At 71.4% G+C, this 56265-nt stretch carries 54 protein-coding genes and 2 pseudogenes (2 of these 56 running past the window's edge); 17 read left to right on the plus strand and 39 right to left on the minus strand.

What is annotated here, in order from left to right:
- From ACWY4P_RS14680 to solA, 7 genes are all read right to left on the minus strand, one after another.
- On the minus strand, window positions 1–228 hold the 5' end (the start) of the coding sequence (locus tag ACWY4P_RS14680) for an aminotransferase class III-fold pyridoxal phosphate-dependent enzyme (protein WP_456210995.1). The gene continues 1173 nt to the left of window position 1, outside the view; 228 of the gene's 1401 nt are visible here — the first part of the coding sequence; the start codon lies at window positions 226–228; its stop codon lies beyond the left edge, outside the window.
- Window positions 225–1091, minus strand: a complete 867-nt coding sequence (locus ACWY4P_RS14685) for an ABC transporter permease (protein ID WP_456210996.1) — start codon at window positions 1089–1091, stop codon at window positions 225–227. The genes ACWY4P_RS14680 and ACWY4P_RS14685 overlap by 4 nt, the downstream gene beginning before the upstream one ends.
- Complete coding sequence (locus ACWY4P_RS14690) at window positions 1088–2017, minus strand: ABC transporter permease (protein ID WP_456210997.1); 930 nt, start codon at window positions 2015–2017, stop codon at window positions 1088–1090. Before ACWY4P_RS14690 ends, ACWY4P_RS14685 begins: the two co-directional genes overlap by 4 nt.
- A gap of 3 nt (window positions 2018–2020) precedes the next feature.
- Window positions 2021–3169, minus strand: a complete 1149-nt coding sequence (locus tag ACWY4P_RS14695; protein ID WP_456210998.1) for an ABC transporter ATP-binding protein — start codon at window positions 3167–3169, stop codon at window positions 2021–2023.
- The gene (locus ACWY4P_RS14700) at window positions 3162–4265 is read right to left on the minus strand and encodes an ABC transporter substrate-binding protein (protein WP_456210999.1); all 1104 of its coding nucleotides are present in this window, start codon (window positions 4263–4265) and stop codon (window positions 3162–3164) included. The genes ACWY4P_RS14695 and ACWY4P_RS14700 overlap by 8 nt, the downstream gene beginning before the upstream one ends.
- A gap of 111 nt (window positions 4266–4376) precedes the next feature.
- Window positions 4377–5405 (minus strand): succinylglutamate desuccinylase/aspartoacylase family protein, encoded by a 1029-nt coding sequence (locus tag ACWY4P_RS14705; protein ID WP_456211000.1) that lies wholly within the window; start codon window positions 5403–5405, stop codon window positions 4377–4379.
- Window positions 5406–5410: 5 nt separating this feature from the next.
- The gene (gene solA, locus ACWY4P_RS14710) at window positions 5411–6544 is read right to left on the minus strand and encodes an N-methyl-L-tryptophan oxidase (RefSeq protein ID WP_456211001.1); all 1134 of its coding nucleotides are present in this window, start codon (window positions 6542–6544) and stop codon (window positions 5411–5413) included.
- A 291-nt stretch (window positions 6545–6835) separates the two neighbouring features.
- Here solA and ACWY4P_RS14715 point away from each other — a divergent pair, with 291 nt between their 5' ends.
- Window positions 6836–7582: an IclR family transcriptional regulator gene (locus tag ACWY4P_RS14715; RefSeq protein WP_456212924.1), complete on the plus strand. Its 747-nt coding sequence runs from the start codon at window positions 6836–6838 to the stop codon at window positions 7580–7582.
- Window positions 7583–7711: 129 nt separating this feature from the next.
- Here the strand turns inward: ACWY4P_RS14715 and ACWY4P_RS14720 are convergent, their stop codons facing one another.
- From ACWY4P_RS14720 to ACWY4P_RS14730, 3 genes are read right to left on the minus strand one after another with little or no spacing between them, the layout of a single operon-like run.
- The gene (locus tag ACWY4P_RS14720; protein ID WP_456212925.1) at window positions 7712–9151 is read right to left on the minus strand and encodes an NAD-dependent succinate-semialdehyde dehydrogenase; all 1440 of its coding nucleotides are present in this window, start codon (window positions 9149–9151) and stop codon (window positions 7712–7714) included.
- A gap of 5 nt (window positions 9152–9156) precedes the next feature.
- On the minus strand, window positions 9157–12198 hold the full coding sequence (locus ACWY4P_RS14725; RefSeq protein WP_456211002.1) for an FAD-binding and (Fe-S)-binding domain-containing protein: 3042 nt from the start codon (window positions 12196–12198) through the stop codon (window positions 9157–9159).
- A complete protein-coding gene (locus ACWY4P_RS14730) occupies window positions 12150–13418 on the minus strand; it encodes an aspartate aminotransferase family protein (protein ID WP_456211003.1) in 1269 nt (422 codons plus the stop codon). The genes ACWY4P_RS14725 and ACWY4P_RS14730 overlap by 49 nt, the downstream gene beginning before the upstream one ends.
- 202 nt (window positions 13419–13620) lie before the next feature.
- Between ACWY4P_RS14730 and ACWY4P_RS14735 the strand changes: the two genes are divergently transcribed.
- Entirely contained in the window at window positions 13621–15312 is a 1692-nt protein-coding gene (locus ACWY4P_RS14735; RefSeq protein WP_456211004.1) for a PucR family transcriptional regulator, read from the plus strand.
- A gap of 14 nt (window positions 15313–15326) precedes the next feature.
- Here ACWY4P_RS14735 and lpdA read toward each other — a convergent pair whose 3' ends face one another.
- Together lpdA and ACWY4P_RS14745 are read right to left on the minus strand one after the other, a co-directional pair.
- Window positions 15327–16733 (minus strand): dihydrolipoyl dehydrogenase, encoded by a 1407-nt coding sequence (gene lpdA / locus ACWY4P_RS14740; protein WP_456211005.1) that lies wholly within the window; start codon window positions 16731–16733, stop codon window positions 15327–15329.
- 113 nt (window positions 16734–16846) lie between these two features.
- A complete protein-coding gene (locus ACWY4P_RS14745) occupies window positions 16847–18376 on the minus strand; it encodes a class I adenylate-forming enzyme family protein (protein ID WP_456211006.1) in 1530 nt (509 codons plus the stop codon).
- A 304-nt stretch (window positions 18377–18680) separates the two neighbouring features.
- Between ACWY4P_RS14745 and ACWY4P_RS14750 the strand changes: the two genes are divergently transcribed.
- Window positions 18681–18962 (plus strand): type II toxin-antitoxin system Phd/YefM family antitoxin, encoded by a 282-nt coding sequence (locus tag ACWY4P_RS14750; protein WP_456211007.1) that lies wholly within the window; start codon window positions 18681–18683, stop codon window positions 18960–18962.
- A 5-nt stretch (window positions 18963–18967) separates the two neighbouring features.
- Window positions 18968–19249: a type II toxin-antitoxin system RelE family toxin gene (locus ACWY4P_RS14755; RefSeq protein ID WP_456211008.1), complete on the plus strand. Its 282-nt coding sequence runs from the start codon at window positions 18968–18970 to the stop codon at window positions 19247–19249.
- Between the two features lie 83 nt (window positions 19250–19332).
- On the opposite strand, the gene ACWY4P_RS14760 is transcribed toward ACWY4P_RS14755, so the two are convergent.
- From ACWY4P_RS14760 to ACWY4P_RS14770, 3 genes are all read right to left on the minus strand, one after another.
- A complete protein-coding gene (locus ACWY4P_RS14760) occupies window positions 19333–20271 on the minus strand; it encodes a MerR family transcriptional regulator (protein WP_456211009.1) in 939 nt (312 codons plus the stop codon).
- Between the two features lie 72 nt (window positions 20272–20343).
- Complete coding sequence (locus tag ACWY4P_RS14765) at window positions 20344–20472, minus strand: hypothetical protein (RefSeq protein WP_456211010.1); 129 nt, start codon at window positions 20470–20472, stop codon at window positions 20344–20346.
- Window positions 20473–20546: 74 nt separating this feature from the next.
- The gene (locus ACWY4P_RS14770; protein ID WP_456212926.1) at window positions 20547–21269 is read right to left on the minus strand and encodes an IclR family transcriptional regulator; all 723 of its coding nucleotides are present in this window, start codon (window positions 21267–21269) and stop codon (window positions 20547–20549) included.
- Between the two features lie 126 nt (window positions 21270–21395).
- On the opposite strand from ACWY4P_RS14770, the gene ACWY4P_RS14775 reads away from it, so the two are divergent.
- From ACWY4P_RS14775 to dmpG, 3 genes are read left to right on the plus strand one after another with little or no spacing between them, the layout of a single operon-like run.
- Entirely contained in the window at window positions 21396–22256 is an 861-nt protein-coding gene (locus ACWY4P_RS14775) for a 2-keto-4-pentenoate hydratase (RefSeq protein ID WP_456211011.1), read from the plus strand.
- Complete coding sequence (locus ACWY4P_RS14780; RefSeq protein WP_456211012.1) at window positions 22253–23188, plus strand: acetaldehyde dehydrogenase (acetylating); 936 nt, start codon at window positions 22253–22255, stop codon at window positions 23186–23188. Before ACWY4P_RS14775 ends, ACWY4P_RS14780 begins: the two co-directional genes overlap by 4 nt.
- On the plus strand, window positions 23185–24204 hold the full coding sequence (gene dmpG, locus ACWY4P_RS14785; RefSeq protein WP_456211013.1) for a 4-hydroxy-2-oxovalerate aldolase: 1020 nt from the start codon (window positions 23185–23187) through the stop codon (window positions 24202–24204). The genes ACWY4P_RS14780 and dmpG overlap by 4 nt, the downstream gene beginning before the upstream one ends.
- Before the next feature lie 40 nt (window positions 24205–24244).
- Here the strand turns inward: dmpG and ACWY4P_RS14790 are convergent.
- A pseudogene (locus tag ACWY4P_RS14790) lies at window positions 24245–24495 on the minus strand (hypothetical protein).
- Window positions 24496–24659: 164 nt separating this feature from the next.
- On the opposite strand from ACWY4P_RS14790, the gene modA reads away from it, so the two are divergent.
- Genes modA through ACWY4P_RS14805 form a run of 3 tightly spaced genes read left to right on the plus strand, consistent with a single transcriptional unit; the run spans window position 24660 to window position 27405 of the window.
- Window positions 24660–25481, plus strand: coding sequence for a molybdate ABC transporter substrate-binding protein (gene modA, locus ACWY4P_RS14795; RefSeq protein WP_456211014.1), 822 nt, complete (start codon window positions 24660–24662; stop codon window positions 25479–25481).
- Window positions 25478–26323 carry a molybdate ABC transporter permease subunit gene (gene modB, locus ACWY4P_RS14800; protein WP_456211015.1) on the plus strand — a complete coding sequence of 282 codons (846 nt, stop codon included), beginning with the start codon at window positions 25478–25480 and terminating at the stop codon, window positions 26321–26323. The genes modA and modB overlap by 4 nt, the downstream gene beginning before the upstream one ends.
- Window positions 26320–27405, plus strand: coding sequence for an ABC transporter ATP-binding protein (locus ACWY4P_RS14805; RefSeq protein ID WP_456211016.1), 1086 nt, complete (start codon window positions 26320–26322; stop codon window positions 27403–27405). Before modB ends, ACWY4P_RS14805 begins: the two co-directional genes overlap by 4 nt.
- A gap of 10 nt (window positions 27406–27415) precedes the next feature.
- Here ACWY4P_RS14805 and ACWY4P_RS14810 read toward each other — a convergent pair.
- Window positions 27416–27628: pseudogene (locus ACWY4P_RS14810) on the minus strand (diflavin oxidoreductase); the annotation flags it as partial.
- Window positions 27629–27778: 150 nt separating this feature from the next.
- Between ACWY4P_RS14810 and ACWY4P_RS14815 the strand changes: the two are divergent.
- Together ACWY4P_RS14815 and ACWY4P_RS14820 are read left to right on the plus strand one after the other, a co-directional pair.
- Window positions 27779–28105 (plus strand): antitoxin VbhA family protein, encoded by a 327-nt coding sequence (locus ACWY4P_RS14815; RefSeq protein ID WP_456211017.1) that lies wholly within the window; start codon window positions 27779–27781, stop codon window positions 28103–28105.
- A complete protein-coding gene (locus ACWY4P_RS14820) occupies window positions 28102–28677 on the plus strand; it encodes a Fic/DOC family protein (protein WP_456211018.1) in 576 nt (191 codons plus the stop codon). The genes ACWY4P_RS14815 and ACWY4P_RS14820 overlap by 4 nt, the downstream gene beginning before the upstream one ends.
- Before the next feature lie 41 nt (window positions 28678–28718).
- On the opposite strand, the gene ACWY4P_RS14825 is transcribed toward ACWY4P_RS14820, so the two are convergent.
- Entirely contained in the window at window positions 28719–29270 is a 552-nt protein-coding gene (locus ACWY4P_RS14825; RefSeq protein ID WP_456211019.1) for an ATP-binding protein, read from the minus strand.
- A gap of 148 nt (window positions 29271–29418) precedes the next feature.
- On the opposite strand from ACWY4P_RS14825, the gene ACWY4P_RS14830 reads away from it, so the two are divergent.
- Both ACWY4P_RS14830 and ACWY4P_RS14835 read left to right on the plus strand, forming a co-directional pair.
- Window positions 29419–30342 (plus strand): helix-turn-helix domain-containing protein, encoded by a 924-nt coding sequence (locus ACWY4P_RS14830; RefSeq protein WP_456211020.1) that lies wholly within the window; start codon window positions 29419–29421, stop codon window positions 30340–30342.
- A complete protein-coding gene (locus ACWY4P_RS14835) occupies window positions 30339–30554 on the plus strand; it encodes a DUF397 domain-containing protein (protein WP_456211021.1) in 216 nt (71 codons plus the stop codon). The genes ACWY4P_RS14830 and ACWY4P_RS14835 overlap by 4 nt, the downstream gene beginning before the upstream one ends.
- A gap of 160 nt (window positions 30555–30714) precedes the next feature.
- On the opposite strand, the gene ACWY4P_RS14840 is transcribed toward ACWY4P_RS14835, so the two are convergent.
- The 8 genes from ACWY4P_RS14840 to ACWY4P_RS14875 form a co-directional block, all read right to left on the minus strand.
- Window positions 30715–32217: an AAA family ATPase gene (locus tag ACWY4P_RS14840; RefSeq protein WP_456211022.1), complete on the minus strand. Its 1503-nt coding sequence runs from the start codon at window positions 32215–32217 to the stop codon at window positions 30715–30717.
- A gap of 150 nt (window positions 32218–32367) precedes the next feature.
- Complete coding sequence (locus ACWY4P_RS14845) at window positions 32368–33723, minus strand: class I SAM-dependent RNA methyltransferase (RefSeq protein ID WP_456211023.1); 1356 nt, start codon at window positions 33721–33723, stop codon at window positions 32368–32370.
- An 85-nt stretch (window positions 33724–33808) separates the two neighbouring features.
- Window positions 33809–35947 (minus strand): APC family permease, encoded by a 2139-nt coding sequence (locus tag ACWY4P_RS14850; RefSeq protein WP_456211024.1) that lies wholly within the window; start codon window positions 35945–35947, stop codon window positions 33809–33811.
- An 80-nt stretch (window positions 35948–36027) separates the two neighbouring features.
- Complete coding sequence (locus tag ACWY4P_RS14855) at window positions 36028–37494, minus strand: cytochrome P450 (protein ID WP_456211025.1); 1467 nt, start codon at window positions 37492–37494, stop codon at window positions 36028–36030.
- On the minus strand, window positions 37491–38102 hold the full coding sequence (locus ACWY4P_RS14860; RefSeq protein ID WP_456211026.1) for a GTP-binding protein: 612 nt from the start codon (window positions 38100–38102) through the stop codon (window positions 37491–37493). Before ACWY4P_RS14860 ends, ACWY4P_RS14855 begins: the two co-directional genes overlap by 4 nt.
- Window positions 38080–38436, minus strand: coding sequence for a DUF742 domain-containing protein (locus ACWY4P_RS14865; RefSeq protein WP_456211027.1), 357 nt, complete (start codon window positions 38434–38436; stop codon window positions 38080–38082). The genes ACWY4P_RS14860 and ACWY4P_RS14865 overlap by 23 nt, the downstream gene beginning before the upstream one ends.
- The gene (locus tag ACWY4P_RS14870; RefSeq protein ID WP_456211028.1) at window positions 38433–38861 is read right to left on the minus strand and encodes a roadblock/LC7 domain-containing protein; all 429 of its coding nucleotides are present in this window, start codon (window positions 38859–38861) and stop codon (window positions 38433–38435) included. The genes ACWY4P_RS14865 and ACWY4P_RS14870 overlap by 4 nt, the downstream gene beginning before the upstream one ends.
- Window positions 38858–40366 carry an ATP-binding protein gene (locus tag ACWY4P_RS14875; RefSeq protein WP_456211029.1) on the minus strand — a complete coding sequence of 503 codons (1509 nt, stop codon included), beginning with the start codon at window positions 40364–40366 and terminating at the stop codon, window positions 38858–38860. Before ACWY4P_RS14875 ends, ACWY4P_RS14870 begins: the two co-directional genes overlap by 4 nt.
- 624 nt (window positions 40367–40990) lie before the next feature.
- Here ACWY4P_RS14875 and ACWY4P_RS14880 point away from each other — a divergent pair.
- Window positions 40991–41656, plus strand: a complete 666-nt coding sequence (locus tag ACWY4P_RS14880; protein ID WP_456211030.1) for a potassium channel family protein — start codon at window positions 40991–40993, stop codon at window positions 41654–41656.
- On the plus strand, window positions 41653–42327 hold the full coding sequence (locus ACWY4P_RS14885; RefSeq protein ID WP_311723742.1) for a potassium channel family protein: 675 nt from the start codon (window positions 41653–41655) through the stop codon (window positions 42325–42327). Before ACWY4P_RS14880 ends, ACWY4P_RS14885 begins: the two co-directional genes overlap by 4 nt.
- Before the next feature lie 119 nt (window positions 42328–42446).
- Here the strand turns inward: ACWY4P_RS14885 and ACWY4P_RS14890 are convergent, their stop codons facing one another.
- The 12 genes from ACWY4P_RS14890 to ACWY4P_RS14945 form a co-directional block, all read right to left on the minus strand.
- Window positions 42447–43286, minus strand: a complete 840-nt coding sequence (locus tag ACWY4P_RS14890) for a DUF3159 domain-containing protein (RefSeq protein ID WP_456211031.1) — start codon at window positions 43284–43286, stop codon at window positions 42447–42449.
- Between the two features lie 3 nt (window positions 43287–43289).
- Window positions 43290–43700, minus strand: a complete 411-nt coding sequence (locus ACWY4P_RS14895; protein WP_456211032.1) for an OB-fold nucleic acid binding domain-containing protein — start codon at window positions 43698–43700, stop codon at window positions 43290–43292.
- A 78-nt stretch (window positions 43701–43778) separates the two neighbouring features.
- Window positions 43779–44462 carry a response regulator gene (locus tag ACWY4P_RS14900; protein WP_456211033.1) on the minus strand — a complete coding sequence of 228 codons (684 nt, stop codon included), beginning with the start codon at window positions 44460–44462 and terminating at the stop codon, window positions 43779–43781.
- Between the two features lie 74 nt (window positions 44463–44536).
- Complete coding sequence (locus ACWY4P_RS14905) at window positions 44537–47110, minus strand: DUF4118 domain-containing protein (protein WP_456211034.1); 2574 nt, start codon at window positions 47108–47110, stop codon at window positions 44537–44539.
- A 17-nt stretch (window positions 47111–47127) separates the two neighbouring features.
- A complete protein-coding gene (kdpC, locus tag ACWY4P_RS14910; protein ID WP_456211035.1) occupies window positions 47128–47775 on the minus strand; it encodes a potassium-transporting ATPase subunit KdpC in 648 nt (215 codons plus the stop codon).
- A gap of 4 nt (window positions 47776–47779) precedes the next feature.
- Window positions 47780–49909: a potassium-transporting ATPase subunit KdpB gene (kdpB, locus tag ACWY4P_RS14915; RefSeq protein WP_456211036.1), complete on the minus strand. Its 2130-nt coding sequence runs from the start codon at window positions 49907–49909 to the stop codon at window positions 47780–47782.
- Window positions 49906–51591: a potassium-transporting ATPase subunit KdpA gene (gene kdpA / locus ACWY4P_RS14920; protein WP_456211037.1), complete on the minus strand. Its 1686-nt coding sequence runs from the start codon at window positions 51589–51591 to the stop codon at window positions 49906–49908. The genes kdpB and kdpA overlap by 4 nt, the downstream gene beginning before the upstream one ends.
- Window positions 51592–51622: 31 nt before the next feature.
- Entirely contained in the window at window positions 51623–51712 is a 90-nt protein-coding gene (kdpF, locus tag ACWY4P_RS14925; RefSeq protein ID WP_009326374.1) for a K(+)-transporting ATPase subunit F, read from the minus strand.
- A 320-nt stretch (window positions 51713–52032) separates the two neighbouring features.
- Window positions 52033–52917, minus strand: a complete 885-nt coding sequence (locus ACWY4P_RS14930; RefSeq protein ID WP_456211038.1) for a hypothetical protein — start codon at window positions 52915–52917, stop codon at window positions 52033–52035.
- A 309-nt stretch (window positions 52918–53226) separates the two neighbouring features.
- Window positions 53227–54012 carry a DUF3710 domain-containing protein gene (locus ACWY4P_RS14935; RefSeq protein WP_456211039.1) on the minus strand — a complete coding sequence of 262 codons (786 nt, stop codon included), beginning with the start codon at window positions 54010–54012 and terminating at the stop codon, window positions 53227–53229.
- A gap of 1 nt (window position 54013) precedes the next feature.
- Window positions 54014–54529 carry a dUTP diphosphatase gene (dut, locus tag ACWY4P_RS14940; RefSeq protein WP_456211040.1) on the minus strand — a complete coding sequence of 172 codons (516 nt, stop codon included), beginning with the start codon at window positions 54527–54529 and terminating at the stop codon, window positions 54014–54016.
- A 67-nt stretch (window positions 54530–54596) separates the two neighbouring features.
- Window positions 54597–55175, minus strand: a complete 579-nt coding sequence (locus ACWY4P_RS14945; RefSeq protein WP_456211041.1) for a PaaI family thioesterase — start codon at window positions 55173–55175, stop codon at window positions 54597–54599.
- A 59-nt stretch (window positions 55176–55234) separates the two neighbouring features.
- Between ACWY4P_RS14945 and ACWY4P_RS14950 the strand changes: the two genes are divergently transcribed.
- Window positions 55235–55681 (plus strand): DUF3093 domain-containing protein, encoded by a 447-nt coding sequence (locus tag ACWY4P_RS14950; RefSeq protein WP_456211042.1) that lies wholly within the window; start codon window positions 55235–55237, stop codon window positions 55679–55681.
- A gap of 31 nt (window positions 55682–55712) precedes the next feature.
- Here ACWY4P_RS14950 and ACWY4P_RS14955 read toward each other — a convergent pair whose 3' ends face one another.
- Window positions 55713–56265 carry the 3' portion of a hypothetical protein gene (locus ACWY4P_RS14955; protein WP_456212927.1) on the minus strand. It continues 104 nt past the right edge of the window, so 553 of the gene's 657 nt are visible here — the last part of the coding sequence; its start codon lies off the right edge, out of view — the gene reads right to left on this strand; its stop codon occupies window positions 55713–55715.

The raw sequence follows: 56265 nt of genomic DNA on the forward strand, positions 1-56265 counted from the left end.
GAACTCGCCGGCGTAGGAGTAGCCGAGCTGGCAGCAGTACAGGCCGGAGAGGCCGTCGATGTAGCGTCTGCCGTCCGCGTCGTCGACGTACGGGCCGTCGCCGCGCCGTACGACGAAGACGTTCTCGCCCTGTGCGCCGAGCGAGCCGTTGGGGGTCATGTTCAGCAGGAGATGTCTGGCCGCCGAGGCCGACAACTCGCTTGCGGGGGTGCGGGTGCTGGTGGTCATGAGGTCTCGCTTCCGGCGGGGAGGCCCACGGCGGTATCCGTCGGCAGCAGGCCGTCCTGCTTGCCGGAGCCGCCGAGTCGGCGCACCACGCCGACCAGTGCCAGGGCCACGACGGCCACCGCGATGAGCAGCGCGCTGACGGCGGTCACCGAGGGGTCGACGTCGTACTGGAGGACGTTGAACACCTGGACCGGGAGGGTCACGGTGTCCACGGAGGACAGGAACTGGGAGATGAAGAACTCGTCGAAGCTGGTGATGAAGGAGAAGATCGCGGCGGCGACGATCCCGGGCGCGGCCAGCGGGAAGGTGATGCGCCGCGCGATGGTGAGGCGGCCCGCGCCCATGCTGGCCGCCGCGTCCTCCAGCCGCTCGTCGATGCCCTTGAGGGTGGCCATGAGGATCATCACGGCGATCGGTGAGGCCAGCACGGTGTGGCCGAGGGCGATGGCGATGGGGCTGCCGAGCATCGAGGCGGGTTCGAAGAGCAGGAACAGGCCGAGGGCGATGACGACCTGGGGGATCACCAGCGGGGCCAGGACCAGTCCGTAGACGGCCGAGCGCAGCGGCAGTTCGCTGCGGACCAGGGCGGTGGCCGCGGTCAGGCCGAGGATGAGGGAGAAGACGGTGGTCAGCGCGGCGACGAGGGCGCTCAGCGACAGGGCGGCCGGCCACTTGCTGCCGTCGGCGAACAGCTGCTTGTACCAGCCGAGGGTCCAGGACTCGGGCGGGAAGGAGCCGAAGGCGTCCTTGCCGAAGGAGGTGACGACGATGACGATGATCGGCAGGGCCAGGAACAGCAGGATGAGGGTGGAGAGGACGGCCAGGCTGATCCGCCCGGCGAGGGTGGAGCGGAGCCCGATCATGCCGTACCCCGGTTTCTGACGGCCTCGCCGGCCGACTTCAGCAGTCGCATGAGCAGCAGCCCCGCGAAGGTGAACAGCAGCAGGATGATGCCGAGCGCCGAGGCGCCGTTCCACTGGTTCTGCTTCATGACCTGCTCGTCGATGAGCGAGGCGACCATGGTCTGCTTGGGGCCGCCCATGAGGGCGGGGGTGAGGTAGTAGCCGAGGCAGAGGATGAAGCACAGCACTCCGGCGTTGACCAGGCCGGGGGCGACCAGCGGAAGGTAGACCCGGCGGAAGATCGTCAGCCGTCCGGCGCCCATGCTGGCCGCGGCGGCGAGCAGCCGGCGGTCGATGCCGCGCATCACGGCGTACAGCAGCAGGACGGTGTACGGGAGCATCACGGAGGTGGTGCCGATGACGACCCCGAGCTCGTTGTAGAGCATCTGGAAGGGGGCGCCGGGGATGTGCAGGTCGGTCAGGGCGTTGTTCACCACGCCGTGTTCACCGAGCAGGATGATCCAGCCGTAGGTGCGCACCAGCGCGCTGATGAAGTGCGGGACGACGACGACCAGCATCACCAGACCGGCCCACAGGGGGCGCAGCCGGGATATCGCGGCGGCCAGCATGAAGCCGATGACCAGGGCGAGCAGTGAGGTCTCGGCGGAGATCCGCAGGGTGGTGAGCAGGATCTCCAGGTTGGCGCCACGGAAGGCGTCGGCGTACCAGTGCAGCGTCCAGCCGCCCTCCTCGCCCTTGAGGCTGAGCAGCAGGGTGCTGAAGACCGGGTAGATGAAGAGGACCAGCAGGTAGATGACGACGGGCGCGGCGTTGAGCAGCCCGAATCGGGTGCGGCGGTCGGACAGGGTCTTGCGGAGCCGGTGCGGGCGGCCCTTGTGGGCGGCGGAGCCCGGTGCCGGGGTGGACGCGGGGGCGAGCACGGCCATGGCTCACCCGCCCTGTTCGGTGTCGGGGAAGATGCTGATGTCCGCGGCCTCCGCGGTCAGTCCGACGCGCTCGCCGAGGACCGGGGCGCGTCCGGCCGGGAGTTCCAGCCGCAGCAGTTCGCCGTCCGCGCCGCCGATCGGGCGGACGGTGACGCGTACCAGGGTGCCCACGTAGGTGACCGTCTCCACGGTCCCGGTACAGAACCCGGCGTCGGCCGCGCAGAGTGCGAGCCGGCCGGGCTGGATCGCGGCCCGCACCCGCACGGCGTCCGGCACCGTCTGCGGGCGGGCCCTGAGCAGTCCGCCGGTGTCGAGCCGTACGAGGGTGTGGTCCGCGGACCGCTCGTCGAGGCGGCCCGCGAGGAAGTTGGCGGCGCCGAGGAAGTCGGCGACGAACGGGGTGCACGGACGCTCGAAGAGTTCTCTCGGGGTGTCGAACTGGTCGATCCGCCCGTCCCGCATCACCGCGATCCGGTCGGAGAGGACCAGGGCCTCTTCCTGGTCGTGGGTCACATAGATGACGGTGAGGCCGAGTTCGCGCTGGATGCGCTTGATCTCGGTCTGGAGCTGGTCGCGCAGCTTCTTGTCGAGGGCGCCGAGCGGCTCGTCCATGAGGATCACCGGCGGCCGGTAGACCAGGGCCCGGCACAGCGCGACGCGCTGCTGCTGACCGCCGGACAGCTCGCGCGGGCGGCGCCGGGCCATGGCGGACAGCCCGGCCATCTCCAGGGTCTCGCCGACCCGGCGGCGCAGCTCCGCCTTGGGTACGCCGCGCAGTTGCAGCGGAAAGGCCACGTTGTCCCACACCGTCATGTGCGGGAAGAGCAGATACTGCTGGAAGACGAAGCCCAGGCCGCGCTTCTGCGGGGCCAGCCGGGTCACGTCGCGGCCGCCGACGACGATGCCGCCGGAGTCGGGCTCGCAGAACCCGGCGATCATCATCAGGGTGGTGGTCTTCCCGGAGCCGGAGGACCCGAGGAAGGTGACGAACTCGCCCGCGGCGATCTCCATGGAGACCTCGTCGACGGCGGTCACCCCGCCGTACGTCTTGCGCAGTCCGGTCACGGACAGCGGCTTCCCGGTGTCCGTTCCCGTCGGGGGGACGGCCGCTTGGGCCGTTCGCCGCTTTGACATCACGTCGAGGTCAGGCATGCGTCCACTCCTGCCAGCGCTTGGAGACGGCGTCCTGGTTCTTGATCCACCACTCGACGTCCAGGTCGAAGCCGGACTCCAGGTGCTGGGGGGAGCTGGCCAGGTTGGCGGCGGTGGCCGAGGAGAGCTTCTTGTAGGCGGCGGGCACGGTCGGGCCCATGGGGTAGAGCTCGGCGAAGTGGGCCTGCACCTCGGGCCGCAGCGCGAAGTCGATGAGCTGGTAGGCGGCGTCGAGGTTGGCGGCGCCCTTGGGGATGCCGAGGGCGTTGCTCTGCCGGCGGGCGCCGTTCCACTGGTAGGCGAGGGGGGAGCCCTGCTTGATCAGGGCGTCGAGGCGGCCGTGCCAGACGCTGGAGGCGACGACCTCCTTGCGGCCCAGCAGCAACCCGGGAAGGGCGCCGGTGTCCCAGAACTTCCGGACGTGTCCCTTGATCCGGTCGAGGGACTTGAAGGCCCGGTCCACATCGATCGGGTAGAGCTTGTCCAGCGGTACGCCGTCAGCCAAGAGGGCGAATTCGAGCTCGGGCAGGTCGGCGTCCACGGCCTGGAGGGCGCGGCTGCCGGGGAACGCCTTGGTGTCCCAGAAGTCGGCCCAGGAGGAGGGTTTCTTTCCGCCGAAGGAGTCGGTGCGGTACGCCATGACGCTGGCCCAGTAGTTCTTGCCGACGGCGTTGGAGGTGACGAGGGTCTTGGCGATGCCCGCGTTCTTGAAGTGCTTCAGCCGGTCGTAGTCCAGTTCCTCGGTGGCGCCCTGCTGCTTGAAGAGCACGAAGTCGGCCATCGAGTCGTCGATGACGTCGAACTGGGGACGGCCCTGCTTGATCTGGGCGAGCATCTGCGCGTACTCGATGTTCGCCACCTTGACCTGGATGCCGGTCTCTTTGGTGAACGGGTCGTAGACGGCCTTCTGGTTGGCGTCGCCGTAGGTGCCGCCGCTGTTGCGGACGACCAGCGTCTTGGAGCCCTTGCCGCCGCTGCCGCCGCCGGACCGGCTGGTGCCGGTGCCACATGCGGTGAGCGACGTGGCGGCGATGGCTGCCGCGGCTCCGCCGACTCCGCGCAGAAACACTCTGCGGTCTATCCGGGCTTCTCTCACCGGGGGCCTCCTGGTGGTGCGGTACGTGACGGGGAGCGTGGGGAGGGGGTGGGGCTATGTACTGCTGGGTCTCGTTCGTGTGGTGTCGGGGGCAGGGGGGTGGGTGTGGGGTCAGCGATCGGTGTTCTGGGGCGCGGGGGCGGCGATGGCGGCCAGTTCGGCGCCGGGGGCGACCGTGAGGCCGTGCATGCCGTAGAAGACCCGCCCGGTGGCCGGGGCGTGGACCTTGTGCTCCTGGCTGTCGGCGGGGTCGATGACGCGGCCGATGACCTGGCCCTCCGTCACATCGTCCGCGGCGGTGAACTCCGGGTACCACAGCCCGGTGGCCTCGGCGGTGACGCCCGCGGCCCAGATCCACTCGCGGACCGGGGCGGTCTCGCCGGCCGTGCCGGCCGTGCCGTTCGGGGTCTGCGCGTCCAGGACGCCGAGTTGGCGCAGCACCCCGTACAGGCCGTCGACGAGGCGCCGGGCGGTGTCCGGGTCGCGCTCGCCGAGCTGGCCGGTCTCGACGAGGACGGCCGGGATGCCCCGGCGGGCGGCGGCGGCGTGGCTGTTGCCGCCGTCGGCGTGCGGCCCGACGATGACGTCCTCGATGCCGACGGCGCGGGCCAGGTCCGCGGTCCGCGCGTCGAGGCCGGGGTCGCCGGTGAGGCGGTAGCCGACGAAGTCGCGCAGGGTCTCGTCGATGCCGCCGGAGTGGAGGTCGACATAGGCGTCGGCGCCGTCCACCAGGTGCGCGAAGAGCCAGGCGGCCAGCCGCTCGGTGGGGCTGCCGTCGGGGTCGCCGGGGAAGACGCGGTTGATGTTCACGCCGTCGAGCGAGGAGACGCCGAGCCGCCCCTGGTAGACGGCCGGGGGGTTGGCGACCGGACAGACGATCACCTGCCCGTGCACCTGGTCGGGTTCCAGCAGCGCCGCGAGCCGGGTGGCGGCGTCCACCCCGGTGAACTCGCCGCCGTGCACCCCCGCCGTGATCAGCACACGGGGGCCGGGGCGGGCGCCGCAGACCAGGGTCAGCGGGATGTCCACGGTGAGGGCGCCCAGGTCGGCGGGGAGGGTGCCGCGGGCCTTGGTGCCGGGCTCGGCGCGCAGGGCGCCGATGGCGAGGGGCGCCGCGGTGGTGTCGTTCGTCGCGGTCATCGCTGTCATGCCTCCGTGCGGTCCAGGGTGGAGATGAAGTCGATGGGCTGCGGCGAGGTGCCGTCCAGGGCGAGGTCGGCGGCGATGTCGCCCATGGCGGGCGAGAGTTTGAAGCCGTGGCCGGAGAAGCCGGCGAGCAGCACCACGTTGTCGTGGCCGGGCAGCGGGCCGACCAGCGGGCGGCTGCTCTCGGTGTAGCCCTCCATGAAGACGGAGAGCCGGATCGGGTCGGGGTGCAGATCCGGCATATAGCGGCCGAGCAGCTCGGTGAAGATCTCCAGCTCCTCGGGCGCCACGGTCCTCTCCAGCCGGTTCGGGTCGTCCACCGGGCGGTGCAGGGCGCGGGACAGGCCGAGCTTGACGGAGACGCCGTCCGGGGAGGGCAGGCCGTAGCAGTGGGTGGGGGCCGTACGGATGAACGCCGGGCGCTCCTCGCCGGACCAGGCGTCGGTGCCCGGCACATACCAGGCGTTGATCAGCCGCCGGATGTCCACCTCCCACGGCAGGTCCGGCAGCAGATCGCCCACCCAGGGGCCGACGGTGACCACGGCCGCGTCGAACCGCTCGCTCCCGGCGTCGGTGTGGACCTCCACCCCGCCGCCGGCGGGCGCGATCTCACGGACCGTGGTGTAGCGGTGGATACGGGCGCCCAGTTGTTCCGCGCGGCGGGCGGCGGTGTGGATCGTCAGCTCGGGCCGGATGAAGCCCGCGTGGCGGTCGAGCACGGCCACATCGCCGTCCTCGATCCGGAACTGCGGAAAGCGCCGGGCGAGGGACTCGGCGTCCAGCACCTCGTGGTCGAGGCCGTGTTCGGCGATGGAGGCGAGGACGGTGGCCATCTGCTGGTGTTCGGTGGGCCCCATCAGCAGGCATCCGGTCAGCCGGCGCAGCTCCCGGCCGGTCTCCTTCCGGAGCTCCTGCCAGAGGGCGTCGGCGTGCCGCAGCAGCGGCACGTACCGGGAGTCCTCGAAGTGGGCGCTGCGGAAGATCCGGGTCTCGCCCCCGGCGGCGCTGCGGTCGTGGCCCGGGGCGAAGCGGTCGTATCCGACGACCTCGGCGCCGCGGGCCGCCAGGCGCCAGGCGGCCTGGCTGCCCATCGTTCCGACGCCGACGACGGCGACGCGCTTGCTGGCAGACACGGGGGTTCCTTTCGTCTCCGGGAGCACGGATGCTGGACGCCCGGTATTCGGAGTTCGAGGTTCCGTTTGAGGTTCCGGTTGAGGTTCCGTTGGGGATTCGGGAGGGCGGCGGCTCCGAGGATGGCTCGAGCCGTCCGGCGGGCGGGAGGTCCAGATCGACTCGACCCCGAGCCCGTGCCACATAGTGGAACGCTGTGCTAGAATCTGGCACGAGAATGACAGTGGCGCGAGAGTGGAGTCAAGAGGTGTACGCATGGAATTCGCAGAGTTAACGGGGGAAATCCCATGGAAATGAAGAGCGTCACCAGATCACTGCGGATCCTGGAGGCGGTGGCACAGCACCAGCCGGTGACCGTGGGGGAACTCACCAAGCTTTTCGGGCTGCCCAAGTCGACCGTGCAGCGCACCCTGGTCACGCTGAACGAGGCCGGGTGGCTACGGGCGAGCCGGAAGGACACCACACGCTGGGAGATCGGGGCCCGGGTGCTGGCCGTCAGGCCCGCGGCGCTCCAGGGGTCGAGCCTGTTCGCCGCCGCGCGCGAGCCCATGATCCGGCTGCGGGACGCGGTGAACGAGACCATCCATCTGTCGGTGCCGGACGCGCTGCAGTGCATGGTGGTGGTGGACCGAGTGGACTGCCATCACGCGGTGCGGACGTTCTACGGGATCGGCGACACCTCGCCGATGCACGCCACCGCCACCGGGCGCGCCATCCTCGCCCATCTGCCGAAGGCCGACGTGGACGAGCTCATCAGCCGCGGTCTGGAGAGCTACACCGAGTCCACCCCGACCGGGCTCGACCAACTCCGCACCGAACTGGCGCGGGTGCGCGCCGACGGCTATTCGGTCAACCGCAACCAATACCGGCCGGATGTGTGCGCGGTCGCCGCGCCCATCCTGGACGAGGACGGCACCCCGCTCGCCTCGGTGGCGGTCTCCATGCCCGACTCGCGGTACGACCCCGACCGGCTGCCCGACCTGGGACTCCTGGTCGCGGACACGGCCGCGGAGATCGCGACGCGTCGGATGGGCGCGTGAACAGCTGAAAACGGCTCAAGGGCCGCGCTCCCCGTCCGCCCGGCCGGGGACACGGCCGGGCGGACGGGGGCGGCCCGTGGGGGGGATGCCGAAGACAGCGCCGCCGGCGCCGTCAGGGCGTGAGTACCGTCAGCGCACCGGCACCGCGAGGTACTGGTACTCCAGGAACTCCTCGATCCCGACCCGGCCGCCCTCCCGGCCGAGCCCGGACTGCTTGACGCCGCCGAACGGCGCGGCCGGGTTGGACACCAGGCCGGTGTTGAGCCCGACCATGCCCACCTCCATCCGCTCGCTGACGCGCAGGGCGCGGTCCAGGCCCTCGGTGAAGATGTAGCCGACCAGGCCCCAGGGGGTGTCGTTGGCCCGGCGTACGACCTCGTCCTCGTCGTCGAAGGTGAGGATCGCCGCCACCGGCCCGAAGATCTCCGTCGCCATCAGCCGGCTGCCGGGGTCCACGTCGGTGAGCACGGTCGGCGGGTAGAAACAGCCCGGCCCCTCCGGTGCGCGGCCGCCGACCAGCACCCGGGCGCCGCGCTCCACCGCGTCGGCGACCAGCTCCTCGACCTTGGCGCGGCCCGCGCCGTCGATCAGCGGCCCCACGTCGACCCCGTCCCGGGTGCCCGGGCCCACGACCAGCGCCCCCATGCGGTCGGCGAGGCGTTGCGCGAACTCCTCCGCCACCGACCGGTGGACGAAGAAGCGGTTGGCGGCGGTGCACGCCTCGCCCATGTTGCGCATCTTGGCCGCCATCGCGCCGTTCACGGCCACGTCCAGGTCGGCGTCGTCGAAGACGATGAACGGGGCGTTGCCGCCCAGCTCCATCGAGGTGCGTACGACGGTGTCGGCGCACTGGGCGAGCAGCAGCCGCCCGACCTGCGTGGAGCCGGTGAAGGACAGCTTGCGGACCCTTCCCCCGCGCAGCAGCGGCTCGCAGACCTCTCCGGCCCGGGAGGTGGTGACGACGTTCAGCACGCCGTCCGGCAGCCCGGCCTCCTTCAGGATCCCGGCCAGCGCCAGGCTGGACAGCGGGGTCTGCGGGGCCGGCTTGAGCACCATCGTGCAGCCCGCCGCGATCGCCGGACCGATCTTGCGGGTGCCCATGGCCAGCGGGAAGTTCCACGGGGTGATCAGCAGGCAGGGGCCGACCGGGCGGCGCGTCAGCAGCATGCGGTTGCGGCCGTCCGGCAGGGTGGCGTAGCCGCCGTCCACGCGCACCGCCTCCTCGGAGAACCAGCGGAAGAACTCGGCCGCGTACGCCACTTCCCCCCGGGCCTCGGCCAGCGGCTTGCCCATCTCGGACGTCATCAGGGCGGCGAGCTCGTCGGTGCGGGAGAGGATGATCTCGTACGCGCGGCGCAAAATCTCGCTGCGCGCCCGCGGAGCCGTACGGGCCCACTCCCCCTGCGCCTGGACGGCGGCGTCCTCCGCGAGCCGGGCGTCCTTCGGGCCCGCGTCGGCGACCTGGCAGAGGATCTCCCCGGTCGCGGGGTCGTCCACGGGCATGGTGGCGCCGTCCGCGGCGTCCGCCCAGGCACCGGCGATGAACAGCTGCTTCGGTACGTCGTCGATGATGCTCACGGAGTCTCTCCTGATGGGTCGGCGGGGTCGAGCAGTTCTGCGAGATGGTGGGCGCGGACGCCCCGGCCGCCGACGAGGTGGTCGACCTGGGTGGCGCAGCTGAAGCCGTCGGCCACGACGACGGCCGCTTCACCGACGGGGAGCCCGTCCGGGAGTCCGTCGGGGAGTCCGTCGGCGAGCCCGTCGAGGCGTGGCCGCAGGGCCAGTCCGGCGACGGCCATCGAGGTGTCGTAGTGCTCCTCCTCGAAACCGAAGTTGCCCGCGAGTCCGCAGCAGCCCTCGGCCTCGTCGACCTTCCGTACGCCGAGCCGGCGCAGCAGCTCGCCCGGCCGGCGGCTCCCGAAGGTGGCGTACTCGTGGCAGTGGGTCTGCAGCACGACGCTCTCCGGCAGGGGCGGAGGGGTCCAGTCCGGGGCGGCGAGGTCGGTCAGGGCGCCCGTGAGGGTGTGGACCCGGGCCGCGACGCGCCGCGCGGCGTCGGTGCCCAGCAGCTCGGGAACGTCGCGCTTCAGAGCCGCCGCGCAGCTGGGCTCGGCCACGACGATCGGCACCCCGTCACCGCTGTCGCTGTCGGCGCCGGTGTCGAGGTGGGCCACCGTACGGGCCATCACCCGGCGTGCCACGGACAGCTGACCGGTGCTGACCCAGGTCAGCCCGCAGCACAGCCCGCTCCGCGGCTCGCTGGGGAGGCCTGCGGCGGCGAGCACCCGGGCGGTGGCCCCCGCCACTTGGGGGCGGAAGGCCCGGGTGAAGCTGTCGACGAAGAGCAGCGCCTTGGCCGGTCCGTCGGGTCCCTCGGTCGTGGTCCCGCGGAGTACGGAGCGCAGCGCGCGCCGGGACGCGAAGGCGGGGATCGTACGCCGCGTCGTCACGCCCCCGAGCCGGGCCAGCGCTCTGCCGAGCCGACCGCGCAGCAGCGCGTTGACCGGCCGGGCCGCGTATCCGGCGAGGGCGGAGGTCAGGGGCAGCCAGCCCAGCGAGTAGTGGGAGCGGGGCCTGAGCCGCCCTTTGTAGTGCTGGTGCAGGAACTCGGCCTTGTAGGTGGCCATGTCGACGCCGACCGGGCAGTCGGTGGAGCACGCCTTGCAGGACAGACACAGGTCGAGCGCGTCGCGGACCTCGGCCCGCCGCCAGCCGTCCCGGCCTGCCTCGCCGCGCACCAGCTCCTGGAGCAGCCGGGCGCGGCCGCGCGTGGAGTCCCGCTCCTCCCCGGTGGCCCGGTAGCTGGGGCACATCACCCCTCCCGCGTCGCTCCGGCACCGGCCGACGCCCACACAGCGGCGGGCCGCGCCCGCGAAGCCGTCCTCGTCGTGCGGAAAGGTGAAGGCCGTGGCGAGGGGAAGCGGGGCGCGGTGCAGCGCCAGGTCGGCGTCGAGCGGGGCGGGGGCCACGATGACGCCGGGGTTCAGCAGCCCTTCGGGGTCGAAGACCCGCTTGAAGGCCGCGAACGTCTCGATCATCCGGTGGCTGTACATGACCTCCAGCAGTTCACCGCGCGCCCGCCCGTCGCCGTGCTCGCCCGAGAGCGTTCCCCCGTGCTCGACGACCAGGGCGGCCGCCTCGATGAGAAACGCCCGGGTGGCCGCCCGGCCGGTGTCCGTGGCGAGGTCGAAGTCGATGCGCACATGGACGCAGCCCGCGCCGAAGTGGCCGTAGAGCACGCCGGTCAGGGTATGGCGGGCCAACAGCTTGCGGAAGTCCCGCAGATAGCCGGCCAGTCTCTCGGGCGCGACCGCCGCGTCCTCCCACCCGGGCCAGGACTCCCCTCCGTCGACGAGGCGGGCGGCCAGACCGGCCCCGTCCTCGCGGACCCGCCACAGCGAGCGCCGCTCGGCCGCGCTCCCGACGACGCGTCCGCCGGTCATCCGGCCCCGGGCCCGCAGCGCGGCCAGCAGTCCGGCCGCGCGGCCGGCGACCGTCGCCTCGTCGTCGCCGTCGAGTTCGACGTACAGCCAGGCGCTTCCGTCGGGCAGCCCGGTGACGGAGTCCGGCCCGCGGCGGGCGCGCATGGTGGCGACGATCGCCTCGTCCATCCCCTCCACGGCGGTGGGCGACCAGCGCAGGATCTCGGGGACGTCCTCGGCGGCGTCCACGACATCGTCGTAGCCGAGCGCCAGCAGGGCGGTGACCGGCGCGGTGGCCACCAGGCGCACCGTGGCGGCGGTGACGACCCCGCAGGTGCCCTCGGTGCCCACCAGGGCGCGGGCCACATCGAAGCCGTTCTCCGGCAGCAGATGGTGCAGTTGGTAACCGGAGACCTGGCGGGGGACGCGGCCCAGTTCGGTGCGGATGGGCGCCAGGCTGTCGGCGATCAGCCGCCGCAGGTCCGCTTCGAGGCGGGCGACGCGCTCCACGGCGTCGCGGTCGTCCGGGTCGGCCGCGCGCAGTCCGGCGCGGTCGGCGACGGCGGGCGTGCCGTCGGCGGTGACGATCTCCAGGGACTCGATATGGCCGCCGGTCCGCCCGTGCCGCACCGACCGGTTGCCGCACGCGTCGTTGCCGATCATTCCGCCGAGGGTGCAGCGGCTGTGCGAGGAGGGGTCGGGGCCGAAGGTGAGCCCGTGCTCCCCGGCCGCGGCCCGCAGCGCGTCGAGGACCGCTCCGGCCTCGACGCGCGCGGTGCGCGCTTCCGGGTCGATCATCAGCACGCGGTTCATGTGCCGGGAGAAGTCCAGGACGACGCCCGGTCCGACCGCGTTGCCCGCCATGCTGGTGCCGCCGCCCCGGGCGGTGACCGGGACGCCCGTCTCACGGCAGGCCCGCAGGACGGCCCGCACATCGTCGGCGGAGCGCGGAAAGGCCACGGCCCGTGGCGCCACCCGATAGTTGGAGGCGTCGTAGGCGTAGGGGCCGGTGTGGCCCGCACCGGTCTCCACGCGCAGGCCGGGAGCGGTCTCGGCGATCCGGGTGACCAGACGCGCCGACGCGCCGACGGCGTCCGCCTCCGCCTGCGTCACCGTCTCCGTCACCGCCTCCGCCTGCGCCTCCCTCACTGGTCCGCCGCTGCCTCGGTGCCGGCCGCCACCGCGTTCTCCCATGCCCGCAGGCCCTCGTCCACCCCGGTCTCGTCGATAACGAGCGCCGGGATCATCCGCACCACCTGGTTCCAGGCCCCGCACAGCAGCAGAAGCAGGCCCTCGTCCACCGCGGCCCGCTGCACCCGGGCGGCGGTCTCGGGGTCGGGCTCGCCGTCCTCGGTGACGAATTCGCTGGCCAGCATCAGCCCGAGGCCCCGTACGTCCCCGATGGCCGGGGTCCGCTCGGCCACCGCTTCCAAGCCGAGGCGCAGCCGGGCGCCCATCGCCTCGGCGTTCTCCACGAGCTTCTCCTCGCGTACGACGTCGAGCGTGGCGCAGGCCGCGGCGCACGCCACCGCGTTGGCGCCGTACGTACCGCCCTGCGAGCCCGCCCACGCCTTGCGCATCAGCTCCTCGGAGGCGGCGATGCCGGACAGCGGGAAGCCGCTGGCCAGCCCCTTGGCGGTGATCAGGATGTCCGGCACGACGCCGAAGTGCTCATGGCCCCAGAACCGGCCGGTGCGGCCCACGCCGGTCTGCACCTCGTCGAGGATCAGCAGAAAGCCGTGGCGGTCCGCCCGCTCCCGCAGCCCCTCCAGGAAGGCGCGGGTCGCGGGCACATACCCGCCCTCGCCGAGCACCGGCTCGACGATGACCGCGGCCGTGTCGGCGGGCGAGGAGATGGTCTGGAGCGTGTAGTCGAGCTCCTGGAGGGCGAAGCGGGTGGCGGTCTCCTCGTCCCAGCCGTACCGGTAGGCGGTCGGGAACGGGGTGACGACCACCCCGCTCATCAGCGGTGAGAAGCCGGACCGGAAGCGGGTGCCGGAGGTGGTCATGGCGGCGGCGGCCACGGTCCGGCCGTGGAAACCGCCGTGGCAGACCAGGACGTTCGGCCGGCCGGTGGCCTGCCGGGCCAGCCGCAGCGCGGCCTCCACGGCCTCGCTGCCGGAGTTGGTGAAGAACAGGCTGTCCAGGCCGGCCGGCAGCACCTCGCCCAGCTTGTCGACCAGCCGCCGCAGCGGGGGGTGCATGACCGTCGTGTACTGGCCGTGGACGAGCGTGCCCACCTGCTCCTGGGCGGCCGCCACCACGCTGGGATGGCAGTGGCCGGTGCTGGTGACCCCGATCCCGGCGGTGAAGTCCAGATAGCGGCGGCCGTCCTCACCGTAGAGGTGGACGCCCTCGCCCCGGACCGCCACCACGGGCGTGGCCTGGCGAAGGTGCGGCGACAGTGCGGTCATGTTCGTCTCCGGCCTGGGTCGTGGACTGATTCGGCATCACGAGCATCTCCGCCGCCCCGGTCGGCGACAACGCGTGATCTGTCCAGCGCGGACGCGTCGTTCGGACAATGTGTCAACCCGCTCGGGCCCGCGACCGCCGTCCGACCGCTCTTGCGCAGGTCAGCGCGGCTTGTCACAGTGACCTGACACTCAGGGAGGCACCGTGAGCGAGAACCACCGCCCGGCTCGGCCGACGGACCCGGACGGCCGGGACGCGCCCTTGGCCGGCCGCCCGCTCACCGTGGCCGATGTGCTGGCCTTCCCCGTCCTGGCGGCCGGGCGGCCGCAGGTCGTCACCGGCGCGGACCACCTCGACCGGCCGGTCCGCTGGGTCCACATCACCGAGCTGACGGACCCCGCCTCCTTCCTCAAGGGCGGCGAACTCGTCCTGACCACCGGCATGCCCCTGCCCGAGAACGCGGCGAGCGTGCGCCGGTACGTGGACGAACTCGCCGACATCGGCGCCGCCGCGCTGGTCATCGAGCTCGTCCGGCGCTACCACCGCCCGCCCGACGCGCTCGTCCACGCCTGCCGGACCCGCGGCCTCCCCCTCGTCACCCTGGCCCAGGACGTCAACTTCCTGGAGGTCACCCAGGTCGTCCACGCACTCATCCTCGGCAACCAAGCGGACGCGATGCGCCGGACCCAGCGGATCCACGAGGCGTTCACCGCCCTGACGCTGCGCGGCGCGGGCCCCGAGGACGTGGTGCGCGCCGCGGCGGAGATGAGCGGCCACACGGTCGTCCTGGAGAACCTGATGCACCAGGCGCTGCTCTGCGAGCCCTCCGGCGGCACGGCGGAAGAGGCACTCACCGGCTGGGAACAGCGCTCCAGGGCGACCCCGACCGGCGACCACCCGGAGGTGCGCGGCCCCGAGGGCTGGCTCGTCGCCTCCGTGGAGTACCAGGGGGAACGCTGGGGCCGGGTGGCCATGCTGCCCGGCTCGCCCGGCGCCCCGGCTTCCGAGGCGCCCGGGACCTTCGGGCCCGAGGACGTCACCGTGCTGGAGCGAACGGCGATGGCCCTCACCATCGCCCGCCTCATCCACCGCATGCCCTGGGAACGCACCGCGCACCGCAGCGCCCTGCGCCACCTCGCCGAACAGCGCCACCGCTCGCCCGAGGACGCCCGCGCCCGCTTCGCCGCGCTGGGGCTGCCCACCGACCCCGGTCGCTTCCTCGCCGTCCTGATGGACCTGGACACGGAAGACGGCGGCAGCCCGGAAGACGACGGCGCCGGGCCGGAGAGCCGCGTGTCCCAGGAGCTCCGGACGGCCAGGATTCCGGCGCTCGTCGGCGCGCTGGCACCGGGCCGGCTCGGCCTCCTGCTGGCCCTGCGCCCCTCCCAGCCCTGGCGGCCCACGGTCGAACGGCTGAGCCGCCTCGCGCTGGACCTGGACCCGGAGGCGGTGGTGAGCGTCGGTCCCGAGGTCACCGACCTCTCCGACACCGCCCGCTCCTTCCGCGAGGCGGCCCGCGTGGCCGAGGCGACCCTGCCCGGCCAGCCCCTCCCCCCGGGCAGGTCCTTCCATGAGCTCTCCGACATCGGCCTGCGCCGGCTGCTGTACGCGCTCCGCGAGGACACCCGGATCCAGGGCTACGCCGAACGGCAGCTCGGCCGCCTCATCGACCACGACACCCGGCACCAGACCGACCTCTTGACGACCCTGCGCCACTACCTGGACGCGGCGGGGAACAAGACGACCGCCGCCCGCCGCGGCGGCCTGTCCCGGGAGACCGTCTACCAACGGCTGCGCGCCATCGAGCGGCTGCTCGACTGCGACCTCGAATCCGGCGAACAGCGCATCGAACTACAGGTGGCCCTCGCGGCGCTCGATGTCCTGCGGGTGCGCTGAGCCCTCAGGGCGTCTCACATGTTGATCATGTGTCCGGCCAGGCCGTGGATGGCCTCCTTCACCGCTTCGCCGAGTGTCGGGTGCGCATGGATGTTGCGGGCGACCTCGTGAACCGTCAGGTCCCACTGCTGGGCCAGGGTCAGCTCGGGCAGCAGCTCGGTGACCTCGGGGCCGATCAGGTGGGCACCGAGCAGCTCGCCGTGGCGGGCGTCGCTGATCACCTTGACGAAGCCGGTGGGGTGGCCGAGGCCGTGCGCCTTGCCGTTGGCCGTGAAGGGGAACTTCGCCACCCGTACGTCGAAGCCCCGCTCCCGCGCCTGCGCCTCGGTCCAGCCGAAGCTGGCTATCTGCGGCTGGCAGTAGGTGGCGCGGGGGATCATGGTGAAGTCGAGTTCCATGGTCTCCGCGCCGGCGATGGTCTCGACGGCCACCATGGCCATCGCCTCCGCGGCGTGCGCCAGCATCAGCTTCGCCGTGACGTCGCCGATCGCGAACAGGTGCGGCACGCTCGTCCGGCCGCGGGCGTCCACGTCGATCGCACCGCGCTCGGTCAGCCGCACGCCCGTGTTCTCCAGGCCGTAGCCGGTCACCCGCGGGGCGAAGCCGATGGCCTGGAGGACCTTGTCGGCCTCCAGCACCTCCTGCCGCCCCTCACGGGTCACGGTGATCCGGACCTTCGCCGCCTGGTCGCTGTCGTCGATCGAGTCGACCCGGGTCGAGGTCAGCACCTTGATGCCCAGCTTGCGGTACTGCTTGGCGAGTTCGGCCGAGACGTCGGCGTCCTCCAGCGGCACGAGCCGGTCGAGGAACTCGACGATGGTCACCTGCACGCCATAGCTGTTGAGGACGTACGCGAACTCGACGCCGATGGCGCCCGCGCCCGCGATGACGATGCTCTCGGGCAACTGGTCGGAGAGGATCTGCTCCTCGTAGGTGACCACGCGCTCGCTCAGGGAGGTGCCCGGCAGGAGACGGGTCGTCGCCCCGGCCGCGATGACGCAGTGGTCGAAGGTCACGGTCTCGGTGCCGCCGGCCGTCAGCGCCACCTGGAGCGTGTGGGCGTCGGTGAAGACGCCCCGGCCGTCGTACTCGGTGATGCCGTTCTTCTTCATCAGGTAGTGCACACCGCTGACCCGGCCGTCGGCCACCTTGCGGCTGCGCCGGAACGCCTCCCCGTAGTCGAAGCTGATGTCGCCCTCGACCTTGATGCCGAAGGTCTTCGCCTCACGGGTGACGATGTGTGCAAGCTCGGCGTTGCGCAGCAGTGCCTTGGACGGGATACACCCGACGTTGAGGCACACGCCGCCCCAGTACTTCTCCTCGATGACCGCCGTGCGCAGCCCGAGCTGGGTGGCACGGACCGCCGCGGTGTATCCCCCCGGACCCGCGCCCAGGACGACGACGTCGAAGTGTGTGCTCATGATCTGGTTCTCCCCTGGAAATGATCGGCAAGCCGCTTCCGACCTTAGGACACCAGCCCCGCGCGGCCGGTGTGATCCCGGCCTCTCAGACCCGGCCTCTCAGGCCCGGCCTCTCAGACCCGGCCGACGGCGCGGGCGCGGTCCTCGACAAGAGCGGTGAGTGCCTTGCGGTCGACCTTGCCGTTGCCGCTGAGCGGCAGCTCCTCCAGAACGACGCAGCGCCGGGGGACCTTGAACTCCTCGATCTGCCCGCGCATCAGGTCCAGGACCTCCTCGGCGGTCACGTCCGCGACGACCGCGAGCAGGGACGGCCTTCGGCCCGACGGCGGCAGGACCGCGGCCGAGACGACTCCGGGCACCCGGTGGGCGGCGGCCTCCACCTCGGTGGCGCTCACCCGGAAGCCCCGCTCCTTGTAGAGGTCGTCGCGGCGGCCCGAGAAGTACAGATAGCCGTCCTCGTCGAGATGGCCGTAGTCGCCGGTGCGCAGCTCGCGGAAGAGCCCGTCGCGGAGCGGGAAGCGCTGGGCGTTCAGCTCGGGTCGCCGCCAGTACCCGGCCATCACGTTCGGCCCCCGGACCACGATCTCTCCGACGGTGCCGGGCGGCACGGGCGCGCCCTCGTCGTCGACGACGAGGATCTCCGTACCGGGCAGCGGCAGTCCGCACGAGCCCGGTCGGTCCAGGTCGCCGTCCGGCGGCATGATCACGGCGCGCTTGCACTCGGTGAGCCCGTACATCACCTGGGCGCGCAGCCCGGGGATCGCGGCGCGCAGGGCGTTCACCGTCTCGCCCGACAGCGCGGCGCCGGTGTTGGTGACCAGCCGCAGGGCGGGGCGCTGGGCGGTGGCGCGCCTCAGCAGCCAGACGAGGGACTGGGCGACGGAGGGCACGGCGGGCAGCACGGTCGCCTCGCTGTCCAGCAGGCTGCGCAGCAGAACGGGCCCGGCCTCCGCCGCGCTGCCCAGCACGGTGTGCGCACCGCTGAGGGCGCCCAGGAAGATCTGGTAGAGGCCGTAGTCGAAGGAGAGCGGCAGGGGGCAGTAGACGACATCGTCCGCCCGGTACCGCAGGACCTGCTGGATGGCGCGGGCGGCGAAGACCACCTGCTGGTGGGTGCTCACCACGGCCTTGGGCAGGGAGGTGGTGCCCGAGGTGTAGAGCAGGCAGACGGGGTCGACGGCAAGCGGCTCCTCGTCCGCGGCGAGCCACCCGCCGGCGGCCGCGGTGCCCGGTTCGGGGAAGGCCACCGGGAGGAGGTCCGCGGGCGCGGCGGCGACGATGCCGCGGTCCCGTGCGGCCGCCAGCGATGTGGGGTCCTCGGCGACGACCAGGCTCGGTTCGCAGTCGTCGAGCACGTGCTCCAGCGGTACGCCGCGCACCTGCTCGTGGAGGACGGAGAACGGTGCGCCGACGCGGGAGGCCGCGAAGACGAGGGCGGGCACCAGAGGGCCGGAGGACACGGCGACGACCACGCGCCGGCCGCGGCCGACGCCCTGGGAGTTCAGCCAGCCGGCCAGGCGCCGGCTGGCGTCACGGAGCCCCGCGAAGGTCACCGTCGACTGCCGGCGGGTGACGGCGGGACGCTCCGGCCACGATGCCGCGGCGTCGTCCAGCAGATGGTGCAGGAGCGTGATCTCGGACAACTTGATCAGTTCCCTTCAGGCGACGGTTCCCCCTGGCGGGGGCGTGCCGGGTGGACAACGCCGGGCCCGCCCCCGGCTGGGGCATGCCCGGCGTCAACAAGGATCTGTCCTCGGCGTCCTCGGCCGTCAGAGACCCCGCCCAGTGACTCTCGCGAACTGAGAGCCCGCGACCGGATAATCCCATAACGCGCGGCGGCAAGAGCCGAGATCCACTTCACCTCCACGCCCCGGCCGACGGCCGCACAGCGCGCGTCGAGATCACCGACCACCCCCGGGCTTCATGTACATCTGCTACATTTGTGACATGAGCGATCCGGTAGTTGAATCCATGGCCGAGGTCCGCAGCCACCTCGCCGATGTCATCGACCGTGCCCGCCGGGAAGAGACCCCGACGATCATCACGCGGCGCGGCAAGCAGGAAGCTGTCGTGATCGACATCCATGAATACCAGCGCCTGCGCCGGATCGCCGAAGACGCCGAAGAGGCGTGGCTCAACCGACTGGCTGACGAAGCCGAGTCCGAAGGCACGGAAGGGTCGGTCTCGCTCGAAGAAATGGCCGCCCTGCTCCGCGCCGATCAGGGCTGACCCTCATGGGATACGTCACGCGCTTCACGCCGCATGCGCAGCGGGACATGCTCAAGATCTCGCGTCCGGACGCCCTCCGCATCCTGTACCGCCTCACCGAGCTGCAGAAGGCGATGGACTCGGGCGACACCGCGGCGCTCGATATCAAAGCCCTACAGGGCCACAGTGCCCGATGGCGGCTCAGGGTCGGCGACTATCGCGTCGTCTACACCATCGAGGACGGCCAACTGGTCGTGTGGGTCCTGGCCGTCGGTAATCGCCGCGAGGTCTACCGCCAGGTTCCCTGAGATCCCGCTGTCGGACCCCGGCCGAGCCCGACATCCAGGACAGCGCCTGCGCCACGCTCGACCGGCTGTCGCCAGGCGCGGGACTACTGCCCGGTGTGGGCGCGCAAGGCCTCTGTGAACCACGTGAACACCGGTGCCAGGCTGGGCGGGACGGGCCATCCGTTGATGACGGAGAGCAGGTGCCAGTAGCGTTCCGCGCGGGGGTCGCCGGCGATCTCCAGGCGTGTCAGCATCCAGCGGCGCAAGTCGACGTCGTCGGCGCGGCCAAAGGTTTGCGCGTAGCGGGTGGTAAGGGCGTCGACGATGGGTGCGGCCTCAGCCGAGGCCGGGGCGATGCCGGCGTCGAGCGCGCGGCCGACGCTGTCACGGACGGTTTCGGTGAGGTCGTGGTGCAGGCCGGTGACGTCGCCTTGGGCGCGCTCGGCTGCCTGGTATTCCGCCATGCGGCGGACGGCGGCGCGGAAGTCGGGGTCCTGAGTGAGCTCGGCGAGTTCCACCCAGGCGTCGACCTGATCGGGTTCGGGGTCGTCCGGCAGTTCGGGCATGGCCGAACGCATCATGTCGACGAAGTCGGCGTTGGCGTCGAGCCCGCCGAAGGTGTCGTCGATGAAGTCGGTAATGAGGCGTCGGCGTTCGTCGTCGGAGAGCTTGGCGAGCTTGTGCATGAGGTCCATTTCCTCGTGGGTGGAGCCCCGTTTGGCCACCGCGCGCAGCACCGCGCGCCGCAGTCGGAGGGTGCGGATCTGCACCTCCAGGGCGTCGGCGTGTGCGGCCGCGACCTCGGGCACCGAGACCTCCCGGTCCAGCACCTGCCGGATGGCGGCAAGGTCGAGCCCCAGGTCACGCAGGGTGCGCACCAGGCCCAGACGCGCGAGCGCGCCGATGTCATAGAGCCGGTAGCCAGCCGGGCTGCGGTCTGTCGGCGGCACGATTCCGGTGTCGGAGTAGAACCGCACGGCCTTGACCGTCAGCCCGGTCCGCCGGGCCAGAGCCCCGATCGTGAAGAGCGTGTCGCCGTCCATGCCTGCACTCTCGTGCCTCCCCCTACGGGAGACTCAAGCCCAGTCTCCCCGCAGCGCAGGAGTCGGGGCAGATCAGCGAACGGAGTCCGCGTACTCCTCGTCCCGGTCCGCTTCCGCCGCCACCGGCCCCTCCTGGCGGTGCTTGCCCGTGGCCTTGCGGCCGGGCAGGACCACGACGACGATCAGGGTTCCGGCGGCCACGCCGCAGGCACCGTTCCACGTCGGCTGTCAGCTCGTCCGCTCTCGAGCCGAGCTCGTGCGGTCCCCCAGCTCCGTCAGCCGCTTCCACGCAGGACCCGGGACAGCCCCAGCGCCGCCGTCCGCACGGCGGGCGCCAGCTGGGCGGGGCTGAAGCGGGACCGCGGCACCGCCACCGAGAGGGCGGCGACCGTCGTGCCGCCGGCGAAGACGGGGGCCGCGATGCAGCTCACGCCCAGGGCGGCCTCCTGCTCCTCGTAGGCCAGGCCGGAGACCTGGATCTTCTCCAGGGCCATCCGCAGACGGGCGGGGTCGGTGATCGAGTGGGGCGTGAGGCTCGGCAGCGGCCGGGAGAGCACCTCCTCGGTCAGCTCGGCGCCGGAGAGGGCCAGCAGGGCCTTGCCCACTCCGGTGCAGGTCAGCGGCAGGCTGCCGCCGATGCGGGAGGGCAGTTGCAGCGCCTCGTGGCCGTGGATGCGCTCCAGGTAGACCACCTCCAGGCCCTCGCGCACCCCGAGGTGCACGGTCTCGCGGGTGGCCTCGAACAGGTCCTGGAGGAACGGCAGGGCCGCCTCACGCAGATCGAGCCGGTGCGGCACCAGCGAGCCGAGCTCGAACAGCTTCGCCCCGAGCCGGTACCGGGGGCCCGAGCGCTCCAGCCAGCCCAGCCGGACCAGGTCCGCCGCCAGCCGGTGCGCCGTGGGCTTGGGCAGGCCGGTGCGCTCCGAGAGTTCCGACAGACGGTACAAGCCACCGCTCGGAGTGAAGCTTTCGAGGATGAGCGCGGCCTTCTCCAACATGCTGCCGCCCGCACTGTTCCGTGTCACGGAACAATGTTTGTCTCCTCAGGGGTGCGCTGTCTATACCGGGAACCACAGCCGGGTTCCCCGAAGCCCGCTGCCCACCGTCACCTCTGGAGGTAACCCGTGTCGACCGCACCCCCATCGGCCGCCGTCAAGGCCGCCGATCTGCTGGCGGAGGCCGCCCGCACCGGGGCCGCCTGTCCCCCGGTGCGTGATCTGTTCCACGACGCCGGCGACCTGGAGGCCGCCTACGCCGCGCAGCAGCTGAACGTCCGGCGCGCCGTGCAGGCCGGACGCCGCATCGTCGGCCGCAAGATCGGCCTGACCTCCGTGGCCGTACAGCGGCAACTCGGCGTGGATCAGCCGGACTTCGGCGCGCTGTTCGCGGACATGGCGGTGCCGGACGGCGGCGAGGTGTCCGCCGGACGGCTGCTCCAGCCCAAGGTGGAGGCCGAGGTCGCGCTCGTCCTCGGCCGTGATCTGCCGCACCGGGAGTGCACGGTCGTCGATGTGCTGCGGGCGGTGGACTTCGCGCTGCCCGCGCTGGAGATCGTCGACAGCCGGGTGCGGGGGTGGGACATCTCCCTGGTCGACACCGTCGCCGACAACGCCTCCTGCGGCCTGTACGTGCTGGGCGCGACCCCCGTACCGCTCACCGGCGTCGATCTGCGCGCCGTGACGATGACCATGACGCGGGGCGGCGCGACCGTCTCCGAGGGCACCGGCGCCGACTGTCTCGGCGGCCCTCTCAACGCGGCGGTCTGGCTGGCCTCGGCGCTCGCCGAGCGGGGTGATCCGCTGCGCGCGGGCGATCTGGTGCTGACCGGCGCGCTGGGCCCGATGGCCCCCGCCGCACCGGGAGACGTGTTCGAGGCCCGTATCTCCGGCCTGGGCTCCGTACGGGTCGGATTCGCGGCGGAACGCACCGAGGAACTCGCGGCGGAACTCGCGGCGGAACTCTCCGAGGAAGGAGCGCGTCAGTGAGCGCCAAGGTCGCCATCATCGGCTCCGGCAACATCGGCACCGACCTCATGATCAAGGTCCTGCGCCTGTCGGAGACCCTGGAGATCGCCGCGATGGTCGGGATCGACCCCGACTCCGACGGCCTGGCCCGCGCCCGCCGCCTGAAGGTCGCCACCACCCATGAGGGCGTGGCGGGGCTCGTCGGCCTTGACGAGTTCGCCGACGTCGAGATCGTCTTCGACGCGACCTCGGCCGGCGCCCACCGCCACCACGACGAGGTCCTGCGCCCACTCGGCCGCACCCTGGTCGACCTCACCCCGGCGGCCCTCGGCCCGTACGTGGTCCCGCCGGTCAACGGCGACGCCCACCTCGGCGCCCCGAACGTCAACATGGTCACCTGCGGCGGCCAGGCCACGATCCCGATCGTCGCCGCCGTCAACGCGGTCACCCCGGTCCACTACGGCGAGATCGTCGCCTCCATCGCCTCCCGCTCCGCCGGGCCCGGCACCCGGGCGAACATCGACGAGTTCACCGAGACCACCTCCTCCGCGATCGAGCGGGTCGGCGGCGCCGCACGCGGCAAGGCGATCATCGTCCTCAACCCGGCCGAACCCCCGCTGATCATGCGGGACACCGTGCACTGCCTGGTGTCCGACTGCGCCACCGAGGCCGTCACGACGTCCGTCGAGGAGATGGTCGGCCGCGTCCAGGCGTACGTACCCGGCTACCGCCTCAAGCAGAAGGTGCAGTTCGAGCGGGTGTCGCCCGACGACCCCATGCGCACCCTCGCCCCCGGCGGGGGCGAGGCCCTGAAGGTGTCGGTGTTCCTGGAGGTCGAGGGCGCCGCGCACTACCTCCCGGCGTACGCCGGCAACCTCGACATCATGACCTCGGCCGCGCTGCGCACCGCGGAACGCATGGCCGCCCACCGTGGCAAGGAGGCCGCCAAGTGACCCGTCTCTACATCCAGGACGTCACGCTGCGGGACGGCATGCACGCCGTCCGGCACCGCTACACCACAGACCAGGCCCGCGCCATCGCCGCCGCGCTGGACGCCGCCGGCGTGGCCGCCATCGAGATCGCGCACGGTGACGGGCTGTCCGGCTCCAGCATCAACTACGGCGTCGGCGCCCACACCGACTGGGAGTGGATCGAGGCCGTCACCGACGTCACGCACCACGCGGTGCCCACCACGCTACTGCTGCCCGGCATCGGCACAGTGCACGACCTCAAGCAGGCGCACGCCCTCGGCATCCGCTCGGTACGCGTCGCGACCCACTGCACCGAGGCCGACATCTCCGCCCAGCACATCGCCGCCGCCCGGGAGCTGGGCATGGACGTCGCCGGGTTCCTGATGATGTCCCACATGGCCGAACCCGCCGAACTCGCCCACCAGGCGAAGCTCATGGAGTCCTACGGCGCCCACTGCGTCTACGTCACCGACTCCGGCGGCCGACTCACCATGGACGGCGTCCGCGACCGCTTCCGCGCCTACCGGGACGTCCTGGACCCGGCCACCGAGCTCGGCATCCACGCCCACCACAACCTCGCCCTGGGCGTCGCCAACTCCGTGGTCGCCGTCGAGAACGGCGCGGTCCGGGTCGACGCCTCGCTCGCCGGACAGGGCGCGGGCGCCGGCAACTGCCCCCTGGAGGCGTTCATCGCCGTCGCCGACCTCATGGGCTGGGAGCACGCCTGCGACCTCTTCCCCCTGATGGACGCCGCCGACGACCTCGTACGACCGCTCCAGGACCGTGAGGTCCGGGTGGACCGCGAGACCCTCAGCCTCGGCTACGCCGGTGTCTACTCCAGCTTCCTGCGCCATGCCGAGACGGCCGCCGCCCGCTATGGCCTCGACACCCGCGCCATCCTCGTCGAGGTCGGGCGGCGGGGCATGGTCGGCGGCCAGGAGGACATGATCACCGACATCGCACTCGACCTGGCCACCCACGCGGAGGCCACGTCCTGATCCGGACAGCACGATGGCCGGCGGCGCCCGGCTCCCCTCGTCACGTCCACGCGGTGTAGCCGCCGTCCACGCAGATCGCGTCGATACCGCTGATGTGCCGGGCCCCGCAACGGTCCTGCGGCAGGACGAGCTGCGGGCCGGCGCGGTCGAGCGGGGCCCGGCGTCCGCGAGCACATCGTGCAGGAGCGGTCCGGTGAAGCGGTGATGCTGGATGCCGCTGGTGGCGCACTCGAAACTGACCGCCGCCCGCTGCTGGGGCCAGGCCAGCAGGTCGGCCCCACAAACGCATATACCACCCTCTGATGCCGATAGTCAGGCTCATGCGATGCCACCTAGGGTTCAGCCCTCGCATGTGCGGCAGTATGCTCAGCGTACGCACACCTACCGGATCGGTGAAGCAGCCGCCTTACTGGGCGTCAGCGCCGACACCGTGCGCGAGAAGGAGTAGATCCTCGATGACCCGTTCTGTGCGCCGCACCCGCCGCAACCGCCGGATAGTACAGGTGACCGGTGTGAGCGCCGCCGCACTGCTGGCCCTGAGCGCCTGCTCCTCCTCCGACGACTCCTCGTCCGCCGAATCGGACTCCTCCTCCCCGAAGCTCTCCGGCGACATCACCGTGTTCGCCGCGGCCTCGCTGAAGGAGAGCTTCACGGCGCTGGGCAAGGCTTTCGAAAAGGAGCACCCGGACACGAAGGTGACCTTCAGCTTCGGCGGCAGCGACTCCCTCGCCGCGAGCATCACCGGCGGCGCCCCGGCGGATGTGTTCGCCGCCGCCAGCCCCAAGACGATGAAGTTCGTCACGGACAAGGGGGACGCGGCCGGCACCCCCGCCACCTTCGTGCGCAACCAGCTGGAGATCGCCACCCTGCCGGGCAACCCGGACAAGATCTCCTCCCTCAAGGACCTCACCAGGTCCGGGCTGAAGGTCGTGCTGTGCGACAAGACGGTGCCGTGCGGCGCCGCCGCCCAGAAGGCCCTCGACGCCAGCGACCTCGAGCTCACCCCGGTCTCCTACGAGCAGGACGTCAAGGGCGCCCTGAACAAGGTGCAGCTGAAGGAGGCCGACGCCGCGGTCGTCTACAAGACCGATGTGAAGGCGGCGGGTGACAAGGTGGACGGTGTGGAGTTCCCCGAGTCGGCCAAGGCCATCAACGACTACCCGATGGCCCTGCTCAAGAACGCCTCGGACAACAAGGTGGCCAAGGCGTTCATCGCGCTGGTGCGGTCCGCCGAGGGCCAGAAGGTCCTCACCGAGGCCGGATTCCTCAAGCCGTGACCTCACCGGACAAGACCGGCGCCGCGGACACCCTCACCAGGGCCCCGCGGCGCCGCCGCGTCCGCGGGGGCGTACCGCTGCCCCTCCTGCTGCCCTCGCTGATCGGCCTGGCCTTCCTGCTGGTGCCCCTCGTCGCCCTGCTCATACGGGCTCCCTGGAGCAGCCTCCCTGACCTGCTGACCAGCACCGAGGTCTGGCAGGCCCTCCAGCTCTCCCTGGTCTGCGCCACGGCCGCGACCGCGGTGAGCCTGGTCCTCGGGGTCCCCCTGGCCTGGCTGCTCGCCCGCGTCGAGTTTCCCGGCCGCGGCCTCGTACGCGCCCTGGTGACCCTGCCGCTCGTCCTGCCCCCGGTCGTGGGCGGTGTGGCCCTGCTGATGGCGCTCGGCCGCAACGGTGTCGTCGGGCGCTGGCTGGATGCCTGGTTCGGGATCACGCTGCCGTTCACCACCACGGGCGTCGTCGTGGCCGAGGCGTTCGTCGCGATGCCGTTCCTGGTGATCAGCGTCGAGGGCACGCTGCGCGCCGCCGACCCCCGCTACGAGGAGGCCGCCACCACCCTCGGCGCCTCCCGCTTCACCGCGTTCCGCCGGGTCACCCTGCCGCTGATCGCTCCGGGCGTCGCGGCGGGCGCGGTGCTCGCCTGGGCGCGGGCGCTCGGCGAGTTCGGCGCGACGATCACCTTCGCGGGCAACTTCCCCGGCCGTACGCAGACGATGCCGCTCGCGGTCTACCTGGCCCTGCAGAACGACCCGGAGGCGGCCATCGCGCTGAGCCTGGTGCTGCTGGCCGTGTCGATCGCGGTACTGGCCGGGCTGCGCGACCGCTGGATGGCCCCCGCATGACCGACGCCGAGAAGACCGCGCACAAGGCAACCACCCCCACCGCCGAGGGGCTGGACGCCCGGCTCATGGTCGAGCGCGGCTCCTTCCGGCTCGATGTGGCGCTGACGGCCGCGCCCGGTGACGTGGTCGCGCTCCTGGGGCCCAACGGCGCCGGCAAGACCACCGCACTGCGCGCGCTGGCCGGCCTCGTACCGATCTCGGGCGGCCATCTGCGGCTGGACGGCGCCGTGCTGGACCGTACGCCGCCGGAGTCGCGCCCGGTCGGCGTGGTCTTCCAGGACTATCTGCTCTTCCCCCATCTCTCGGCGCTCGACAACGTGGCCTTCGGCCCTCGCTGCCACGGCGCGAGCAAGGCGCAGGCCCGAGCGCAGGCCGCCGAGTGGCTGGACCGCATGGACCTGGCCGCCCATGCCGGGGCCAAGCCCCGCCGGCTCTCCGGCGGCCAGGCGCAGCGCGTCGCCCTCGCCCGCGCCCTGGCCACCAACCCACGCCTGCTGCTCCTGGACGAACCCCTCGCAGCCCTCGACGCCCGTACCCGCCTCGACGTCCGGGCCCAGCTCCGCCGCCATCTGGCCGACTTCGAGGCCGTCGCCGTACTCGTCACGCACGACCCGCTGGACGCCATGGTCCTGGCCGACCACCTCGTCGTCATCGAGGACGGCCACGTCGTCCAGGAAGGCGCCCCCTCCGACATCGCCCGCCGCCCGCGCACGGACTACATCGCCCACCTGGTCGGCCTCAACCTCTACAAGGGCGAGGCCGAAGGACACACGGTCCGCGTCGACGGCGGCCCCCGGGTCACGACCACGGAACACCTCACGGGCCCGGCCTTCGTCGCCTTCCCGCCGAGCGCGGTGACCCTGCACCGGGACCGCCCCACCGGCTCCAGCGCCCGCAACCTCTGGCGCTGCGAGGTCGCCGGGATGGAGACCCACGGCGACCAGATCCGCGCCGCCCTCACCGGCGAGCTACCCCTGGCCGCCGACCTGACCACGATCGCCGCCGCCGAACTCGACCTCCGTCCGGGAGCCACGGTGTGGGCCACGGTCAAGGCGGCCCAGACACACGCGTACCCCGCCTGAGGTCCTGAGGTCAGTACATGTCGCGCACACAGCGCTTATCGGCGGCGAGCTGTTTGACGTAGGCCTCCGCCTCGGCCTCGTCCAGGCCACCGTGGACGGTGGCGATCTCCCGCAGGGCCCGGTCGACGTCCTTGGCCATACGGGAGGCGTCGCCACAGACGTAGAGATGGGCGCCGTCCCGAGAGGAACGCGGCCAGCAGCGTGGCCCCGCCTCCCGTTGCCGCCCCGTTGATCGGAACCAGGGAACCTGGCAACTGTGGTCGGCCATGGATCAGGTAGGACTACACAACCCACCATCTGTACCAAATTCTGTACAGGTTTCCGTCCCGATTTCGGGTAGAGTGGCGCTATGCGAGTACCTGAAATCGTCACAGTGAGCGACGCACGGAGTGGCCTGTCGCGGATATTGGCCGAATTGACCGAGGCCGGCCCGCAGGCGGAGCCGGTACTGATCGGCGCCCATCGCAAGGCACAGGGTGTGCTGCTCTCGATCGAGGCCTACGAGAACCTGACGGGCCGCGCCGCTCGCCGGGAGGCAGCCGAATCCGCCACGGGCTCCCTCGCCGCCGAGGGCCTCCGGCCGACCCCTGCCTCCGACCAGGACGCCGAAGCCTACGTACGCGGCACCCTGTCGGCCGAGGAAATGGCTGCTCGCGCCCTGGCCCGCCATCGCCCCGAGACTCGCCAGGCAGCTGGATGAACGACCCGTACGTCCTACCGAACGGTGTCCTGCGCAACCGTCTCGGTATCACCGACGCCGCCGCACTCGCCGCCGCCGAGGCCGACATCACGCGCGCCCGGCTTCTCCAGGTCGCCGAGAACCCTCCGCCCGGGGACTTCGACTTGGTCCACCTACGCCGCTTCCACGCGGAGATCTTCAGCGACCTGTACGACTGGGCGGGCGAACTGCGCACGGTGGACATAGCCAAGCACACCCCGTTCTGCCCGCTCCAACACCTGTCCGCCTACGCGGCAGAGGTTTTCGGCTGCCTCCGGGCCGCCGATCGCCTTCGCGGTCTCGCCCGCGGCGACTTCGTCCGCACGGCAGCCGGACTCTACGGCGACATCAACGCCCTGCATCCCTTCCGCGAAGGCAACAGACGCGCCCAGCGCGCTTTCCTCGCGGAGCTGAGCAGGCAGGCGGGCTGGCCGATCAACTGGGCCACGCTGGCCCCCGACGAGAACCAGGACGCCTCGATCAAGAGCTTCCTGGGCGACAACCAGCCTTTGGAGCGAATGCTGGACCGGCTGGTCAGCCAAGAGCCCGACTGACCGCGTCAGCCTCGTTGCCGGTAATGGCGACCGGCCGCCCGCTACAGGGCCTGGCCACGCGAAACGTCCTGCGGGGACTGCGCGGGAGCTGTTCTCCCGGGGAGTGCACGCTCCGCCCAAACCGTCTTACCGGGCCCGTCGGGGCACGGATGCCAGCCCCAGCGGGTAGCCAGACGCGATACGAGGAGCAGCCCGCGGCCCGTCTCCTCGATACCGGCCTCGTCCACGACGGCTGGGGGCCGGGGGACACGTTCGGCACGGGCGTCAGTGACCTCGACACGCACGGCACGGCCGCCGACCGGGACGCGCAGACGGAGGTGGAAGTCCTGGCCGGGGACATGGCCGTGCCGCACGGCGTTCGCGCTCAGCTCGGCGACGATCAGATCGATCTCGTCGTGGGGTTCGCTGCCGTACGGGATTCCCCACGCGTCCAGCCGGACGGCTGCCAGGCGCCGGGCGAGACGGACTCCTCGGGGCGTGGAGGTGAAGCGCATCTCGAAGGTGTGGCCAGCCGGGGTGAAGGTGGTGGTCAAGCCTCGGGTGGGGGTGGTGAGTTGGGTGGTACGGGTGGGGCTGTCGGGATTGCTCGTCATGCCGACCACGGTCCCGCTGGTCGCGTAGCGTTAACCAGTGGTGACGCACCGACGCGGACCGGTTGTGCGCGCGGTGTGTGTACGGGTACGAGGCGCGCGGCGTGACGGCGTCCCTACCGGGGGCGTTGGGCCGGGGAGGCGGTGATCGATGACGGAGCGTACGGGTGCTGCGGCGGGGACCGAGGCGGTTCCGCGCGGTGGCGGCGGAGCGGTCGTCAACCTTGCGGACGGCTGGGAGGGTGACGACGGGGCCGGGCGGCGGCCGGAGGACAAGGCGAGTCGGGGCGTCATCACGGCGTTCGGACAGACCATGAAGATGCTACGCGTGCGGAAGGGGATGGAGCGCGAGGAGTTCGGCAAGCGGCTCGGATACTCGGCCTCCACCATCGCGGCGTTCGAACAGGGGCGGAGGATTCCGTCGCCCCGGACCATCGACCGGGCGGACGAGGTACTGGAAGCGGACGGGTTGCTGTGCCTGTGGAAGGAGGAAGTGGAGCGGGCGCAGTATCCGGTGTTCTTCCAGGGGATGGCGACGCTGGAGAAGGAGTGTATTGAGCTGGTCATGTACGACACGCATGTCGTCAATGGCCTGCTCCAGACCGAGGAGTACATGAGGGCCCTGCTCGCCATGCGGCGTCCACCCCTGGACCCGGAAACGATCGAGCAGCGGGTGACCGCTCGGCTGGCCCGGCAGGACATCTTCGACCGGCGAGCCACACCGCTGCTGAGTTTTGTAATGGATGAGGCGGTGCTGCGACACCGGTACGGCGGCAAGGACGTGCTGCGGGGACAGCTGGAACATCTCCACCTGACCGGCCAGAAGCGGAACGTCGAGATCCAGGTCATGCCGACCGACTGCGAGGACAACGCGGGCGTAAACGGGCCGTTCACGGTCGTCACGCGCAAGGACGGCAAGAAGTTCGTGTACACCGAGACACAAGTAACCGGCACTCTTGAGACCGACCCAGAACAGGCGGCTCTCGCCGCCGCCCGCTATGGGATTATCCGTTCACAGGCTCTCAGTCCGCGAGAGTCACTGGAGTTCATCGAAGGGTTGCTGGGAGCGCTATGAACAACGCTGAGTCCTCGACCGTCGTCTCTGGCCTCCTATGGTTCAAGAGCAGCTACAGCGGAACCGAGGGTGGTCAGTGTGTAGAGGTCGCTGCGGAAAAGGCAGTTGTACACGTCCGGGACTCCAAGGCCGCCGCCGGACCCGTCCTCACGGTGTCGCGTAAGGCGTGGGCGGGGTTCGTCGGGTTCGCCTCGTCGGAGCGGGGTCTCTGACGCTCGTACGATCGCGAGAGCCCTGCCGTTTCCTTTCGGACGGCAGGGCTCTCGCGTAGGCGGGGCCAGGTCAGCTCTCGAGGTCTCCCACAGGCCGCGTGTCACCAGACTCCCAGCCAACCTCACGCAGGCGACGCGTGAACTCGGCGTGGGCGACGCGCTATCCGACCCCGTAGAGGGTCGCCAGATCGACCAGGAGCAGATCTTCGCGGCTGGCCGCGGACTCGATCAGGTCCGGGTAGAACCCGTGCAGGGAGAACAGGGCCAGGGTGGTGCCCGTGGTGTCGTAGCCCTGGTCGGTGAGCAGGGTGCGGATGCGTTCCAGGCGTTGCAGGTCGCCAGTGCCACGGCGGGCGGCGGTGGCCTTGGCCTCGCCAAGGAGGGCGATCCGGGCGCGAGGGGCCTGCGGGCGCTCGCCCAGGGCCAGGGCGATGACGTCGACCTCGTGCTTGGTGCGGGCCGCGGGGTCCGCCACTTCAGTGGTACCGACCGGACCGGGCAGACCGCCGGGAAGCAGGGTGTGGGCGTATCGGCGGGTGAAGGTGCGGGCGAGGTCCTCGAAGTGGGGGCCGAGGATCTTGGAGTTGAAGGGCGGCGCGGCGGCCTGCCACGCCTCTTCGGCGAAACCCTGTTCGACGGTGGCCGCCTGCGGCAGGGTGATGAGCTGATTGAAGCGAATGACGGGGTCGGCCAGGGTGATAACGGGGTGGCGGGGACGCAGGATGTCCTGCTCGCGCTGGATGTAGCCCGTGGACTCCAGGACGTCGAGCGGGTGGGCGACTGCGTTGCGCTGCCGCTCCAGGGCCGCGCCGATCTTGATGGGAGTGGTGGCGCCCTGGGCGATCGCGGTGAGGATGTCGTAGTAGAGGGTGTGCTGGGTGATCCGAGGGTCCTCACGCAGCAGATATTCCGTCTCCGTGCGCGAGTACACCGCCCGCCCCGGGTCCAGGAGCGTCCGCGTCAGCCAGGAGGCGAAGCCGTCGTTCGGGTGCGGGCGGGCCGCCACCGGGCGGTAACCGGGAGCGCTGCCGAGGACGGCGTGCACCTGCAGGGCGGTCAGCGGGTCGTCGATCTGCCAGAACGCACGGCTGGCCCGGTAGTCGAAGGCCCCCAGCCTCAGATCGATCACCGCACGGCCGCGCAACGGCTTCGTTCCCGACAACAATTCGTGCATGACGCTCATCGCGGACCCACACAGGATCACCCGCGCTCCGGGTCCGGCCCCGGTGCCCCGCTGGCGCTCGTCGTAGAGCTGCTGAAGCAGGCCAGGGATCTCGGGAGAGTGCTGGAGGAGATACGGCAACTCGTCGATCACCAACAACGGAGTCTGTGAACGCGCGGTGACATCGAGGGCGTTGGACAGGACCTCACGCCAGTCGGTCAACCGCAGCGTGCCGGGCCGCAGACCCGCGTGGACCGCGATGGCATCGCTGAACCGCTGGATCGCCGGCAGCCGCCCTTCCTCCCACACAGCGGTGACGTACAGACCCCCGACCCGCTCCGACAGCGCCTGCAGGAGATACGACTTCCCATGCCGCCTGCGCCCCGACACGATCCCCAGACGCACCGCCGGACCCGGGTCCGTGACGAACTCGGTGAGCAGACCCCACTCACAATCACGGTCGACCACGTCCTCGGGCTTGGCAAGCGTGCTCTCGTCCACCGGAACTCCCCACCAGCCTGGATCGACCTCGACATGTCTAAGTCTGCTTAGACGGAATCGGTCCAGCCCGACTTTCCTCCGGCAAGAGAAGTCACTTGCGGTGATCGCCGCAGTGGTCGAAACCCACCGTCGCTACTGCTGAACCGCAGGTCAGGAACCCTTAGCCACCGGCTCAAGGATCGCCACGCACTCCACGTGGTGCGTCACCGGGAACAGGTCGAACGCGCGCAGCCGCCGCGGCACATAGCCCGCCTCACGGAAGTACGCGAGGTCGCGGGCCAGGGCCGCCGGGTCGCAGGCCACGTAGGCGATGCGGCGCGGGCCGAAGGAGGCCAGGCGGGTGACGGTCTCCTTGCCCGCGCCGGCCCGGGGCGGGTCCAGGACGATCAGGTCCGCCTCGGTGATGCCGGTGCGGGGCAGGATCTGCTCGACCTTGCCGTGCTCGATCCGGACCCGGTGCAAGTCCTGGAGGTTGTGGCGGGCGTCCTCGACCGCGCGCTTGCCGGACTCGATGCCCAGCACCGCGCCGCGCTCCCCGACCCGCTCGGCGAGGGCGCCCGCGAAGAGGCCGACCCCGCAGTACAGGTCGAGCGCCATGTCGCCCTTGCGCGGCATCAGGCCTTGCATGACGGCCTCGACGAGCAGATCCGCGGCCTTGGGGTGGACCTGCCAGAAGCCGCCCTCGCCGACCCGCCAGGTGCGGCCGGCGGCGCGCTCGCGGACGAAGGGGCGGCCGTGCACCCGGTGCACCGCGCGGGTGCCCTCGCGGGCCGCACCGCCTCCCTGGGGCTCTCCCAGCCGCAGCACGGAGACCGGCCGGTCCAGCTCCACCAGCGGGAGCCGACCGCCGGGGCGCGGGGTGAGGACGACCTGGCGGTCGGAGGAGCCCGTGGCGGCGATCGCCTCCACGGTCGCGATCTGCGGCCATTCGCGCTTCTCGACGCCGAGCTCGCTGACGCCGGGGGCGGCGATCAGGCAGTGGTCGATGGACTCGACCTCGTGCGAGCGGTGCCGGCGCAGCCCCGGCCGCCCCTGCTCGTCGACCGCGTACTGCACGCGCGTGCGCCAGGCCGGGACCTCGCCCCGGTCGACCTTGTCACCGGGGGCGGGCTCGACGGTGCCGTCCCAGCGGGCGTCCTCGGGGGTCAGCCCGGCCAGTCGGCTCAGCTGCTCGGTGATGACGTCCGCCTTCAGCCGGCGCTGGGCGCCCGGGGCCGCGTGCTGCCAGTCGCAGCCGCCGCACCGGCCGGGGCCGGAGAACGGGCACGGGGCCTCGACCCGGTCCTTGGACGCCTCGAGCACCCGCACCGCGTCGGCGCGCAGGAAGCGCGAGTCCGCCTCGCCCTCGGTCACCCGGGCCACGACGCGCTCGCCGGGGAGTGCGTGCCGGACGAACAGCACGCGGCCCTCGGAGGTCCGGGCGACGCAGTGGCCACCGTGCGCGACCGGACCGACCTCGACCTCGTACTCCTCGCCGACCAGCGATGCCTTGGGTTCACGGTGCATGGCGGCTCGGCTCCAGAGGTTGTGGCTGGGGACAGGTGGGGACAGGTGGGGACAGTCGGCCTGCGATGGACGACAGCCCCCCAGTCTAGGCCTTCGGCTGCTTCTCACCGACCGGCTGCTGCACCGGCGCCTTGTCTGCCTTTGCCTTGTCTGCCTTTGCCTTGTCTGCCTTTGCCTTGTCGGCGTGTGCCTTCTCGCCCTTCGGCGGCCCCACCGGGCCGCGCCGCACCGCGCCCGGCGCATGCCACTCGGCCCGCTTGCGGGCGCGCTTGCGGGCCAGCTCCGAGGAGTCCAGCTGCCAGGGCACCGAGGTCACCATGACGCCCGGGGTGAACAGCAGCCGGCCCTTGAGCCGCAGCGCGCTCTGGTTGTGCAGCAGGTGCTCGTACCAGCGGCCGACCACGTACTCCGGGATATAGATGGAGACCACGTCCCGGGGGCTCTCCAGGCGCAGGCTCTTGACGTAGTCGATGGCCGGCCGGGTGATCTCGCGGTAAGGCGAGTCGAGGATCTTCAGGGGGACGTCTATGCCCCGCTCGGCCCACTCTTCCCGCAGCGCCTTGGTCTCGGCCGGGTCCACGCTGACGCTCAGTGCCTCCAGCTTGTGGGAGCGCATCAGCTTGGCGTAGGCCAGGGCGCGCAGCGTCGGCTTGTGGATCTTGGAGACGAGGACGATGGAGTGCACCCGGGAGGGGCGCACGGTCTCGTACTCGTCTTCCTCGTAGGCCGACAGCTCGCCGGAGACACCGTCGTAGTGGCGGCGGATGGCGGTCATGAGGACGTAGAAGCCGACCATGCCGAGCAGGGCGACCCAGGCGCCGTGGGTGAACTTGGTCAGCAGCACCACGGCCAGCACCAGGCCGGTGAAGAAGGCGCCGAAGGCGTTGATCGCGCGCGAGCGGAGCATCCGGCGGCGCACCGCCGGGTCCTGCTCGGTCCGCAGATGGCGGTTCCAGTGCCGCACCATGCCGGTCTGGCTGAGCGTGAAGGAGACGAAGACGCCGACGATGTAGAGCTGGATCAGCCGGGTCGAGTCCGCGCCGTAGATGTAGACCAGGATGGCGGCCGCCCCGGCGAGCAGCACGATGCCGTTGGAGAAGGCGAGCCGGTCGCCGCGGGTGTGCAGCTGGCGCGGGAGATAGCGGTCCTGGGCGAGGATCGAGCCGAGCAGCGGGAAGCCGTTGTACGCGGTGTTGGCGGCCAGGAACAGGACCAGCGCGGTGGCCGCGGCCAGCACCACGAACAGCAGCGAGCCGTCGCCGAAGACAGCCGCCGCGACCTGGGTGATCACCGGGTCCTGGGTGTAGTGCTCGCCGAGCGCCACGCCCTTGTTCAGCAGGTCCCTGGCCGGGTCCTCGGCCATCTTCACATCGGTGGCCAGCGCGAGAGCGATGATCCCGCAGAACATGGTGACGGCGAGGCCGCCCATCAGCGCCAGCGTGGTGGCGGCGTTCCTGCTCTTGGGCTTGCGGAAGGCGGGCACGCCGTTGCTGATCGCCTCGACGCCGGTGAGCGCGGCACAGCCGTCGGAGAAGGCCCGCAGCAGCAGGAAGACCAGCGCGAACCCGGCGAGCCCGGTGTGCTCGGCCTTGATCTCGTAGCCGGCGGTGGGCGCCTTCATGGCGTCGTCGAGGACGAGCCCTCGGTAGGCCCCCCAGGCGATCATGATGAAGACGCCGGCGACGAACACGTAGGTGGGGATCGCGAACAGCTTGCCGGACTCGCGCACGCCACGCAGGTTCATCAGGGTCAGCAGCAGGATGATGCCGATCGCGCACAGGGTCTTGTGCTCGATGAAGAAGGGGACCGCGGAGCCCAGGTTCTCCACGCCCGAGGAGATCGACACCGCGACGGTCAGGACGTAGTCGACGAGCAGGGCGCTGGCGACGGTCAGGCCCGCCCGGGGGCCGAGGTTGGTGTTGGCGACCTCGTAGTCACCGCCGCCGCTGGGATAGGCGTGCACGTTCTGGCGGTACGAGGCGACCACCGTGAACATCAGCACGATGATCGCGACAGTGATCCAGGGGCTGTAGTGATAGGCCGACGCACCCGCCACCGAGAGAACGATCATCACCTGCCCTGGCGCGTACGCGACGGAGGACAGCGGGTCGGAGGCGAAGACGGGGAGCGCGATGCGCTTGGGGAGGAGCGTTTCTCCCAGCTTGTCGCTGCGCAGCGCCCGCCCGATGAGGATCCGTTTAGGAACGTCGGTCAGTTTGGACACGGAGAGGATCGTAAGCGGTCGCCGGTGCCGCCGCCCACCCCGCCCGGGGAAGGGCGGCGGCGGCCTCTTGGCTCAACTGCTCACTGCCCGCGCCACCACGCCGCGAGGGAACCCCACCGGCGTCGCTGGGCCGCCCGCCCGAACTGGCTCGGCGTGGCCGACGCGGCCGGTGTGGCCTGCGGGGCCGACGTCGCCTGCGGGACCGGTGTGGCCTGCGGGGCGGGCGCGGAAACGGCCGTGGGGACGGCCGCAGCCGTGGGCCGGGCCGTGACGGGGAAGCGGACGGGCAGCGCCGCCAGCGCGCGGTGGAAGGGGCCGGAACGCCAGACCAACTGGTCGACCGGCACGGCCAGCTCCACGTCCGGAAGCCGGTCGAGGAGCTTCTCGATGGCCACCGAGGCGATCACCCGGGCCGGGCTCTCGGCCGGGCAGCGGTGGGCGCCGATGCTCCAGGCGAGGTGGGCGCGGTTGCCGAGCCGGCCGTCGGAGGTCAGTTCGGGGTCCGTGTTGGCGGCGGCGTAGCTGGTGAGGATCGGCTCGCCCCGGCGGATCCGCACGCCCGCGAGATCCAGGTCACGGCGGGCGAACCGGGTCCCGAAGTTGGCCAGCGGCGGGTCGGTCCACAGGACCTCGTCGATGGCGTCCTGGACGGGCATGCTGCCCCCCGAGAGCTCACCGGCGAACCGGTCGTCGGAGAGCAGCAGGCGCAGCGCGTTGGCGATCAGGTTCAGCTGGGGCTCGGTTCCGGCGGCCAGGATCAGCATGAGCTGCTGGAGCAGCTCGTCGTCGGCCAGCCGGGCGGGGTGGGCCAGCATCCAGGAGGTGATGTCGGCCCCGGGCCGCTCGCGCTTGGCGGCGATCAGGCCCGCCATGTAGTCGAGCAGCTCCTGGTTGGCCTCCGCCGCGTCCTCGCCGCTGTCGAAGAGCTTCGCCATCGTCCCGACCAGGCGCAGCCCGTGCTCGGCGGGGTAGCCGAAGAGCTGGTTGAACACGAGCAGCGGAATGGCGGCGGCGTAGTGGCTCAGCAGGTCCGCCTCGCCCTTGTCGGCGAACCCGTTGATCAGCGTCTCGGCGCTGCGCTCGACGTACTCGCTCAGCGCGTACGGATCCAGCCGGCTGAGGCTGTCGGTGATCACCCCGCGCAGCCGGGCGTGCGCCTCGCCGTCGTTGAACAGAGCGTTGGGCCGGTACATCATCATCGGGCCCACCGGGCTGTCCGGCGGGATCCGCCCCTCGTTCAGCGCGCGCCAGCCGCGGGGGTCCTTGGCGAACCGCTCGGTGTCGCGCAGCACCTCGAGCGCGAGGGAGTAGCTGGTGATCAGATACGCCTCGACACCGGGCGACAGCTCGACCGGGGCGATGGGCCCGTACTGCCGCAGCCGCTCATAGAACAGGTGCGGATCGGCGGCGAACTCGGGTCCGTACAGGGGCAGGCCCTGGGCGGCGGGGCGGGCGGGGGCTCCGAGGCCGGCACTCCCCACGTGCGCGGGGCAGCCCGGCGGCGGTACGGCTCCGACTCCGGCCTCGACGTCGGGGCGGTAGATCACGCATGCTCCTGGGGAGTTCGGGCCTGGCGGTTCTGCAGGTACTGCACGAGGGCGATCAGGGCGTGGGTCGAGGAGATCCGGTCCCGGGCGTCACAGGTGACCAGCGGGGTCTCCGGCAGCAGGTCGAGCGCTTCCCGGACCTCCGACTCGGCGAAGCGCGGCGCTCCCTCGAAGTGGTTGACGGCGACCGCGTACGGCAGGGCGTGCTCCTCCAGGATGGCCATCACGGGGAACGACTGTTCGAGTCGCCGGGTGTCGGCGAGGACCAGGGCGCCCAGGGCCCCGTTCGCCATGTCCTGCCACAGCCGGGTGAAGCGCTGCTGTCCGGGGGCGCCGAACAGGTACAGGACCAGCGTGTCGCTCAGGGTGAGGCGGCCGAAGTCCATGGCCACGGTGGTGGTCGTCTTCTCCTCGATCCCGGCGAGGTCGTCGACGAGCGCACCGGCCTGGGTCATCGTCTCCTCGGTACGCAGCGGCTTGATCTCCGACAGCGAGCCGACGTAGGTGGTCTTGCCGACCGCGAAATGCCCGACGACCAGCAGTTTCACTGCCGTTCGCACGGTCTGCGGCAGATAGACCGCCTTCTCAGAGGCGAGCGCGGAGTCCATCGAGCACCTCCTGGAGAAGCTGGATGTCGGGCACCTCGGCCGCGGGAATGGGCGACCGCGTGGTGATGTGGCCACTGTCCACGAGGTCGCCGAGCAGGACCTTGGTGACGCTGACCGGCAGTTGCAGATACCCGGCGACCTCGGCGACCGAGAGGGCGCCGCCGAGGCACAGCTCCATCACCCGGCGCTTCTCGGGGCTGAGGCCGGCGAGCGGCCGGTCCGTGTGCGCCATGACCAGCGTCACCAGGTCAAAGGTGTTGCGGGTCGGATAGGCACGGCCGTCGGTCACGACATACGGCCGTACCAGTCCTCGTTCGCGCCTGGCCGGGGTCATGCCGGGCTGCCGATGCCCTGTCGGGTGGCGCCCTGGCGGGGCGGGCTGGTCAGCTCCTTGCCGAGCCGGTCGACCAGCTTCTGCATCCGGTAGCTGACCGCCTCCATGTCCACGGACTCGGTGGCGGAGACCGCGAGGTAGGCGCCGGGGCCGGCGGCGGTCAGGAAGACATAGCCGCCGACGAACTCGACGAGCGTCTGCTGCCAGGGCGACTCATCCGGGTCGCAGAACTCGGCGGTGGAGCGGCTGATCGACTGGAGGCCGGAGAGCGCCGCGGCCTGGCGCTCCGCCTCGTCCCGCGCGATGCCCTCGGAGTGCGCCCGCAGCATCCCGTCCGCCGAGAGCAGGATCGCGTGGCGCGCCTCCGGCATCTTCACGACCTCGTCGAGCATCCAGCCCAGCTCGTTGTTCATGTGGTCGTTCATGCCTGGCGATTCCCTTCTTCGGTTTGGGGGGCGGCGTCCTGGTTACCGGAACGGCCCGAGCGGGTGCCGCGTGCGAAGGCACCCATGCGCTGGGCCGTCTCCTCGGCCGAACGGGCGCGGTGCGAGCCGGTGTCGGGCTCCGGGGCGGCCGTGGGCCAGTCGTCCGCCGACTGCTGAGCGGAGGCCTGCCGGCGGCGGCGCTTGGGCAGTCCGCCGGCCGTCGAGCCGTACGTACGTGACGCTTCGTCGAGCGCCGACGGGTGGGTCAGCGCGGCGGGCGCCTGGTCCGCCGGGGCGGGTGCGGCCCGCTGGGGCGCGGGCTGCTGGGGTATGGCCTGCTGGGGCGCGGGCTGCTGGGGTACGGCCTGCTGATGGGGCACCTGCCGCGCGGCGGGCTCGGTCCGGCGGGCGGAGCGGGTCTTGCGGGTCGGCAGCGAGGGGATGGTGTGCAGGCCCGACTGTTCGGGCTCCTGCGGCACGGCCTGCCTGCCGCCCGGCTCCTCGGCGTCGACGTGGGTGAGCAGCGCGGTGGGCAGGAAGAGCACGGCGCGCACACCGCCGTACGGGGACCTGGTGTCCACGGAGACGCTGAAGCCGTACCGCGCGGCGAGCAGGCCGATGACGGCGAAGCCGAACTGCGGCGGGTCACCGAGCCGGGAGACGTCGATGGCGCGCTCTCCGGACAGCAGCGCGGCGGCGCGCTGCACCTCCAGGCCGTCCATGCCGACGCCGGCGTCGTCGATCACGATGACCGCGCCGTTGTGCACCGGCTGCAGGCTGACCTCGACATTGGTGTTGGGCTGCGAGTGGCGGGCGCCGTTGTCCAGCAGCTCCGCGACGGCGAGCACCACCGGCTCCACCGCCCGGCTCACCACGGCGACGTCGACCAGGGCGTGCACCTGGACCCGGCGGTAGTCACGGATCCGGGACTTGGCGCCCCGTACGACATCGGTCAGCGGGGAGGAGATCCGCTGGCGGCCGGGCCAGGATCCGCAGAGCACGGCGATGGCCTGGGCGCGGCGGCCGAACTGGGAGTTGGCGTGGTCGATCTCCAGGAGGTCCCGGAGCACATCGGGGTTGTCGTGCCGGTCCTGCATCTGGGAGATCGACAGCTGCTGTTCATTGGCCAGCCCCTGGAGGGCGCGCATCGATGCCTTGAGCGCCGCCTTCGCCGAGGCGTCGGCCCTCATCTGTGCCTTGTCCACCGCGCGGGTGAACAATTCCACGACTCCGTGCATGCTCTGCGCGAAGGCGGTACCGGCCAGCCTTTCGTCCCTCAGCCCGGGCAGCGGCGAGGGCTGGCTGAGCGCGTCCACGATGACCGGAAGGCGGATCTCGACAAGGTGCTGGAGCTCTTCGTCGCGCGACTTCAGGCTGTCCTCGAGCGTGGCGTTACGCCTGCGCACGCCGGCGGTGATCGTTCGCTGGCGCATCAGCAGGACGAAGACGACGAGCACGACAGCGACCAGACACCAGCTCACCGCCTCCCATATGTGATCTGTCATCAGAAACCTCGTGCCAGGAGAACGCGGGCGCGGAAGGAACGGTTCAGTGCCCTGATGTCCCGTCCAGAAACGGAATACGGCGATCATCTTAGCCACGCCCGCGACCTGACGCCCGATGCCCGTAACAACATTCGAACCGTCAGGGCATTATCGCCAATTCCCGTGAAGATCCCATGAAGATCCGGAAGGCCGCGGGGAGATGGCGACCCCTCAGCCCGGGACAAATGCGGCTACGCCGCCATCTTGCCGCGATGCCGCCGAGTCGCGCGTTCCGGCACTCGGCGACATACCGACGGGGAGAGCGGCGGAAGCACGGCGGGGTCGCCGGCGCACCACCGGAACGTTCGCAAGCGGCGGTCGCCGTTCCGGGGCGGCGCCGGAGCGTCGACGCCCTCTTGTACGCCGTACAGCCGCGCCCCTCCACCCGGACCTGAGCAGCGGACTCGGGTCAGTCACACAAGTGCGGATACGGTGGTGACAGACGCCGTGGCGGACAGCCCTCCGCTGCCCCGCGGCCTCGGCATCGGGGCCCCCTCCCCGCTGCCGCCCCGTAGGCCTGGAAGGAAGATGTGAGCAGGGTGTTTGTGCGGTTCAGCACGGTAATGAGGAGTGCGGGGTAGTCGCATGCATATCGTGATCATGGGCTGCGGCCGGGTGGGTGCGGCACTCGCCCAGACCCTGGAGCGGCAGGGACACACCGTCGCCGTCGTCGACCAGGACCCGACCGCCTTCCGCCGCCTCGGCGCCGGCTTCGGCGGGCGCCGGGTGACCGGCGTCGGCTTCGACCAGGACACCCTGCGCGAGGCGGGCATCGAGGAGGCCGGTGCCTTCGCCGCGGTCAGCAGCGGCGACAACTCCAACATCATCGCGGCCCGGGTGGCGCGCGAGATGTTCGGCGTGGAGAACGTGGCGGCCCGCATCTACGACCCCCGCCGCGCCGAGGTCTACCAGCGGCTGGGCATCCCGACCGTGGCCACCGTGCGCTGGACCGCGGACCAGATGCTGCGACGGCTGCTGCCGTCCGGCGCGGAGCCGCTGTGGCGGGACCCGAGCGGCGGGGTGCAGCTCGCCGAGGTGCACACCTCCCCCGCCTGGGTGGGCCACAAGGTCAGCAAGTTGCAGGAGGAGACCGGCGTGCGCGTCGCGTTCCTCACCCGGCTCGGCGAGGCGATGCTGCCGACCTCGCAGACGGTGCTGCAAGAGGGCGACCTGGTCCACGTGATGATGCGCACCGACGAGGTGGAGAAGGTCGAGGCGTCATTCGATGAGGGACCCGAGGAGGGCCGATGAGGGTTGCCATCGCTGGAGCGGGCGCCGTGGGGCGCTCCATCGCGGGCGAGCTGCTGGAGAACGGGCACGAGGTGCTGCTCATCGACAAGGCGCCGACGGCGATCTCGGTGGAGCGGGTGCCGCAGGCCGAGTGGCTGCTCGCCGACGCCTGCGAGATCACCTCGCTGGACGAGGCCGCGCTACAGCGCTGCAATGTGGTGATCGCGGCGACCGGTGACGACAAGGTCAACCTGGTTGTCTCACTGCTCGCGAAGACCGAGTACGGGGTACCGCGGGTGGTCGCCCGGGTCAACAACCCCAAGAACGAGTGGCTGTTCAACGAGGCGTGGGGCGTCGATGTCGCCGTCTCCACGCCGCGGTTGATGTCGGCGCTGGTCGAGGAGGCGGTGAGCGTCGGCGACCTGGTGCGGCTGCTGCGCTTCAGCCACGGCGACGCCAACCTGGTGGAGCTGACGCTGCCGCCGGAGGCGGCGCTGGCCGGCACCCGGGTCGGGGACGTGGAGTGGCCGGAGGACACCTCGCTGGTCACCATCATCCGGGGCACACGCGTGCTGACCCCGAGCAAGGACGACGTCCTGGAGGCGGGCGACGAGCTTCTGTTCGTCGCGGCCCAGGCCCGCGAGGAGCAGCTGGAGGAACTGCTGTCCGTCCAGCGCGCGGACGCCTCCTAGCCCCTCCTAGCCCCCGTACGCGCCCCGTAGCGCCGCACGTACGCGGCAAAGCGCCGGGCGGGCCACCTCGGCCCGCCCGGCGCTTTGCTGTGGTCTCGCTAGGGTCTCGCTGCGGCCTCTCAGGGACGCGGCGGGTGGCGCCGGTCCGCGGACTCGGGCTGGGCCTCGGTGACGATCTGGTCGGCCCACTCCGCCAGCAGCGGATCGACGGTCTTCTCGGCCTGGGTCCGGGCCTCGGCCTTCGCCCGCTCCCGCTCGCGCTCCGCCTGCTCCTCCGCCTCCAGCTCCGCGATGACGTCGATCGGCGGCGGGGCCTTGGCCAGGAATATCCACGTCAGATAGACGCAGAGCAGGAACGGCGGAATGCCGAGCGCGACCTTGACCCAGCCGAGCTGGGTGGCGTCGCCCCACCAGTACAGCGGGAAGAGGATCGCCGACTTGGCGAGCAGGATCAGACCCCAGGCCCAGGTGGCCTTGGTGTACGCGCGGAACCGGCCGGGGTTGCGGGTGCGCCAGGAGAGGTTCTCCTTGAGCATCGGCCCGAGCAGCACCCCGATCAGCGGATAGCGGAAGATCGCCGAGAGGACGTAGGCGATCGACAGACCCAGGGTGTAGAGCATGCCCGGCAGATAGAAGTTCTTCGCGTCGCCGGACATCATCGCGAAGATCGCGCCGAAGGCGACCCCGAAGACCCCGCTGAAGGCGTGCTTGAGGGTCTCCTTGCGGATCAGCCGGGCCAGCGCGAGGAGCACCGTGAGCCCCAGCGCCGCCAGGGCCGCGAGGTGGATGTCGCGCTTGATCGTGTAGAGCAGGACGAAGACCAGTCCGGGGACGGTGGTGTCGACCATGCCCCGCACCCCGCCGAACGCCTCCAGGAGCGCGGTGTCCGCCGCCGCTCTGCTCTGCGCGGCGGCCGCGGAGTCCTCTTCGGTTGCCGTCGGCTCGTCGTCTCTCGTCACCGGCTACTCCTGTCCGAGCGGTCGGAGTTCGTACTTGGGGTTGAACAGCACCCGGCGGCCGTGGCTCATGGAGATCCGGCCGGTGGCGATCAGCTTGCGGCCCGGCTCGATCCCGAGGATGGAGCGGCGGCCCAGCCACACGACGTCCAGGGCGGCGGTGCCGTCGAAGAGCTCCGCCTCCAGGGCCGGCACTCCGGCCCGGGGCCGTAGCGTGACGGTGCGCAGTGTACCGGTCACCTTGACTATCTGCCGGTCGCCACAATCGCCGATCTTGGTACATCCGGCGGCCTCGGCGTCCTGTTGGAGCTCCGCGGAGTGAAGCTCCTCCTGGGAAGTCGACAGCCGGTCCAGCATCCTCCGGAAGCGGCCGGCCGGCTTGTCGGGTTTGCCAGGGGGCTCGTCTACGGCACTCATACGGCCAGCGTACCGGGGAGCTCTCACGGGGTCGCCGCCCGAACCGGCGCGCACGGCCCGAACCCCCGCGCACGGCGCTCAGCGCTCGAAGCGGTAGCCCATGCCCGGCTCGGTGACGAAGTGGCGCGGGTGCGAGGGGTCGGCCTCCAGCTTGCGGCGCAGCTGGGCCATGTAGACCCGCAGATAGTTGGTCTCGGTGCCGTACGACGGCCCCCAGACCTCCTGGAGCAGCTGCTTCTGGCTGACCAGCCGGCCCGTGTTGCGGACCAGGACCTCCAGCAGGTGCCATTCGGTGGGCGTCAGCCGGACGTCCGTGCCGCCGCGGTTGACCTTCTTGGCGGCCAGGTCGACCGTGAACCCCTCGGTCTCCACGACCGCGCCGCCGTCCGCCGCCCCGACGGGCTCGGCGCGGCGGACGGCGGCGCGCAGCCGGGCCAGCAGCTCGTCCATGCCGAAGGGCTTGGTGACGTAGTCGTCGGCCCCGGCGTCGAGGGCCTCGACCTTCTCGTCCGAGGTCTGGCGGGCCGAGAGGACGAGGATCGGGACCCGGGTCCAGCCGCGCAGCCCCTTGATCACCTCGACGCCGTCCATATCGGGCAGGCCCAGGTCGAGCACGACCACGTCGGGGTGGCGGGTGGCGGCGAGCCGGAGGGCGGTGGCGCCGTCGGAGGCGGCGTCGACCTCGTATGCGCGCGCCTTCAGGTTGATCACGAGGGCGCGCACGATCTGCGGCTCGTCGTCCACCACGAGCACCCGGTTCATCTCACGGCCTGCCTTTTCGCTTCGTTGTGGTCGGTCGTGGTCGGTCGTGGTCGGTTGTGGTCCATGGTGGCTGATCACGAAGTGACCTGGGCGGGCAGTGGGGAGCCGACCTGCGTGCGGCCGTCGGCGGCCCGCAGGGTGAGCACCATGGTCATCCCGCCCCCGGGGGTGTCCTCGGCGGCCAGTCGGCCGCCCATCGCGTCCACGAAGCCCCGGGCGACCGCGAGCCCGAGGCCGACCCCCGCGCCGCGCGGGGCGTCGCCGTACCGCTGGAACGGCTCGAAGATGCGGTCCTTGGCGCTGTCGGGGACGCCGGGGCCGCGGTCGGCCACGCGCAGCTCGACGCGGTCGCCCAGGGCGCTGGCGGACACCAGGACGGGCATGCCGTCCGGGCTGTACTTCACGGCGTTCTCCACGATGTTGGCGACGCTGCGCTCCAGCAGGCCGGGGTCGACCGCGACCATCGGCAGCTCCTCGGGGATGTCGAGGCTGACGCCGGTCTCCGGGACGCCGACCAGGGCCATCGGGACCACCTCGTCGAGGTCGATCTCGCGGATCAGCGGCGTGACGGTGCCGGTCTGCAGCCGGGACATGTCGAGGAGGTTGCCGACCAGGTGGTCGAGGCGGTCGGCGCCCTCCTCGATGCCCTCCAGCAGCTCGGCCTCGTCCTCGGGCGACCAGGCGACGTCGTCGGAGCGCAGCGAGGACACGGCCGCCTTGATGGCCGCGAGGGGGGTGCGCAGGTCGTGGCTGACGGCGGCCAGCAGCGCGGTGCGGATGCGGTTGCCCTCGGCGAGGTCCCGGGCCCGCTCGGCCTCCAGGGCCAGCCGCTGCCGGTCCAGGACCACTGCGGCCTGGGCGGCGAAGGCGGCGAGCACCCGGCGGTCCTCAGCGGGCAGCACCCGGCCGGAGAGCGCGAGCGCCATATGGTCGCCGACGGGCACATCGACGTCCGCGTCCTCGGGCCGCTCGGGCAGCGGCGCTCCCCCGTTGCCGCCGACGCTGCCCGCGCAGGTCCACGGGGCGACGTCGCCCTCCCGCTCCAGCAGCGCCACCGAGTCCATGCCGAAGGTCTCGCGGACCCGCTCCAGGAGCGCCTCCAGGCTGGTCTCGCCGCGCAGCACGCTGCCGGCGAGGAAGGACAGCACCTCGGATTCGGCACGCAGCCGGGCGGCCTGGTGGGTGCGGCGCGCTGCGAGGTCCACGACGGAGGCCACACAGACGGCCACGGCCACGAAGACCGCGATGGCGAAGATGTTCTGCGGGTCGGCGATGGTCAGGGTGTGGGTGGGCGGGGTGAAGTAGTAGTTGAGCAGCAGCGAGCCGACGGCCGCCGAGCCGAGGGCCGGCAGCAGCCCGCCGAGCAGCGCCGCGACCACGGTGAGGAACAGGAACAGCAGCACCTCGTTGGCGAAGCCCGGTCCACTGTCGGAGGCGAGCGCGCCGCCCACGTGGGTGAGCAGCACGGTGAGCAGAACCGGTCCGGCCACCGCCACCAGCCAGCCCGCGATCAGCCGGGTGCGGCCGAGCCGGGCGCCGCGCGCGACCGGCAGACCGCGGCCCTTGGCGACCTCGTCGTGGGTGACGATGTGGACGTCGAGGTCGGGCCCGGAGTCGCGGGCGACGGTGGCGCCCACCCCGGGCCCGAAGATGTACTGCCAGGCCTTGCGGCGGCTGGAACCGAGCACGATCTGGGTGGCGTTGACCCCGCGCGCGAAGTCCAGCAGCGCGCGGGGGATGTCCTCCCCTATGACGTGGTGGAAGGTGCCGCCCAGGTCCTCGACGAGGGTGCGCTGGACCGCGAGCTCCTTGGGCGAGGCCGAGGTCAGTCCGTCGCTGCGGGCGATGTAGACGGCGAGGACCTCGCTGCCGGAGCCCTTGGCCGCCATCCGGGCGGCGCGGCGGATGAGAGTGCGCCCCTCGGGGCCGCCGGTGATGCCGACGACGATGCGCTCACGGGCCTGCCAGGTGGAGCGGATGCTGTGCTCGGAGCGGTACTGCTGGAGGTACTCGTCGACCCGGTCCGCCGTCCACAGCAGGGCCAGCTCGCGCAGCGCGGTGAGGTTGCCGGGCCGGAAGTAGTTGGACAGCGCGGCGTCGATCTTGTCGAGCTGGTAGATGTTGCCGTGCGCCATCCGGCGGCGCAGCGCCTGGGGCGACATGTCGACCAGCTCGATCTGGTCGGCGCGGCGGACGACCTCGTCGGGCACGGTCTCCCGCTGCCGTACCCCCGTTATCGACTCCACCACGTCTCCCAGCGACTCGAGGTGCTGGATGTTGAGGTTGGAAACGACATCGATGCCCGCCCGCAGCAGCTCCTCGACGTCCTGCCAGCGCTTGGCGTTCCGGGAGCCGGGGACGTTGGTGTGGGCGAGCTCGTCGACGAGGACGACGGCGGGGTGGCGGGCCAGGACCGCGTCCACGTCCATCTCGGTGAAGCGGGCCCCGCGGTACTCCATCTCCCGGCGGGGCACCTCCTCGAGACCGCGCAGCATCACCTGGGTGCGCGGCCGGCCGTGGTGCTCGACGAAGCCGACGACGAGGTCGGTGCCCCGCTCGGCCCGCCGGTGTCCCTCGGACAGCATGGCGTACGTCTTGCCGACGCCCGGCGCCGCGCCGAGGTAGATCCGAAGCTTGCCGCGTCCCATGGCCCCATTTTCCGATGTCAGTGTGCGGCGAGCTCGCGCACCGCGATGTTCAGTTTCAGCACGTTCACGCGCGGCTCGCCCAGGAAGCCGAGGATACGGCCGTCCGTGTAGTCCTCGACCAGCTGCCTGACCTCGTCCGCGGGCAGTCCGTTGGCCTTGGCCACGCGGGCCGCCTGGAGCCTGGCGTAGGCCGGGGAGATGTCCGGGTCGAGCCCGGAGCCCGAGGCCGTGACCGCGTCCACCGGGACGGCCGCCGGGGAGACCCCGTTGAACTCGGCGACCTGCTTTCTGCGGTCCTTGACGGCCCGCAGCAGCACCTCGCTGTCCGCGGCGAGGTTGGAGGCGCCCGAGACAACGATCTTGTACTGGGTGTTGTAGACGTTGGTGCCCGCCGCCGACGGCCGCGGCTGGAAGTACCGGGGGTCGGGCAGTGGGTTTCCGTCCTTGTCGGTCTTGTTCAGGTGGTAGGTCTGGCCGATCAGCTCGGAGCCGACCACCTTGCCGTGGGCCGTCACTTCCGAGCCGTTGGCCTTGTCGTGGAAGGCGGCCTGGGCGATGCCGGTGACCGCGAGCGGGTAGGCGACCCCGCAGACGAGGGTGAGCACCAGCAGGGCGCGGAGCCCCGCCCCCACCAGCCGGGCCGTGCCGCGTACGGAGTTGTTCATGTCGTCATCCGATCCCGGGGATCATTGAGATGAGCAGGTCGATGAGTTTGATGCCGATGAACGGGGCGATCAGGCCGCCGAGCCCGTAGATGCCGAGGTTGCGGCGGAGCATCCGATCGGCGCTCACCGGCCGGTAGCGCACGCCCTTCAGGGCCAGCGGCACCAGGGCGATGATGATCAGGGCGTTGAAGACGACCGCGGACAGGATCGCGGACTGGGCGGACGCCAGGCCCATGATGTTCAGCTTGTCCAGGCCGGGGTAGGCCGCGGCGAACATCGCGGGGATGATCGCGAAGTACTTGGCGACGTCGTTGGCGATCGAGAAGGTGGTCAGCGCGCCGCGCGTGATCAGCAGCTGTTTGCCGATCTCGACGATCTCGATCAGCTTGGTCGGGTTGGAGTCCAGGTCCACCATGTTCCCGGCCTCCTTGGCGGCCGAGGTGCCGGTGTTCATGGCCACGCCGACGTCCGCCTGGGCGAGCGCGGGGGCGTCGTTGGTGCCGTCGCCGGTCATGGCGACCAGCTTGCCGCCCGCCTGCTCACGCTTGATGAGCGCCATCTTGTCCTCGGGCGTGGCCTCGGCCAGGAAGTCGTCGACCCCCGCCTCGTCGGCGATCGCCCGGGCGGTCAGCGGGTTGTCGCCCGTGATCATCACGGTCTTGATGCCCATGCGGCGCAGCTCCTCGAACCGCTCCCGCATGCCCTCCTTGACGACGTCCTTGAGGTGGATCACGCCGAGCACGCGCGGGCCCCCGGCGTCCTCGGCCGCGACGAGCAACGGGGTGCCGCCGGCCGCGGAGATGGTGTCGACGGTCTCCTGGGCGTCGGGCGGGACCGTGCCGCCGCGCTCGGCGACCCAGGCGGTGACGGCCGCGGCCGCGCCCTTGCGGACCCGGCGTACGGACCCGTCGGCCTCGGTGAGGTCGACACCTGACATCCGGGTCTGGGCGGTGAAGGGGATGAATTCGGCGTGGCCGAGCTCCCCTTCGTGCCGCGCCCGCAGCCCGTACGCCTCCTTGGCGAGGACCACGACCGAGCGGCCCTCGGGCGTCTCGTCGGCCAGCGAGGACAGCTGCGCGGCGTCGGCGAGCTCCGCCTGGCCCGCCCCGCCCACCGGCACGAACTCCGCCGCCTGGCGGTTGCCGAGGGTGATGGTGCCGGTCTTGTCGAGCAGCAGCGTGGACACATCGCCCGCCGCCTCCACGGCGCGCCCGGACATGGCGAGCACATTGCGCTGGACGAGCCGGTCCATGCCGGCGATGCCGATCGCGGACAGCAGGGCGCCGATGGTGGTCGGGATGAGGCAGACCAGCAGCGCGGTGAGCACGATCATCGTCTGCTCGGCCTTCGCGTGGATCGCGAAGGGCTGAAGGGTGACGACCGCGAGCAGGAAGACGATGGTGAGCGAGGCGAGCAGGATGTTCAGCGCGATCTCGTTCGGCGTCTTCTGCCGGGCGGCGCCCTCGACGAGGTTGATCATCCGGTCGATGAAGGTCTCGCCCGGCTTTGTGGTGATCTTGATGACGATGCGGTCGGAGAGCACCTTGGTGCCGCCGGTCACCGCGCACCGGTCGCCCCCGGACTCCCGGATGACGGGCGCCGACTCGCCCGTGATGGCGGACTCGTCGACGGACGCGACGCCCTCGACGACGTCCCCGTCGCCCGGGATGACGTCGCCCGCCTCGCAGACCACCAGGTCGCCGACGCTCAGCTCGGCCCCGGGCACCCGCTCCTCGGCGCCGTCCCGGCCGCCCCGCAGGCGGCGCGCGACGGTGTCGCTCTTGGCCTTGCGCAGGGTGTCGGCCTGCGCCTTGCCGCGCCCTTCCGCGACCGCCTCGGCCAGGTTGGCGAAGACGACGGTGAGCCACAGCCAGACGGTGATCGCCCAGCCGAACCAGTCGCCCGGGTGGGCGCACGCCAGCCCGGTGGTCAGCACCGAGCCGATCTCGACCACGAACATGACCGGGGACTTGGCCATGATCCTCGGGTCGAGCTTCCGGAACGCGTCCGGCAGCGAGCCGATCAGCTGCTGGGGGTCGAACAGGCCGCCGGAGACCCGGCCGCCGCCCGCCTGGGGCGCATCGGGCCGCTCGTCCTGGGGGGCCTGGGGTATCGGGGTGGTGGTCGTGCTCATGAAAGTCCCTCCGCCATCGGGCCAAGGGCCAGCGCCGGGAAGTAGGTCAGTCCGGTGATGATGACGATCGCGCCGACGAGCACCCCGGTGAACAGGGGCTTCTCGGTGCGCAGGGTGCCCGCGGTCTCGGGCACCGGCTTCTGTCCGGCGAGCGAGCCGGCCAGTGCCAGGACGAACACCATGGGCAGGAAGCGGCCGAGCAGCATCGCGAGGCCGATCGTGGTGTTGTACCACTGGGTGTTCGCGTTCAGGCCGGCGAAGGCGGACCCGTTGTTGTTGGCGCCGGAGGTGAAGGCGTACAGCACCTCGGAGAAGCCGTGCGCCCCGCTGTGGTGCGCCGAGTCCGACGCGGTGTTGAGGATCGAGTCCGGCGGGGTGGACAGCGCCATCGACACGGCCGTGAAGCCGAGCACGAGGGTCGGCGTGATGAGGATGTAGCAGGCGGCGAGCTTGATCTCGCGGGTGCCGATCTTCTTGCCCAGGTACTCGGGCGTCCGGCCGACCATGAGGCCGGCGATGAAGACCGCGATGACGGCCATGACCAGCATGCCGTAGAGGCCGGAGCCGACGCCGCCGGGGGCGATCTCGCCGAGCATCATGCCGAGCAGGGTGATGCCGCCGCCGAGGCCGGTGAAGGAGGAGTGGAAGGAGTCCACGGCACCGGTCGAGGTCAGGGTCGTGCTCGTCGCGAAGATCGAGGACGCGCCGACGCCGAAGCGCTGTTCCTTGCCCTCCATCGCGCCGCCCGCCGCCTGGAGCGCCGGACCGCTGTGGTGGAACTCCGTCCACATCATCAGCGCCGTGAAGCCGAGCCAGATCAGGCCCATGGCGGCGAGGATCGCGTAGCCCTGCCTGACGTTCCCGACGAGCTTGCCGAAGGTGCGGGTCAGCGAGAACGGGATGACGAGGATCAGGAAGATCTCGAAGAGGTTGGTGAAGGCGTTCGGGTTCTCGAAGGGGTGGGCGGAGTTGGCGTTGAAGGGGCCTCCGCCGTTCGTGCCGATCTCCTTGATGGCCTCCTGCGAGGCCACGGCGCCGCCGTTCATCTGCTGACCGCCGCCGGTGAGCTGTCCCACCTCGTGGATGCCCGCGAAGTTCTGGATGGCGCCGCAGGCGACCAGCACCACCGCGGCGACCACCGAGAGCGGAATGAGGATGCGTACGGTGCCCCGCACCAGGTCGGCCCAGAAGTTGCCGAGGTCACCGGTGCGCGAGCGGGCGAAGCCCCGTACGAGCGCGATGGCCACCGCGATGCCGACGGCCGCGGAGACGAAGTTCTGCACCGCGAGGCCGACCGTCTGGACGACATGGCCCATGGACTGCTCGCCCGCGTACGACTGCCAGTTGGTGTTGGAGACGAAGGACGCGGCGGTGTTGAACGCCTGGTGCGGGCTGATCGGGGTGAAGCCGAGCGACAGCGGCAGATGGCCCTGGAGGCGCTGGAGCAGGTACAGGAAGAGCACGCTCACCGCGGAGAAGGCGAGCACCCCGCGCAGATACGCGGGCCAGCGCATCTCGGTGCTCGGGTTCGCGCCGATGGAGCGGTAGATCCACTTCTCGACGCGGAGGTGCCTGTCGGAGTTGTAGACGGCGGCCATGTAGTCGCCGAGGGGTCGGTACACCAGCGCGAGCGCCGCGATGAGGGCGACAAGCTGGAGCACCCCAGCGAGTTCGGAACTCATCGAGCCCGCCGCTGCGGCGGCTGTCGGCACCTCAGAACCTCTCCGGGAAGATGAGAGCGAGGACCAGGTAGCCCAGGAGGGCGACGGCCACGACCAGACCCACGACGTTTTCGGCGGTCACAGCTTCGTCACCCCCTTGGCGACGAGCGCCACCAGCGCGAAGACCGCGATGGTGGCGGCGACGAAGGCCAGGTCGGCCATCGTGTGCTCCTAGAGGTTCGGAGAGGAACTGACCTCTCGAGGAAACCTCCGTTCAGACCGCTTTTGATCGTTATTGACGGCTCTCTGACGGCTGTGCCCGCGCCGTTGACGCTTCTCTTACGCGCGTCTCTTACGCGCGCCCCGCCGGTCTCTTCCACGCACAAGCCGGTGGGCCGCACTCCGAGGGAGGGAGTGCGGCCCACCGGCGCTGCTGGCGTCAGGCTCTGCCGACGACCTGGATCAGCCGGATGCCAGCGAGCAGCCCGCCAGGGCGTCGAGACCAGAGGGGGCGGTCGCGCCCTGGCGGGAGATCGAGATGCGAATGCGGTCGATGGTGGAGGCGCGCTTGCCCTTCAGCGGGCCGAGGATCGCGTTCTCCACGAAGTTCGGGCCGCCCTGGCCCGCGGACGAGGCCAGCCGCTTGTTGGCCTCGTCGATCTGTGTCTGGAGCAGCGCGATATTGCGGTCCACCTCCGCCTGGGCGGCTGCGGGCACCGCGCCGACCTTCGAGGCGACGTCCGGGCAGCTGATCGACTGCCCGGTCCCGGTCCCGGCCCCGGCGTCCGAGCCCGCGCCGTCCTCCGCCCCGGAACCCGGATCCGTGGGTTCGGCCGTGGCCGGAGCGGACGCGGGGGGCTCCGCCGCACCGCCGGAGCCCGCGTCGGAGCCCTCCCCCGCACCCGCGTCCCCGCCCAGGGAACACTCGGCGAGCGCGTCCAGCCCCTGCGGCTTCTCGGCCTGGCGGCCGATGGAGATCGCGATGCGGTCCAGGGTGGACTTGCGCTTGTCCGCCAGCGGGCCGAGGATCGCGTTCTGCACGAAGTTCGGGCCGCCCTCGCCCGCGGACGAGGCCAGCCGCTTGTTGGCCTCGTCGATCTGTGTCTGGAGCAGCGCCAGGTTGCGGTCCACCTCCGCCTTGGCCTGGGCCGGGATCTCGGGAAGGGAGCCCGTCACATCGGGGCAGCTGATGGTGGACGCCGCTTTGGTGCTCGCGTTGCTACTCGCTCCCGAGCCATCCTGCCCGGCCATGGCGGCTCCCACCGCGACGGCCGCGCATGTAATACCGCCGATCACACCAGCGGCCAGGACTCGCCGACGGTGCAGTAACGGAAGGCCACGGGACATCTGATCACCTCGTGAGGTCACAAACAGCAACGGTCTACTGGTGGCGCCCCGTCCTGCCCCTGCTCCGGGTCGCGCAAGGTCTCGCGCCCATCAGTACGGGCGGGGTGACGGCTGTGTTCAATGTGCCCCGAGAAAAAATCTGCCCCAGAAAAAGCGCCCCGGGAAAACCGCCGCGGGAAGCGCGGCCGGCAGCCGCGTCCGGGAAAGCCTGAGGGGCCCGGGAGACTGGCTCCCGGGCCCCTCAGGCTGTGATCTGGCTCGGCTGTGGCTCGGATCCGGCTCGGACCGCGACGGCGCGCGAGCGGGCGCTCAGCGCACCTCGCTGATCTCCGGGCCGCGCTGGAGCCGGTCGGCGCCGCCCGCGAACCGCGAGCCCTGCGCCTCCTCCTGCTGCACCCCGTCGGGCACCATCTGCGCGTCGTCCGGCAGCTTCAGGACGATCGGATCGCGCGGGGCCATCGGGCCGTCGCCGCGCACCACGACCGTGTCCCGGAAGATCGCTTCCAGCAGGCTGCCGGTCTCGGGCTGCACCGCGCCCTGCCCGGAGATCACCCCGCGCAGGAACCAGCGCGGCCCGTCCACGCCGACGAAGCGGACCACCTGCACGCCGTTCTTGCCGTCCGGCAGCTGCACCGGCACCTGGGCGCGCAGCTCCCAGCCGAGCGGCCCCTCGACCTCGTCGACGACCCCGCCCTGCTGGGTGATGCCGGTGGCGATCTCGTCGCGCACCTCGCCCCAGATGCCTTCCTTCTTGGGCGCGGCGAACGCCTGGAGCTGGACGGCACTGTCCCGCAGCACCACGGTCGAGGCGACGATCGCGTCACCCGCGACCTCAACCCGCAGCTCCATGCCCTCGACACCGGGCACGAACATGCCGCCCAGGTCCACCCGGCCCTCGCCGGGCTCACGCACCTCGGATACGTCCCACGGCCCTTCGGGGCGCGGCGCCGGGGGCAGGCTCACCCTCTCGGCGACGGCGTCCTCCGCGAGGTCCGCGGCGTCCGCGTCCTCCGCGGCGTCCTCGGCCAACTCCTCGGAGGCGACGTCGAGCGGCTCGACGTCCTCCTTGCTGCGCTTGCGGCGACGTCCGAACACGTCATCGTCCTTCCCGGTCGGAACCGACCGAAGCGTATCCATTCCCACCCGTTGAACCGTCCACGGCGGCATGACCGCCGGTGGACCCGAAACCCCCGTCGGCCCGCGCCGAACCGGGAAGCTCCGCCACCTCGTGGAAGCGCACCTTCTCGACCTGCTGGACGATCAGTTGGGCGACCCGGTCGTAGCGCTCGAACCGCACACTCTCGCGCGGGTCCAGGTTGACCACGATCACCTTGATTTCTCCACGGTACCCGGCATCGATGGTCCCGGGCGCATTCACCATGGCGACCCCGCAGCGGGCGGCGAGTCCGGACCTCGGATGCACGAAGGCGGCATACCCGTCCGGGAGCGCGATAGACACTCCGGTCGGCAGTACCGCGCGCTCACCGGGGGCGAGCTCGGCCGCCTCCGTGGTGACGAGGTCGGCCCCGGCGTCGCCGGGATGGGCATACGCGGGGATCGGCACCTCGGGGTCCACCCGGCGAATCAACACATCTACGGGCGTCACGGTCACACCTTCCCCTTTGCCTGTGCTCGCTTCTCGGGCCGCTTCTCCGGCCGCTTCTCCGCCCATGCGATGTTCACGGATTCACCTCGAACGCGCGTGCGACCTTCACCTGGTCGGGGTCGGCGAGCGCCGCGTCGATCTCCTCCGGCCGGCCGTTCTCGATGAAGTGGTCGACCTTGACCTCTATGAAGAGGGCGTCGGCGCGCACCGCGACCGGGCCGTCCGGGCCGCCGATCCGGCCCGTGGCCGTGGAGTAGATCTTGCGCCCATGGACCGCCGTCACCCGCGCGTCCAGGTGCAGCACGGCGCCCACGGGCACCGGCCGGAGGAAGTCCGTCTCCAGCCGTCCGGTCACCGCGATGACCCGCTGCATCCAGCTGAGCGACCCGAGCGTCTCGTCCAGTGCCGAGGTCAGCACCCCGCCGTGGGCGAGGCCCGGCGCACCCTGGTGGCCGGGGCGCACGGTGAACTCGGCCGTGACGCTCACGCCGTCGCCGGCCCGTGGCTCAAGGCCGAGACCGTGCTCCTGGCCGCAGCCGAAGCACCCCTCGTAGTGCGCGCCAAGGGCCTCCCCGGGCGCGGGGGCGTCGGGGTGCCGTACGGGGGCCCTGGCGCCGTCCGGCGGCTTCAACGCGGTCTTTGCTCCACTCACACCGGCTGACCTTACCCGCGCCGGAAGCGCCGGTCGGCGGCCATGCCAAGCTTGGGCCCATGCAGCCTTACGAAGAACGCCTGACCGCACCCCGTTCATGGTGGTTCATCGCATTTCTGGTCGGTGTCGCGACGGCGCTGATCCTGCTGCCCTTCGGGACGCTGCCGATGCTCGGCGGTCTGATCGGCGGGGCGGCGGCCGCCGCCGTCGTGGTGAGCGCCTACGGTTCGGTCCGGGTCCGGGTGGTGGCGGGCTCGCTGGTCGCCGGCGAGGCGAAGATCCCGGTGTCGGCGCTGGGGACGGCCGAGGTGCTGGACCGCGACGAGGCGGCGGCCTGGCGCACTTACAAGGCCAATCCGCGGGCGTTCATGCTGCTGCGCAGCTACATCCCGACCGCGCTGCGGGTGGAGGTCACCGATCCGCAGGACCCGACGCCGTACGTCTACGTCTCGACCCGCGATCCCGAGGCCCTGGCCGCCGCACTCTCGGCCGTACGGGCCCAGTAACCCCCGTCGGTCGGCCCTATGGGCCGGCGGGTCAGGCCTCCAGCGGCGGCAGCGCGACCCAGGGCACCTGCCGCGCGCGCAGATCCTTGCGGATCTTCCGGGCGAGCTTCTTGGTGTCGCGCCGGTTCATCGCGGCGCCCACGGTGGCGCCCACCATGAAGGGCGCGAGGTTCGGCAGATTGCGGAAGCTGCGCTTGAGGACCTGCTGGCGCAGCTCACGCTTCATCTGAACGCCGAGCGCGGCGTTCACACTCGCCGGGACGGCGGCGTCGATGCCGCGCTCCTCGGCCCATGCCCCGAGGTAGGCGATGGCGCGCTGCCGGACGGTGCCGGGCGCGCGCACCCCGTAGACCTCATGGAGCTCGGCGATGAGCTTGATCTCTATCGAGGCGACGCCGATGATCTCGGCGGCCAGCTCGGTGGGCATGGCGGGCGGGGCAGGCAGCATCGCCGCGGCGCCGACGCCCGCACCCACGGTGGAGGTGCCGTTCGCGGCACCGGCCACCAGTTTGTCCGCGATCTCTTCCGGGCCGAGCCCGGGGAACTGCTTGCGCAGCGAGGCGAGGTCGCGGACCGGAATCCGC

The sequence above is a fragment of the Streptomyces sp. LZ34 genome, assembly GCF_053890475.1.

Coding starts and splice junctions, on each gene's coding strand:
- ACWY4P_RS14860 (WP_456211026.1), bottom strand. CDS start 38,102: ATGGACTCCGCGCTCGCCTCTGAGAAGGCGGTCTATCTGCCGCAGACC.
- ACWY4P_RS14950 (WP_456211042.1), top strand. CDS start 55,235: ATGCAGCCTTACGAAGAACGCCTGACCGCACCCCGTTCATGGTGGTTC.
- kdpB (WP_456211036.1), bottom strand. CDS start 49,909: ATGAGCACGACCACCACCCCGATACCCCAGGCCCCCCAGGACGAGCGG.
- ACWY4P_RS14770 (WP_456212926.1), bottom strand. CDS start 21,269: ATGTTGGAGAAGGCCGCGCTCATCCTCGAAAGCTTCACTCCGAGCGGT.
- ACWY4P_RS14870 (WP_456211028.1), bottom strand. CDS start 38,861: ATGAACGACCACATGAACAACGAGCTGGGCTGGATGCTCGACGAGGTC.
- ACWY4P_RS14830 (WP_456211020.1), top strand. CDS start 29,419: ATGACGGAGCGTACGGGTGCTGCGGCGGGGACCGAGGCGGTTCCGCGC.
- ACWY4P_RS14690 (WP_456210997.1), bottom strand. CDS start 2,017: ATGGCCGTGCTCGCCCCCGCGTCCACCCCGGCACCGGGCTCCGCCGCC.
- ACWY4P_RS14875 (WP_456211029.1), bottom strand. CDS start 40,366: ATGACAGATCACATATGGGAGGCGGTGAGCTGGTGTCTGGTCGCTGTC.
- ACWY4P_RS14725 (WP_456211002.1), bottom strand. CDS start 12,198: ATGGGAGAACGCGGTGGCGGCCGGCACCGAGGCAGCGGCGGACCAGTG.
- ACWY4P_RS14905 (WP_456211034.1), bottom strand. CDS start 47,110: ATGGGACGCGGCAAGCTTCGGATCTACCTCGGCGCGGCGCCGGGCGTC.
- ACWY4P_RS14930 (WP_456211038.1), bottom strand. CDS start 52,917: ATGTCCCGTGGCCTTCCGTTACTGCACCGTCGGCGAGTCCTGGCCGCT.
- ACWY4P_RS14880 (WP_456211030.1), top strand. CDS start 40,991: ATGCATATCGTGATCATGGGCTGCGGCCGGGTGGGTGCGGCACTCGCC.
- ACWY4P_RS14750 (WP_456211007.1), top strand. CDS start 18,681: ATGAGCGATCCGGTAGTTGAATCCATGGCCGAGGTCCGCAGCCACCTC.
- ACWY4P_RS14825 (WP_456211019.1), bottom strand. CDS start 29,270: ATGACGAGCAATCCCGACAGCCCCACCCGTACCACCCAACTCACCACC.
- ACWY4P_RS14685 (WP_456210996.1), bottom strand. CDS start 1,091: ATGATCGGGCTCCGCTCCACCCTCGCCGGGCGGATCAGCCTGGCCGTC.
- ACWY4P_RS14695 (WP_456210998.1), bottom strand. CDS start 3,169: ATGCCTGACCTCGACGTGATGTCAAAGCGGCGAACGGCCCAAGCGGCC.
- kdpC (WP_456211035.1), bottom strand. CDS start 47,775: ATGAACAACTCCGTACGCGGCACGGCCCGGCTGGTGGGGGCGGGGCTC.
- ACWY4P_RS14755 (WP_456211008.1), top strand. CDS start 18,968: ATGGGATACGTCACGCGCTTCACGCCGCATGCGCAGCGGGACATGCTC.
- ACWY4P_RS14835 (WP_456211021.1), top strand. CDS start 30,339: ATGAACAACGCTGAGTCCTCGACCGTCGTCTCTGGCCTCCTATGGTTC.
- ACWY4P_RS14865 (WP_456211027.1), bottom strand. CDS start 38,436: ATGACCCCGGCCAGGCGCGAACGAGGACTGGTACGGCCGTATGTCGTG.
- ACWY4P_RS14895 (WP_456211032.1), bottom strand. CDS start 43,700: ATGAGTGCCGTAGACGAGCCCCCTGGCAAACCCGACAAGCCGGCCGGC.
- ACWY4P_RS14715 (WP_456212924.1), top strand. CDS start 6,836: ATGAAGAGCGTCACCAGATCACTGCGGATCCTGGAGGCGGTGGCACAG.
- ACWY4P_RS14705 (WP_456211000.1), bottom strand. CDS start 5,405: ATGACCGCGACGAACGACACCACCGCGGCGCCCCTCGCCATCGGCGCC.
- ACWY4P_RS14845 (WP_456211023.1), bottom strand. CDS start 33,723: ATGCACCGTGAACCCAAGGCATCGCTGGTCGGCGAGGAGTACGAGGTC.
- ACWY4P_RS14820 (WP_456211018.1), top strand. CDS start 28,102: ATGAACGACCCGTACGTCCTACCGAACGGTGTCCTGCGCAACCGTCTC.
- ACWY4P_RS14730 (WP_456211003.1), bottom strand. CDS start 13,418: ATGACCGCACTGTCGCCGCACCTTCGCCAGGCCACGCCCGTGGTGGCG.
- ACWY4P_RS14885 (WP_311723742.1), top strand. CDS start 41,653: ATGAGGGTTGCCATCGCTGGAGCGGGCGCCGTGGGGCGCTCCATCGCG.
- ACWY4P_RS14805 (WP_456211016.1), top strand. CDS start 26,320: ATGACCGACGCCGAGAAGACCGCGCACAAGGCAACCACCCCCACCGCC.
- modA (WP_456211014.1), top strand. CDS start 24,660: ATGACCCGTTCTGTGCGCCGCACCCGCCGCAACCGCCGGATAGTACAG.
- ACWY4P_RS14900 (WP_456211033.1), bottom strand. CDS start 44,462: ATGAACCGGGTGCTCGTGGTGGACGACGAGCCGCAGATCGTGCGCGCC.
- ACWY4P_RS14760 (WP_456211009.1), bottom strand. CDS start 20,271: ATGGACGGCGACACGCTCTTCACGATCGGGGCTCTGGCCCGGCGGACC.
- kdpA (WP_456211037.1), bottom strand. CDS start 51,591: ATGAGTTCCGAACTCGCTGGGGTGCTCCAGCTTGTCGCCCTCATCGCG.
- lpdA (WP_456211005.1), bottom strand. CDS start 16,733: ATGAGCACACACTTCGACGTCGTCGTCCTGGGCGCGGGTCCGGGGGGA.